The organism is Pseudomonas sp. PDM20 (assembly GCF_014852575.3).
In the GTDB taxonomy this organism is placed as follows: Bacteria; Pseudomonadota; Gammaproteobacteria; order Pseudomonadales; family Pseudomonadaceae; genus Pseudomonas.
This window is the reverse complement of the sequence record NZ_CM181224.1, coordinates 2812201-2868604: the sequence shown is the minus strand read 5'-3', so window position 1 is coordinate 2868604 and position 56404 is coordinate 2812201. Positions and strand designations below refer to the sequence as shown.

51 protein-coding genes (2 of these 51 running past the window's edge) are annotated in these 56404 nt (G+C 66.9%); 37 read left to right on the top strand and 14 right to left on the bottom strand.

Annotated elements, in window-relative coordinates:
* The 4 genes in view from IB261_RS13280 to IB261_RS13265 are tightly spaced (at most 6 nt apart) and all read left to right on the top strand, a layout consistent with a single transcriptional unit that may run on beyond the window.
* Positions 1-1538, top strand: partial view of a TolC family protein gene (locus IB261_RS13280; protein ID WP_192382869.1) — the 3' portion only. 52 nt of this gene lie to the left of the window's left edge; only the last 1538 of its 1590 coding nucleotides appear in the window; the start codon falls outside the window, past its left edge; its stop codon occupies positions 1536-1538.
* Positions 1525-2301 carry an efflux RND transporter periplasmic adaptor subunit gene (locus IB261_RS13275; protein ID WP_192382870.1) on the top strand — a complete coding sequence of 259 codons (777 nt, stop codon included), beginning with the start codon at positions 1525-1527 and terminating at the stop codon, positions 2299-2301. The genes IB261_RS13280 and IB261_RS13275 overlap by 14 nt, the downstream gene beginning before the upstream one ends.
* Positions 2294-3634, top strand: coding sequence for an efflux RND transporter periplasmic adaptor subunit (locus IB261_RS13270; RefSeq protein WP_192223240.1), 1341 nt, complete (start codon positions 2294-2296; stop codon positions 3632-3634). Before IB261_RS13275 ends, IB261_RS13270 begins: the two co-directional genes overlap by 8 nt.
* Before the next feature lie 6 nt (positions 3635-3640).
* Positions 3641-5740 carry a site-2 protease family protein gene (locus IB261_RS13265; RefSeq protein ID WP_192382871.1) on the top strand — a complete coding sequence of 700 codons (2100 nt, stop codon included), beginning with the start codon at positions 3641-3643 and terminating at the stop codon, positions 5738-5740.
* Between the two features lie 96 nt (positions 5741-5836).
* On the opposite strand, the gene panB is transcribed toward IB261_RS13265, so the two are convergent.
* Complete coding sequence (panB, locus tag IB261_RS13260) at positions 5837-6661, bottom strand: 3-methyl-2-oxobutanoate hydroxymethyltransferase (protein WP_192382872.1); 825 nt, start codon at positions 6659-6661, stop codon at positions 5837-5839.
* Positions 6662-6746: 85 nt separating this feature from the next.
* Between panB and IB261_RS13255 the strand changes: the two genes are divergently transcribed.
* The 6 genes from IB261_RS13255 to IB261_RS13230 all read left to right on the top strand — a co-directional run bounded on the left by IB261_RS13255 (position 6747) and on the right by IB261_RS13230 (position 17136).
* The gene (locus tag IB261_RS13255) at positions 6747-7541 is read left to right on the top strand and encodes an AraC family transcriptional regulator (RefSeq protein ID WP_167523178.1); all 795 of its coding nucleotides are present in this window, start codon (positions 6747-6749) and stop codon (positions 7539-7541) included.
* A gap of 316 nt (positions 7542-7857) precedes the next feature.
* Complete coding sequence (gene metE / locus IB261_RS13250) at positions 7858-10155, top strand: 5-methyltetrahydropteroyltriglutamate--homocysteine S-methyltransferase (protein ID WP_192382873.1); 2298 nt, start codon at positions 7858-7860, stop codon at positions 10153-10155.
* Positions 10156-10450: 295 nt separating this feature from the next.
* Positions 10451-11215, top strand: a complete 765-nt coding sequence (gene cobF / locus IB261_RS13245; RefSeq protein ID WP_192382874.1) for a precorrin-6A synthase (deacetylating) — start codon at positions 10451-10453, stop codon at positions 11213-11215.
* A gap of 88 nt (positions 11216-11303) precedes the next feature.
* On the top strand, positions 11304-11870 hold the full coding sequence (locus tag IB261_RS13240) for a cysteine dioxygenase family protein (RefSeq protein ID WP_081516974.1): 567 nt from the start codon (positions 11304-11306) through the stop codon (positions 11868-11870).
* Positions 11871-11988: 118 nt separating this feature from the next.
* Positions 11989-13125, top strand: a complete 1137-nt coding sequence (locus tag IB261_RS13235) for a response regulator (protein ID WP_151186859.1) — start codon at positions 11989-11991, stop codon at positions 13123-13125.
* A gap of 39 nt (positions 13126-13164) precedes the next feature.
* On the top strand, positions 13165-17136 hold the full coding sequence (locus tag IB261_RS13230) for a response regulator (RefSeq protein ID WP_192382875.1): 3972 nt from the start codon (positions 13165-13167) through the stop codon (positions 17134-17136).
* 10 nt (positions 17137-17146) lie between these two features.
* On the opposite strand, the gene IB261_RS13225 is transcribed toward IB261_RS13230, so the two are convergent.
* Positions 17147-17923, bottom strand: coding sequence for an IclR family transcriptional regulator (locus tag IB261_RS13225; RefSeq protein ID WP_081516971.1), 777 nt, complete (start codon positions 17921-17923; stop codon positions 17147-17149).
* Positions 17924-18100: 177 nt separating this feature from the next.
* Here IB261_RS13225 and IB261_RS13220 point away from each other — a divergent pair, with 177 nt between their 5' ends.
* The 4 genes from IB261_RS13220 to IB261_RS13205 all read left to right on the top strand — a co-directional run bounded on the left by IB261_RS13220 (position 18101) and on the right by IB261_RS13205 (position 21650).
* The gene (locus IB261_RS13220; protein ID WP_192382876.1) at positions 18101-18859 is read left to right on the top strand and encodes an ABC transporter substrate-binding protein; all 759 of its coding nucleotides are present in this window, start codon (positions 18101-18103) and stop codon (positions 18857-18859) included.
* Positions 18860-18970: 111 nt separating this feature from the next.
* Positions 18971-19627 carry an amino acid ABC transporter permease gene (locus tag IB261_RS13215; protein WP_038803618.1) on the top strand — a complete coding sequence of 219 codons (657 nt, stop codon included), beginning with the start codon at positions 18971-18973 and terminating at the stop codon, positions 19625-19627.
* Positions 19624-20367 carry an amino acid ABC transporter ATP-binding protein gene (locus IB261_RS13210; RefSeq protein ID WP_192382877.1) on the top strand — a complete coding sequence of 248 codons (744 nt, stop codon included), beginning with the start codon at positions 19624-19626 and terminating at the stop codon, positions 20365-20367. Before IB261_RS13215 ends, IB261_RS13210 begins: the two co-directional genes overlap by 4 nt.
* Entirely contained in the window at positions 20364-21650 is a 1287-nt protein-coding gene (locus tag IB261_RS13205) for an NAD(P)/FAD-dependent oxidoreductase (protein ID WP_192382878.1), read from the top strand. The genes IB261_RS13210 and IB261_RS13205 overlap by 4 nt, the downstream gene beginning before the upstream one ends.
* Positions 21651-21672: 22 nt before the next feature.
* Here the strand turns inward: IB261_RS13205 and IB261_RS13200 are convergent, their stop codons facing one another.
* The gene (locus tag IB261_RS13200) at positions 21673-22446 is read right to left on the bottom strand and encodes an AraC family transcriptional regulator (RefSeq protein ID WP_192295638.1); all 774 of its coding nucleotides are present in this window, start codon (positions 22444-22446) and stop codon (positions 21673-21675) included.
* 222 nt (positions 22447-22668) lie between these two features.
* Between IB261_RS13200 and IB261_RS13195 the strand changes: the two genes are divergently transcribed.
* From IB261_RS13195 to IB261_RS13180, 4 genes are all read left to right on the top strand, one after another.
* The gene (locus IB261_RS13195; protein ID WP_192382879.1) at positions 22669-23763 is read left to right on the top strand and encodes a polyamine ABC transporter substrate-binding protein; all 1095 of its coding nucleotides are present in this window, start codon (positions 22669-22671) and stop codon (positions 23761-23763) included.
* Between the two features lie 213 nt (positions 23764-23976).
* Positions 23977-25335, top strand: a complete 1359-nt coding sequence (locus tag IB261_RS13190; RefSeq protein WP_081516964.1) for a glutamine synthetase family protein — start codon at positions 23977-23979, stop codon at positions 25333-25335.
* Positions 25336-25376: 41 nt separating this feature from the next.
* Complete coding sequence (locus tag IB261_RS13185) at positions 25377-26462, top strand: polyamine ABC transporter substrate-binding protein (RefSeq protein WP_081516963.1); 1086 nt, start codon at positions 25377-25379, stop codon at positions 26460-26462.
* A gap of 14 nt (positions 26463-26476) precedes the next feature.
* On the top strand, positions 26477-27772 hold the full coding sequence (locus IB261_RS13180; RefSeq protein ID WP_192382880.1) for an NAD(P)/FAD-dependent oxidoreductase: 1296 nt from the start codon (positions 26477-26479) through the stop codon (positions 27770-27772).
* A 189-nt stretch (positions 27773-27961) separates the two neighbouring features.
* On the opposite strand, the gene IB261_RS13175 is transcribed toward IB261_RS13180, so the two are convergent.
* Together IB261_RS13175 and IB261_RS13170 are read right to left on the bottom strand one after the other, a co-directional pair.
* Positions 27962-28765: a helix-turn-helix domain-containing protein gene (locus tag IB261_RS13175; RefSeq protein ID WP_225606118.1), complete on the bottom strand. Its 804-nt coding sequence runs from the start codon at positions 28763-28765 to the stop codon at positions 27962-27964.
* A gap of 170 nt (positions 28766-28935) precedes the next feature.
* Positions 28936-29982 carry an RNA methyltransferase gene (locus IB261_RS13170; protein WP_151186844.1) on the bottom strand — a complete coding sequence of 349 codons (1047 nt, stop codon included), beginning with the start codon at positions 29980-29982 and terminating at the stop codon, positions 28936-28938.
* 112 nt (positions 29983-30094) lie between these two features.
* Between IB261_RS13170 and ampC the strand changes: the two genes are divergently transcribed.
* Both ampC and IB261_RS13160 read left to right on the top strand, forming a co-directional pair.
* Positions 30095-31237, top strand: coding sequence for a class C beta-lactamase (ampC, locus tag IB261_RS13165; protein ID WP_192382882.1), 1143 nt, complete (start codon positions 30095-30097; stop codon positions 31235-31237).
* A gap of 295 nt (positions 31238-31532) precedes the next feature.
* The gene (locus IB261_RS13160) at positions 31533-32618 is read left to right on the top strand and encodes an MBL fold metallo-hydrolase (protein WP_192382883.1); all 1086 of its coding nucleotides are present in this window, start codon (positions 31533-31535) and stop codon (positions 32616-32618) included.
* 130 nt (positions 32619-32748) lie between these two features.
* On the opposite strand, the gene IB261_RS13155 is transcribed toward IB261_RS13160, so the two are convergent.
* Together IB261_RS13155 and IB261_RS13150 are read right to left on the bottom strand one after the other, a co-directional pair.
* The gene (locus IB261_RS13155) at positions 32749-33453 is read right to left on the bottom strand and encodes an MgtC/SapB family protein (protein ID WP_081516957.1); all 705 of its coding nucleotides are present in this window, start codon (positions 33451-33453) and stop codon (positions 32749-32751) included.
* A 356-nt stretch (positions 33454-33809) separates the two neighbouring features.
* Positions 33810-34754 carry a GlxA family transcriptional regulator gene (locus IB261_RS13150; protein WP_318653081.1) on the bottom strand — a complete coding sequence of 315 codons (945 nt, stop codon included), beginning with the start codon at positions 34752-34754 and terminating at the stop codon, positions 33810-33812.
* 119 nt (positions 34755-34873) lie between these two features.
* On the opposite strand from IB261_RS13150, the gene IB261_RS13145 reads away from it, so the two are divergent.
* Both IB261_RS13145 and IB261_RS13140 read left to right on the top strand, forming a co-directional pair.
* The gene (locus tag IB261_RS13145; protein WP_192382885.1) at positions 34874-35668 is read left to right on the top strand and encodes an alpha/beta fold hydrolase; all 795 of its coding nucleotides are present in this window, start codon (positions 34874-34876) and stop codon (positions 35666-35668) included.
* A gap of 202 nt (positions 35669-35870) precedes the next feature.
* A complete protein-coding gene (locus tag IB261_RS13140) occupies positions 35871-36491 on the top strand; it encodes a cell wall hydrolase (protein WP_192223226.1) in 621 nt (206 codons plus the stop codon).
* A gap of 11 nt (positions 36492-36502) precedes the next feature.
* Here the strand turns inward: IB261_RS13140 and IB261_RS13135 are convergent, their stop codons facing one another.
* Positions 36503-37024, bottom strand: a complete 522-nt coding sequence (locus IB261_RS13135) for an RrF2 family transcriptional regulator (RefSeq protein ID WP_138214385.1) — start codon at positions 37022-37024, stop codon at positions 36503-36505.
* 324 nt (positions 37025-37348) lie between these two features.
* Here IB261_RS13135 and IB261_RS13130 point away from each other — a divergent pair, with 324 nt between their 5' ends.
* Positions 37349-38551: an NAD(P)/FAD-dependent oxidoreductase gene (locus IB261_RS13130; protein WP_192382886.1), complete on the top strand. Its 1203-nt coding sequence runs from the start codon at positions 37349-37351 to the stop codon at positions 38549-38551.
* A gap of 238 nt (positions 38552-38789) precedes the next feature.
* On the opposite strand, the gene IB261_RS13125 is transcribed toward IB261_RS13130, so the two are convergent.
* Entirely contained in the window at positions 38790-39398 is a 609-nt protein-coding gene (locus IB261_RS13125) for a TetR/AcrR family transcriptional regulator (RefSeq protein ID WP_192382887.1), read from the bottom strand.
* Between the two features lie 103 nt (positions 39399-39501).
* On the opposite strand from IB261_RS13125, the gene IB261_RS13120 reads away from it, so the two are divergent.
* The 4 genes from IB261_RS13120 to IB261_RS13105 all read left to right on the top strand — a co-directional run bounded on the left by IB261_RS13120 (position 39502) and on the right by IB261_RS13105 (position 42953).
* Positions 39502-40734, top strand: coding sequence for an oxygenase MpaB family protein (locus IB261_RS13120; RefSeq protein ID WP_192382888.1), 1233 nt, complete (start codon positions 39502-39504; stop codon positions 40732-40734).
* A 77-nt stretch (positions 40735-40811) separates the two neighbouring features.
* Complete coding sequence (locus IB261_RS13115) at positions 40812-41834, top strand: DNA topoisomerase IB (protein ID WP_192382889.1); 1023 nt, start codon at positions 40812-40814, stop codon at positions 41832-41834.
* Between the two features lie 109 nt (positions 41835-41943).
* Positions 41944-42642, top strand: coding sequence for an AzlC family ABC transporter permease (locus IB261_RS13110; RefSeq protein ID WP_192295620.1), 699 nt, complete (start codon positions 41944-41946; stop codon positions 42640-42642).
* The gene (locus IB261_RS13105; RefSeq protein ID WP_045214509.1) at positions 42639-42953 is read left to right on the top strand and encodes an AzlD domain-containing protein; all 315 of its coding nucleotides are present in this window, start codon (positions 42639-42641) and stop codon (positions 42951-42953) included. The genes IB261_RS13110 and IB261_RS13105 overlap by 4 nt, the downstream gene beginning before the upstream one ends.
* A 13-nt stretch (positions 42954-42966) precedes the next feature.
* Here the strand turns inward: IB261_RS13105 and IB261_RS13100 are convergent, their stop codons facing one another.
* A complete protein-coding gene (locus tag IB261_RS13100; protein WP_225595053.1) occupies positions 42967-43569 on the bottom strand; it encodes a TetR/AcrR family transcriptional regulator in 603 nt (200 codons plus the stop codon).
* A 159-nt stretch (positions 43570-43728) separates the two neighbouring features.
* Here IB261_RS13100 and IB261_RS13095 point away from each other — a divergent pair, with 159 nt between their 5' ends.
* From IB261_RS13095 to IB261_RS13070, 6 genes are all read left to right on the top strand, one after another.
* The gene (locus IB261_RS13095; protein WP_081516947.1) at positions 43729-44064 is read left to right on the top strand and encodes a hypothetical protein; all 336 of its coding nucleotides are present in this window, start codon (positions 43729-43731) and stop codon (positions 44062-44064) included.
* Positions 44065-44138: 74 nt separating this feature from the next.
* Positions 44139-44804 (top strand): M24 family metallopeptidase, encoded by a 666-nt coding sequence (locus tag IB261_RS13090; protein ID WP_081516946.1) that lies wholly within the window; start codon positions 44139-44141, stop codon positions 44802-44804.
* Between the two features lie 15 nt (positions 44805-44819).
* Complete coding sequence (locus tag IB261_RS13085) at positions 44820-45125, top strand: gamma-glutamylcyclotransferase family protein (RefSeq protein ID WP_192382890.1); 306 nt, start codon at positions 44820-44822, stop codon at positions 45123-45125.
* Between the two features lie 321 nt (positions 45126-45446).
* On the top strand, positions 45447-45662 hold the full coding sequence (locus IB261_RS13080; RefSeq protein ID WP_081516944.1) for a hypothetical protein: 216 nt from the start codon (positions 45447-45449) through the stop codon (positions 45660-45662).
* A 373-nt stretch (positions 45663-46035) separates the two neighbouring features.
* Positions 46036-47535, top strand: a complete 1500-nt coding sequence (locus IB261_RS13075) for an APC family permease (protein WP_151186836.1) — start codon at positions 46036-46038, stop codon at positions 47533-47535.
* A gap of 116 nt (positions 47536-47651) precedes the next feature.
* On the top strand, positions 47652-48833 hold the full coding sequence (locus IB261_RS13070) for an iron-containing alcohol dehydrogenase (RefSeq protein WP_192382891.1): 1182 nt from the start codon (positions 47652-47654) through the stop codon (positions 48831-48833).
* A 3-nt stretch (positions 48834-48836) separates the two neighbouring features.
* Here IB261_RS13070 and IB261_RS13065 read toward each other — a convergent pair whose 3' ends face one another.
* Positions 48837-49739, bottom strand: a complete 903-nt coding sequence (locus IB261_RS13065) for a LysR family transcriptional regulator (protein ID WP_192382892.1) — start codon at positions 49737-49739, stop codon at positions 48837-48839.
* Between the two features lie 143 nt (positions 49740-49882).
* On the opposite strand from IB261_RS13065, the gene IB261_RS13060 reads away from it, so the two are divergent.
* Positions 49883-50368 carry a GFA family protein gene (locus IB261_RS13060; RefSeq protein ID WP_192382893.1) on the top strand — a complete coding sequence of 162 codons (486 nt, stop codon included), beginning with the start codon at positions 49883-49885 and terminating at the stop codon, positions 50366-50368.
* A 3-nt stretch (positions 50369-50371) separates the two neighbouring features.
* Here IB261_RS13060 and IB261_RS13055 read toward each other — a convergent pair whose 3' ends face one another.
* Positions 50372-50587, bottom strand: coding sequence for a DUF1127 domain-containing protein (locus tag IB261_RS13055; protein WP_081516939.1), 216 nt, complete (start codon positions 50585-50587; stop codon positions 50372-50374).
* Positions 50588-50694: 107 nt separating this feature from the next.
* On the opposite strand from IB261_RS13055, the gene IB261_RS13050 reads away from it, so the two are divergent.
* Complete coding sequence (locus tag IB261_RS13050; RefSeq protein WP_192382894.1) at positions 50695-52203, top strand: winged helix-turn-helix domain-containing tetratricopeptide repeat protein; 1509 nt, start codon at positions 50695-50697, stop codon at positions 52201-52203.
* A gap of 235 nt (positions 52204-52438) precedes the next feature.
* Positions 52439-53440 carry an AraC family transcriptional regulator gene (locus tag IB261_RS13045; protein WP_192382895.1) on the top strand — a complete coding sequence of 334 codons (1002 nt, stop codon included), beginning with the start codon at positions 52439-52441 and terminating at the stop codon, positions 53438-53440.
* A 276-nt stretch (positions 53441-53716) separates the two neighbouring features.
* Here the strand turns inward: IB261_RS13045 and IB261_RS13040 are convergent, their stop codons facing one another.
* Complete coding sequence (locus tag IB261_RS13040) at positions 53717-55654, bottom strand: tyrosine-protein phosphatase (RefSeq protein ID WP_318653070.1); 1938 nt, start codon at positions 55652-55654, stop codon at positions 53717-53719.
* Between the two features lie 141 nt (positions 55655-55795).
* Complete coding sequence (locus IB261_RS13035; protein ID WP_192382896.1) at positions 55796-56188, bottom strand: GFA family protein; 393 nt, start codon at positions 56186-56188, stop codon at positions 55796-55798.
* 214 nt (positions 56189-56402) lie between these two features.
* Between IB261_RS13035 and IB261_RS13030 the strand changes: the two genes are divergently transcribed.
* A protein-coding gene (locus IB261_RS13030) for an MFS transporter (protein WP_138214405.1) crosses the window boundary here: on the top strand, positions 56403-56404 show a 2-nt sliver of it. It continues 1213 nt past the right edge of the window; just 2 of its 1215 coding nucleotides fall inside the window; only part of the start codon is in view: it crosses the right edge, with 2 bases visible at positions 56403-56404; the stop codon falls past the right edge of the window.

The following is a 56404-nucleotide window of genomic DNA, read 5'->3' as shown; positions in this document are numbered from 1 at the left end:
TCCTCAGCGCCTGCTCGGCGTTCGAGCCCAAGCCCTACACCGAGGAGGAAATGCGCCAGCGGGTGATCGACGACCAGGCGCGGATGTACAAGGAGCAGGAGCCGGTCAGCGGGCCGATCACCTTCTACGAAGCCTCGGCGCGCGCCCTGAAATACAACCTCGACTACCGCCTGAAACTGCTGGAAAGCGCGCTGGCCTCCGACCTGCGCGATGTCACCAGCCACGAGATGCTGCCGCGGGTGGTCGCCTCCGCCGGCTACGCCGGGCGCAACAACGATTCGGGCGGCACCTCCATCGGCATCGAGGACCGCCAGGTCAGCCTGCGTCCGTCCACCTCGGAAGAGCGTTACCGCCAGCTCTACAGTCTCGGGCTGTCCTGGAGCCTGCTGGACTTCGGCGTCGCTTACTACCGCACCCAGCAGAAGAACGACCAGATGCTGATGGCCGAAGAGCGCCGCGAGAAGGTCGCGCAGAACGTCCTGCAGGACGTACGCAACGCCTACTGGCGCGCGCTGGGCGCCCAGCGCCTGCTGCCGGAAGTGGACGGCCTGCTGATGCGCACCCACCGCGCGCTGACCTCCGCCCGCGAGGCCGAGGGCAAGGGCCTGCTGCCGCGCCAGGACATCCTCGCCTACCAGCGCGCCCTGCTCGACTCGGTGTACATGCTCACCGTGCGCCGCCAGGACCTGGAGTTCGCCCGCGCCGAACTGGCCGCACTGATGTCGCTGCCGCCGAACACCAAAATGGTCCTGGCCGACGTCGGCGAACAGCCGCTGCCACTGGTGACCAACAACGTCGAGCAACTCGAACGCCTGTCACTGGAGCGCCGCCCGGAAATCATGGAGGAGTGGTACCGCAAGCGCGTCGACATGAACGACCTGAAGATCGCCAAGGCCCAGCTGTGGCCCAACGTGAGCTTCAACTATGGCTACGAGTACGACTCCAACAAGTACCTGTACAACAACGACTGGAACCAGACCGGCATCAACGTCTCGATGAACCTGCTGCGCCTGGCGCAGTACCCGGACATCAAGGCCGCCGAGGCCAGCCAGGAAAAGACCGACGACATGCGCCGTACTGCGCTGTCGATGGCCATCCTCACCCAGGTCCGCGTCAGCCTGCTGCGCTACCAGCTGGCGAAGCAGGAAGTGGAATTCGCCGACGAAAGCCTGCGCGTCGACCAGAGCCTGCTCAGCTACGCCCAGTCCGCCCGTGGCGCCGCCCTGGGCAGCGAGCTGGAGCTGATCCGCGCCGAGGGGCGCTTCCTGCTCTCGCGCTACCAGCGCGAAGCCGCCTACTCCGACGCCCAGGCCGCCTGGGGCCGGCTGTACAACTCGGTGGGCTTCGAGGTGATGCCCAGGGAAATCGAAAACCACGACGTGAAGACCCTGGCGCGGGAAATCCAGCGCACGCTGGAGCAGCAGACCAGCACCAACCTGCTGGCCAGCAGTAGCGCCACGACCGTGCAACCAACCGTTCGACCGACCGCTGGGCAAGCATCCGCAGGGCAGAAGGAAATCGCCAATGCCGCGCAGTAAGCCGTACCTGCTCCTCCCGTTGTGCCTGATGTTGCTCCAGCCGGCGCTGGCCGAAGATGCCACCAGCGGCCTGCCCCCGTTGCCCGACAACCAGGACCCCGGCGCCATCCGCGTGCTGCTGGTATCCAACCTGGAAACCACCCTCTCCGCGCAGATGAACGGCACCCTCGGCGCGCTCAAGGCCAGCCTGGGCGACAAGGTCGCCAAGGACGCCGAACTGGCCCAGCTCAACTGCGTGGAGGTCAACGCCCGCGCCAAGGTCGCCGCCGCCGAACTGAGCATGGCGCGCTCCAACCTCGCCGCCAAGCAGAACCTGCGCAAGCTCGATGCCGTGGGCGACCTCGAAGTCGCCATGGCCAGCACCGAGGTACAGAAGGCCGACGGCGCCCTCACCCTGGCCCGCGCCCAGGCCGGTTACTGCCTGGTCGATGCGCCCTTCTCCGGGCGCATCGCCAAGGTCTACGTCAAGCCCTACCAGACGGTGACCGCCGGCACGCCGCTGTTCGACCTGGTCAGCGATGGCGCGCTGAAGGTCCGCCTCAACGTGCCCTCGTCCATGCTGCCCAGCCTGCGTCCGGACATGCCGCTGGAAGTGGACATCCACGAAACCGGCAAGCACTACCCGGCCAAGGTCAGCGTGATCAACGCGCGGGTCGACGCCGTGGCGCAGACCGTGGAGCTGGAAGCGAAGCTGGACGCCAGCTACCCCGAACTGATCGCCGGCATGAGCGGGGTCGCGCGCTTCCCCGAAAGCCATGAGTGAGCTGCTGCCGCCACCCCAGCTGCTGCTGAGCCTGGCCAATGTGCGCGACAAGGCGCTGACGGCCGACTCCCTCGGCGCCCTGGCCTTCAGCATCGCCAACGACCTGTTCCCGCTGCTGCGCTTCCACCAGGCGCTGGTGTTCGCCTGCCATGAGTCGCGCAACGAGCTGCTGGCGGTGTCCGGGCTGGCCAAGCCCACGGAAGACTCGCCCTATCTGGTCTGGCTGGAGCGCGCCAGCCGCTGGGTCGCCGCGCAAACACCTGACGCCACCCCCACCTGGCTGGCCCGCGACGCCCTCGAACCGCCCGCCGACATCGCCGAAGGCTGGAGCGAATGGTGGCCGGCCGGGCTCTGGTGCGTGCCGCTGCACGACCGTGCCGGCAAGCGCCTGGGGCTGGTGCTGTTCCTGCTCGACGAGCCGCCAGCGCGCAACCTGCAGCCGCTGCTGCAAGGCATCTGGCAGACCTGGGCGCACGCCTGGGCCGCGTTCGGCCCGCGTACCCGCCTGCGCTTCTGGCGGCCGAGCAAGCGTCAGGTGCTGGTCGGGGTGATCGCCCTGGCCGCTCTGCTGCTGATCCCGGTGCGGCAGACCGCCCTGGCGCCGGCGGAGGTCGTCTCGCGCAACGCCCAGGTGATCAGCTCGCCCATCGACGGCGTGATAGTCCGGATGCTGGTGCGGCCGAACCAGAGCGTCGAGGTCGGCACGCCGCTCTTCGAGCTGGACGAAACCACCCTGCGCAGCCGCGCCGACGTGCTGGCCAAGGAAGTTGCCGTGGCCGACGCCGAACTCATGGCCGCCAGCCAGCGCGCCTTCGACAACCCGCAGAGCAAGAGCGAACTCTCGGTGCTCGACGGCCGCTCCCGCCAGCGCCGCGCCGAACTGGCCGCCGTGCAGGCGCAACTGGCGCGCACCCGCGTACTCGCGCCGCGCGCCGGCGTGGCCGTGTACAGCGACCCCAACGACTGGCTGGGCAAGCCGGTGGTGACCGGCGAACGCATCCTGCAGATCGCCGATCCGAAGGCACCGGGCATGCGCATCCAGCTGCCGGTGGCGGATGCCATCGCGCTGGAGCCGGGGGCACCCGTGGCGCTGTTCCTCACCGCCTACCCGCTCGACCCGCTGCACGGGGAAATCCTCGACACCAGCTACCAGGCCAAGCCCAGCGATGAGGGCGTGGCCTCCTACCGCCTGCTGGCCAGCGTGCAGGACGCCCCGCCCCACGCGCGCCTGGGCCTGCACGGCACCGCCAAGCTCTACGGCGAGCGCGTGGTGCTCGGCTACTACCTGCTGCGCCGGCCGCTGGCGTCCCTGCGCGCCTGGACCGGCTGGTAACGCGCGATGGACATCGCCGCCGAGGACCTGCCCACCCCGCCGCTACGCGACGACCTGCGCCTGGACGAAGCCGCGCCCGGCCCGGACGGCGAGCCGGTGTGGGTAATCCAGGACAGCGTGCTCAACCGCTTCTACCGCATCGGCTGGCTGGAGTTCGAATGCCTGCTGCGCTGGGAACAGACGCCCCGGCAGATCAGCGAGCAGATCGCCGAGCAGACCGCGCTCAAGCCCGACGCCGAGCAGGTGCTGGGCTTCCGCCAGTTCCTCGAACACCACCAGCTGCTGCGCCCCGGCCCCGAGGCACTGGCGCGGCTGGCCGCACGCAGCGAAGGCAAGCAATGGACGACCTGGAACTGGTGGCTGCACCACTACCTGTTCTTCCGTATCCCGCTGCTGCGCCCGCAGCGCTTCCTGCGCGCCATCGCCGGCAGCCTCGACTGGCTGTTCAACCGCTACGTAGCGATGCTGGTGCTAATGCTCAGCCTCGCCGGCATCGTGCTGGTGGCGCACCAGTGGGACACCTTCACCCACGACGTGGTGGAGTCATTCTCCTTCGAGGGCCTGCTCAGCTTCGCCGCCGCACTGGTGGTGGCGAAGACGCTGCATGAGCTGGGTCACGCACTGGTGGCGACGCGGCTGGGGCTGAAGGTCGCGCACATGGGCATCGCCTTCGTGGTGATGTGGCCGATGCTCTACACCGACACCGGCGAGAGCTGGAAGCTGCGCAGCAACCGCCAGCGCCTGGCGATCGCCAGCGCCGGGATCATCACCGAGCTGGGCCTGGCCGGGCTGTCGACGCTGGGCTGGGCGCTGGCCGACCCCGGCCCGCTGCGCAACGCCCTGCTGTACCTGGCGACCACCAGCTGGGCGCTGTCCCTGGCGCTGAACGCCAGCCCCTTCATGCGTTTCGACGGCTACTTCATCTTCTCCGACCTGCTGGACTTCCCCAACCTGCACGAACGCGCCGGCGCCCTGGCGCGCACCACGCTGCGGCGCAACCTGCTGGGGCTGGACGAACCCTGGCCGGAGCACTTCCCCACCGGCAAGCGCCGAGCGCTGGTGGCCTTCGCCTTCGGCACCTGGGTCTACCGCCTGCTGCTGTTCCTCGGCATCGCCGTGGCGGTCTACTACTTCTTCTTCAAACTGCTGGGGATCTTCCTGTTCGCCGTGGAAATCAGCTGGTTCATCGTTCAGCCCGTGTGGCGCGAACTCAAGGTCTGGTGGCAGCGCCGTGCGGAAGTGAAGCCGCGGCGCAAGCTGGTGTTCCTCGCGCTGATCGGCGCCATCGCTCTGCTGCTCGCCATCCCCTGGCGCACCCAGGTCCACGCCATGGGCGTAGCGCGTGCGGCGCAGCAGTTGCACGTCTACGCGCCATTCCCCGCGCTGCTGCGCGACCTGCGCCCCGGCGGCGAAGTCGGCAAGGGTGAAACCCTGGCGGTGATGGAAGAGCCCGACATCGCCGCCAAGGTGGCCGGCAGCGAGGCGAGCATCCGCGGCTTTCAGGGGCGGTTGGCGGGCATGCTGGCCGACCCGTCCGGTCTCTCCGAGGAAGCCGTCACCCGCCAGCGCCTGGGCGTGGAGTACCAGCAGGCCCGCGCCGCCCGCAACGAGATGGCCCGTCTCAACCTGCAGGCTCCCTTCAGCGGACGCTGGATGGACGTCAACCCGGACTGGAAGCCCGGCCAGTGGATCAACACCCGCGAGCCCATCGGCGTACTGGTGGACCCGCAGCACTGGCTGGTGGACGCCTACGTCAAACAGGACGAAGTGCAGCGCCTCACCGACGGCGGCCATGTGCGCTTCTACCCCGAAGGCGTGCCACGTCCCATCGAAGGCCAGGTGGTGCTGATCGGCACCACGCGCATCAGCCAGCTGGAACATCCGATGCTCGCCTCGCGCTACGGCGGCCCGCTGAACGTCAATCCGCAGGGCGAGGCACTGGTGCCCAACCCGGCGCTGTTCCATGTGCTGGTGAAGCTGGAAAGCGCACCGCCTGGACTTCACGAAACCCGTGGCCATCTGCAGATCGAGGGCGCCCGGCGCAGTTGGCTGGGCGAGGGTTTCACCCGCCTGCTGGCGGTGGCATTGCGCGAGAGTGGGTTCTAGCGCCGGAGTTTCCCTGTAGGAGCGCGCCACGCGCGCAATCGCGGGCATGGCCCGCTCCTGCAGCTTGATGCCCCTGCTTGCGGCCCCGCGCCGGGCTCACTCCTTCGCCATGCCGAAACAATGCCGCGCCTGCGGGAACTGGCGCTCGCGCACCTCGCTGGCAAAGCGTTCGGCCGCCGCGCCGATCAGTTCGTCCACCCGCACGTACTGCTGCGCGAAGCGCGGAATCTGCTCGCCGGACAGCCCCAGCATGTCCTCGGTCACCAGCACCTGCCCGGCGCAGGCAGGTGAAGCGCCGATGCCGATCACGGGGATCTCCAGTCGCTCGCAGACCTGCCGCGCCACTGGCTCCAGCACGCCCTCGAGCACCACGCTGAACGCCCCGGCGGCTGCGATGGCATCCGCGTCGCGCAGTACCTGCGCAACACCGACTTCCTCCTTGCCCTGCACCTTGAAGCCGCCGAGGGCGTTGACCTTCTGCGGCATCAGACCGATATGCGCCATCACCGGAATGCCCCGCTCGACCAGGAAGGCGATGGTCTCGGCAATCTCCGCGCCCCCTTCCAGCTTCACCGCCTGCGCGCCACTCTCGGCGAGCACCCGCGCGGCGGCGAGGAACGCCTGCTGCGGCGAGGCCTGGTAGCTGGCGAAGGGCATGTCCACCACCACGCAGGCCCGTTGCGAGCCCCGGACCACGGCGGCGCCGTGGGCAATCATCATGTCGAGGCTGACGGCCAGGGTGTGCGGCATACCGTAGAGCACCATGCCCAGCGAGTCCCCTACCAGCAGCACATCGACGTGCGGGTCGAGCAGCCGCGCCATGGGCGCCGAGTAGGCGGTCAGCACGACCAGACTGCCGGGCTCGCGGCGTTGGCGGATGTCCAGGATCGACAGGCGTTGTTGCAGGCGATGGCTGCTCATGGTGCTCTCCACGGATGGCTGATATTGGCCGGGGAAGACGCTACCATCGGCCCTCCATGACCCACTTCCGACAGTGAGACAAGCTATGCCGCCAGCGGGACAGGATGCTTTGGCACTCCCCGGCTTCACGTCGCTGCCCCGCCCCGTGTGGCTGCGCGCCTTCGACATGCCCGCCGGCCACGAGGTGGAGCCCCACTCCCACCCCTGGGGGCAACTGATGTACGCCGCCAGCGGCGTGCTCGAGGCGACGACCGAGCAGTACGCCTGCGTGATTCCACCGCGCCGGGCGATGTGGCTGCCGGCGGGCGTTCGCCACAGCGCGCGGGCGCGCACGCTGGTGGTCCACCGCAGCTTCTACCTGGCCCCGGAACTGGCCGTCGGCCTGGGCCCGTGCCGCGTGCTGGAAATCTCACCACTGCTGGACAACCTCATCCAGCGCGCCAGCGAATTCTCCCGCGACTACCCCGACGAGGGCCCGGAAGCCCGGCTCATGCAGGTTCTAGTGGACGAACTGCACAGCGCGCCGGACTCCGGCCTGGCCCTGCCGCTGCCGCGTGATGCCCGCCTGCGGCGCGTCACCGATCACTTGCAGGAGCACCCCGGCGAGCGCCTGGGCATCGAGGACTGGGCGCAGCGCGTCGGCGCTTCAAGGCGCACGCTGGCGCGGCTGTTCCGCGACGAGACCGGGCTGTCGTTCCGCGAATGGCGCGAGCGGGTACGCCTGCTGGCGGCCCTGCCGAGGCTGGAACGCGGCGAGTCGGTGACACTCATTGCCGGCGAGTTGGGCTATGAATCCACCTCGGCGTTCATCGAGCTGTTCCAGCGCCAGCTGCACACCTCGCCTGGAGCTTTGGCGCGGCAGATGCGGGCGGGTGGCTAATCGAGAGTCAACCAGCAGGAGCGCCCCATAGGTGCGATCGTCGACATGGGCACGGCCTCCCGCCCATTCTGCCAGGAAATCCTGCGCTCGGGTCTGCCCTCACCCTAACCCTCTCCCAGAGGGAGAGGGCTGGGGTGAGGGAAACCAGGAGCACGGATTAGCCTGGGAAGACAGTCGCTCCTACGCCAGCCAACAGCGCGACACAGAGCACGGCCAACATGAGGATTTCTTATGTTCATCACAAGAACATTGAGTTTGTCTCATGAAGGCTGCACCGGGAGAATTTCCCCATCGTTGATTCAATGGAGAGATTCACATGGCGCTGGCACACAACCTCGGCTTTCCCCGCATCGGCCGCGACCGCGAGCTGAAGAAAGCCCAGGAAGCCTTCTGGAAGGGCGAGCTGGACGAAACCGGCCTGCGCGCCATCGGCCGCGAACTGCGTGCCGCCCACTGGCAGGTGCAGAAGAACGCCGGCATCGAATTACTGCCGGTGGGCGACTTCGCCTGGTACGACCAGGTGCTGACCCACTCGCTGACCTTCGGCGTGATCCCCGAGCGCTTCCGTGGCCATGGCGAAGCCAAGCCGACCCTGCAGACCCTGTTCGCCATGGCGCGAGGCGTCAGTACGGGGTGCTGCGGCGCGCATGCCCAAGAGATGACCAAGTGGTTCGACACCAACTACCACTACCTCGTCCCCGAATTCAGCGCTGACCAGCAGTTCGAACTGAGCTGGGAGCAGCTGTTCGAGGAAGTGGAGGAAGCCCACGCCCTCGGCCATCAGGTGAAACCGGTGGTAATCGGCCCACTGACCTACCTCTGGCTGGGCAAGACCAAAGGGGCCGACTTCGACAAGCTGAATCTGGTAGAGCGCCTGCTGCCGCTCTACGGTCAGATTTTCCGCCGCCTGGCCGCTCAAGGCGTGGAGTGGGTGCAGATCGACGAACCGATCCTCGCCCTCGACCTGCCGCAGGACTGGAAGAACGCCTTCGAGCGCACCTACAACCTGCTGCAGAGCGAGCCGCTGAAGAAGCTGGTGGCCACCTACTTCGGCGGCCTGGACGACAACCTGGGACTGGCCGCCGGCCTGCCGGTGGACGGCCTGCACCTCGACCTGGTGCGCGCGCCGGAACAGTTCCCGACCATCCTCGACCGCCTGCCGGCCTACAAGATTCTTTCCCTCGGCGTGGTCAACGGCCGCAACGTCTGGCGCTGCGACCTGGAGAAAAGCCTGGAAGTGCTGCGCCACGCCCATGAGCGGGTGGGCGAGCGCCTGTGGGTCGCGCCGTCCTGCTCGCTGCTGCACAGCCCGGTGGACCTGGAGCGCGAAGACCAGCTGGACGCCGAACTGAAGAGCTGGCTGGCCTTCGCCGTGCAGAAGTGCGCCGAAGTCGCCCTGCTCGCCCGCGCCATCAATCAACCCGAGGCTCCGCAAGTCATCGCCGCGCTAGCGCAGAGCCGCACCGTGCAGACCAGTCGCGCCGCATCGCCGCGCATCCACAAACCGGAGGTGAAGGGCCGCCTCGCAGCGGTGAAAGCCGCCGACAGCCAGCGCCAGTCGCCCTTTGCCCAGCGCATCGTCAAGCAGCGCGCCGGCCTCAACCTGCCGGACTTCCCCACCACCACCATCGGTTCCTTCCCGCAGACCTCGGCCATCCGCCTGGCGCGCCAGGCCTTCAAGCAAGGAAGGCTCAGCGTCGCCGACTACACCGAGGCCATGCACAGCGAAATCCGCCATGCCGTCGAGATCCAGGAAAACCTCGGGCTGGACGTACTGGTGCACGGCGAGGCCGAGCGCAACGACATGGTCGAGTACTTCGCCGAGCAGCTCGATGGTTACCTCTTCACGCGCTTCGGCTGGGTGCAGAGCTACGGTTCGCGCTGCGTGAAGCCGGCGGTGATCTTCGGCGACCTGAACCGGCCGAAGGCAATGACCGTGGAGTGGATCCGCTATGCGCAGAGCCTCACCAGCAAGGTGATGAAGGGCATGCTGACCGGCCCGGTGACCATGCTGATGTGGTCCTTCCCGCGCGAGGACGTCTCCCGCGAAACCCAGGCGCGACAGCTGGCCCTGGCGATCCGCGACGAGGTCGTCGACCTGGAGCGCGCCGGTATCAGGATCGTGCAGATCGACGAAGCCGCCTTCCGCGAGGGCCTGCCGCTGCGCCGCAGCGACTGGGGCCGCTACCTGGACTGGGCCACCGAAGCCTTCCGCCTGTGTGCCTCCGGGGTGCGCGACGAAACGCAGATCCACACCCACATGTGCTACAGCGAGTTCAACGACGTGATCGAATCCATCGCCGCCATGGACGCCGACGTGATCACCATCGAGACCTCGCGCTCGGACATGGAGCTGCTGGAAGCCTTCGAGAAGTTCGAGTACCCCAACGAGATCGGTCCGGGCGTCTACGACATCCATTCGCCGCGTGTGCCGGGCAAGGACGAGATGGTCAAGCTGCTGCGCAAGGCCGCGCAGCGCATTCCCGCCGAGCGCCTGTGGGTCAACCCCGACTGTGGCCTGAAGACCCGTGCCTGGCCGGAAACGGAAGCGGCGCTGGTGAACATGGTCGCGGCCGCCCGCGAGCTGCGCAAGGACGTGGCGCTGCTGGGCTGAAAGGGCGCTATACGCAGGATGGCGTGGAGCGCATCGATACCCATCGAATCGGTGCGCCGACAGCATGGGTATCGCTGCGCTCCACCCATCCTACGGGGGTGTTCAGCTCGCAGGCGTCCGCGTAGCCCCGTGTAGGAGCGGGCCATGCCCGCGATCGCGCGCATGGCGCGCTCCTACAGGTTTGCTCCGGGCCGGGCCGGGAACGGTCCAGATGCCGCGTCGATCCGGCAGATGAGCGTGGCGCCGGACAGGCGTAATCTGGAGCCCCTCCGAACGAAGGCACGCAGGATCAGACATGAAGCAGCTGCTCATCATCGGCATCGGCGCGGGCGACCCTGAATACCTCACGGTGCAGGCGATCAACGCGATGAACCGCGCGGACGTGTTCTTCCTCATGGACAAGGGCGCGGCCAAGGACAAGCTGATCCAGCTGCGCCGCGACATTCTCCAGCGCTACGTTTCCCGCAGCGATTACCGCATCGTCGCAGCCGACAGCCCCGAACGCGTGCGCGAAGGCGACTACACCGGGCAGGTACGCGACCTCAACCAGGCCAGGCAGCAGGTGTTCGAGCACCTGATCGAAGACGAACTGCAGGACGGCCAGTGCGGCGCCTTCCTCGTCTGGGGCGACCCGTCGCTCTACGACAGCACGCTGCGCATCCTCGATGCGATCCTGCGCGGGGGCCGGGTGAGCTTCGACTACCAGGTGATCCCCGGCATCACCAGCGTGCAGGCGCTGGCCGCGCGCCACCGGGTGCCGCTGAACGCCATCGGCCAGTCGGTACAGATCACCACCGGTCGCCGTCTGGCCGCGGGCTTTCCGGCCAACGCCGAGAGCGTCGTGGTGATGCTCGACGCAGAAGACACCTACCGCCAGCTGGACGACCCGGAACTGGAAATCTACTGGGGCGCCTACGTCGGCACGCCAGACGAGATTCTTCGCAGCGGGCGGCTCGTCGAGGTCGGCGACGATATCCAGCGCACTCGCCAGGCGGCCCGCGAGGCCAACGGCTGGATCATGGACACCTACCTGCTGCGGCGCGCGCCGAAGGACGCCTGAGCCCACACCCTGCAGTTCTGAGCAGGCTCGACAAAAGCGGCTAGAGTGATTTCGTTGTGTCGACAACGCCCGCCGGAGCGCACCGCTCATGCCCAACGTCAGCCTCGCCCGCTTCATCGAACACGCCACCCAGCTCAGCCGGCAGGAATCCGAACCCTGCCAGTGCGTCGCCTCGCTGGCGCCCTTCATGATGGAGCTGCTGGCCCATGCCGGCGACTTCCTCGAAGCGCACCACTACCAGAGCGACCCGTTCCACTACGCGCGCAACCTGGTCTACCAGGCGCCGGACGACAACCTCTCGCTCTACGCCCTGGTCTGGTCACCGGGCCAGTGGACGCCGGTGCACGACCACGGCAGCTGGGGCGTGGTGGGCATAGTCGAGGGCGTGCTGGAGGAGCGCAGCTACGTCTGCCTGTCCGCCGACCGCAACCGCGACGAGGGCATCGAACTGGTCAAGGGCGGCATGATCCTGCTGCCGCCCGGCGCGGTCACCAGCTTCGTCCCCAACCCCGACCACATCCACGTCACCGGCGTTCCCGCCGACCGCCCGCGCGCGGTCAGCCTGCACCTTTACGGGCGAATGATGAACAACTACCACATTTATGACGTCGAGGCCGGCACGCGGCACTTCGTCGAGGTCGAGCACAACGGCTGAAATACCCGCCGAACACGCCTGCCGGATCACCCCGGAGGCTTGCCCGGCGCGATCTATACTCACACCGGCGCGCGGGCAGGAAGTCCCGCGGCGCATGCCCTGTGGCGGAGGATGGTCAATGAATGCACCTGGTCCCGTTGTTCGTCCGACGATCCTGATCGTCGACGATGCTCCCGAGAATCTCACGCTCCTCTCGGAACTGCTCAAGCTGCTGTATCGAGTCAAGGCAGCGCGAACCGGCGAGAAGGCACTGCAGATCGCAAAGTCCGACGATCCGCCGGACCTCATCCTGCTGGACGTGATGATGCCGGGCATGAACGGTTTCGAAGTCTGCCGGCGCCTGCGCGAAGACCCCCGCACGCAGCGCATCCCGGTGATCTTCATCACCGCCCAGGTCGCCGCCGACGAGGAAATCCGCGGCCTGGAGCTGGGCGCGGTGGACTACCTGACCAAGCCGATCAATCCGCCTACCGTGCTGATGCGCGTGGACAACCAGTTGCGCATCAAGGCCGCCGCTGACTTCCTGCGTGACCAGAACGAATTCCTCGAACAGGAAGTGCAGCGACGCACCCGCGAGCTGGCGGCCATCCAGGACGTCACCATCATCGCCATGGCATCCCTGGCGGAGACCCGCGACAACGAGACCGGCAACCACATCCGTCGTACCCAGCACTACGTCAGCGCGCTGGCCGAACACCTGCAGCAGCACCCACGTTTCGCCGCCGAGCTGAATGAGGAAACCCGCCAGCTGCTGTTCAAATCGGCGCCGCTGCACGATATCGGCAAGGTCGGCATCCCCGACCATATCCTGCTCAAACCCGGCAAGCTCACTGCCGAGGAGTTCGAGCTGATGAAGACCCACACCACCCTGGGGCTCGAAGCCCTGGAGAAGGCCGAGGAGCGCCTGGGGATGGACGTACCCTTCCTGCGCCTGGCCAAGCAGATCGCCTACGGCCACCACGAAAAGTGGGACGGTAGCGGCTACCCGCAGGGCCTGGCCGGCGATGCGATCCCCCTGTCGGCGCGGCTGATGGCGCTGGCCGACGTCTACGACGCGCTGATCAGCAAGCGCATCTACAAATCGCCGATGACCCACGCCAGCGCCGTGGACTTCATCCGCAGCCAGCGCGGCCAGCACTTCGATCCGGACGTGACCGATGCCTTCCTCGCCCTGCAGGACAGCTTCCGCGGCATCGCCGAGCGCTTCAACGACGGCGCGCAGGCTGCCCCCATCCCGGCGCCGGCCAGAGTCTGATTCGCAGCGCATACGGCAAACCTGCCTGGAGGCGGCCCCATGTTGACTCCGCTCGGCTTTCTTCAGCGCCTGAGGCTGCGCACCCGGCTGGCGCTCGGGTTCGGCGGCATCCTGCTGCTTGCCCTGTTCCTCGGTCTCTACGGCCTGCACGTGCAGCGCCAGCAGATCGAACAGATCAACGTGATCTACGAGAAAGAGATGCTCGGCCTCTCGCACATCGAGGCGGCCCGCGTCGCCCTGGCGGGCATGGGGCGCAGCATCCGCCAGTTCGTCCTGGCCGCCGACGAGAACGGCCGTGCGCAGGCGGTCAAGCAGTTCAACGAGGTTCGCAGCAACCTGCGCGAGGAAATCGAACTGGCGCGGCCGCTCATCTACCGGACCTCCGCCCAGCAGGGGCTGGTGCGATTCGAGGCCGCCTACGAGGAGTACCAGGACCAGATCAAGCACGTTCTGGAGCTCAACGACCAGCCTATCCGCCACGGACAAGCCACCGACCTGGGCGCCATCGCCCTGCTCTCCTCCACTGCGCTGCAACGGCCAGGCGAGGTGGCCAACCAGGCGCTGGCCGAGGTGGCCCAGGTCAAGCGCCAGGGCGCCGATCTGGAAGTGAACCTGGCCACGGAACGTTTTTACCGCAGTGTCCAGCTGACCATCTGGCTTCTGGTGCTGGGCCTGGGCGGCGGCGTGCTGTTCGGCATCCTGATCAGCCAGTCGATTCGCCGGCCGGCCGACCAGCTGCGGTTCTCGGTGGATGCCCTGAGCAAGGGCGAACTGGATGTACAGGTGCCGTTCCAGGATTACCCCAACGAAGTCGGCGAAATGGCGCGGGCGATCACTGCCCTGCAGTCCGAGGCGCAACAGATGGCCGATCAGCGCTGGGTGAAGACCCAGGTGGCGACGCTCAGCGGGCAGATGCAGTCGGTCGCCGGCTCCAGCGAGCTGGGCGATCGCACCCTGGCCGCCCTCGCGCCGCTGCTGGCGCTGCGCCGCGCCTCGCTGCACGTCCACGCGCAGGACAGCGAGGAGCTGGTCCTGCTGGGCAGCTACGCAGCGCCGCCGGACCTGCCCCGGCGCCTGCCCCTGGGCCAGGGCCTGATCGGCCAGTGCGCGAAGCAGCGCGCGCCGATCCACCTGCACCAGCCCGACCGTCAGCAGGAGGGCGAGTACGCGCCGCCGCTGTTCCTCGACATACTGCCGCTGATCCACGGCGAGCGCCTGGTCGGCGTATTGGCACTGGAAAGCCTGCAGGTGCGGGAGGCGAGCCAGAGGTCGCTGCTGGACGAGTTCGCGCCGTTGCTGGCGATGAACCTGGAAATCCTCGAGCGCAACTCGCGCACCGAGCAATTGCTCAAGGAGACCCTGAGCCAGGCGGAACTGATGGAGCAGCAGGCCGCTGCCCTGCAGGAAAGCGAGAAGCGCCTGCAGTACATCCTCGACTGCAGCCCGGTCAGCGTGGCCATCGCCACCCGCGACCGCCTGCACCTGGTGAACCCGGCATTCAGCGAGAACTTCGGCCTGAAGGTCGGCGACGCGGCAGCCGGCCTGTATGTCGAGATGGCGGAGCGCGAGTCGGTCTGGAACGACATGCTGGCCGGCGAACAGATGATCGAGCGCGAAGTCCGCATGTACGACAGCCAGGGTGGCGAGCGCGACATCCTCGCGACCTACCTGCCGGTCCTCCACCATGGCGAGCCTGCCGTGCTCGCCTGGCTGTACGACATCACCGCACGCAAGCTGGTCGAGCAGCAGACACATCGCGCCAAGGAGCTGGCCGAGGAAGCGACGCGGGCCAAGAGCGAGTTTCTCGCCAACATGAGCCACGAAATCCGCACGCCGATGAATGTGATCATCGGCATGAGCAGCCTCGCCCTGAAAAGCGGGCTCGACACTCGCCAGTACAACTACGTGCAGAAGGTCCACCGCTCCGCCGAGGGCCTGCTCGGCATCATCAACGACATCCTCGACTTCTCGAAGATCGAAGCCGGCATGATGAGCGTGGAGCACGTCGAATTCCGTCTGGAGGACGTGCTGGAGCAGTTCTCCGCGCTGGTCGGCTTCAAGGCCGAGGAAAAATCCCTCGAACTGCTGTTCCAGCTCGACCAGCGGCTGCCCACCTCGCTGGTGGGCGACCCACTGCGTCTGGGGCAGATCCTGCTGAACCTGGGCAACAACGCGGTGAAGTTCACCGAGCTCGGGGAGATCGTCCTGGGCATCGAGCCGGCAGTGATCGGCAGCGACGTCACCGAGCTGCACTTCTGGCTGCGCGACACCGGCATCGGCATGACCGCGGAGCAGTGCGCGCGCATGTTCCAGTCGTTCATCCAGGCCGACACCTCCACCTCCCGCCGCTATGGCGGCACCGGGCTGGGGCTGTCGATCTCCAAGAGTCTGGTGGAACTGATGGGTGGGCGCATCTGGGTGGAGAGCGAGCCGGGCAAGGGCTCGGTGTTCCACTTCCACGCGCACTTCGGCATCCCCGAGACCGCCGCGCCGCGGCGCATGCTGCGGGCGGACGAACTGCTCGGAGTGCGCGCCCTGGTGGTCGACGACAACGCCTCGGCGCGGGAGATTCTCTCGGGCATGGCTCTCAGCTACGGGCTGGAAGTGGACGTCGCGCGCAACGGCAGCGAAGCACTGGAATGGATCAGCGAGGCCGAACAGCGGCAGTTGCCGTATCAACTGGTGCTGGTGGACTGGCAGATGCCGGGGATGGATGGCATCGAGGTGGTCGCGCGCCTGCACGATGGCCACTGCGAGAACGTCCCGGCGGTGATCATGGTCACCGCCTTCGGCCGCGAAGAAGCGCTGGATGCCGCACAGGAGCGCGGCGTAGAGCTGGGCACGGTGCTGACCAAGCCGGTGACGCCCTCCACCCTGCTGGAGTCGATCAACATCGCCCTGGGCAAGGAGAGCGTCGTCGAGCCACGCAGCCGTGAGCGCCAGAGCGCCACGGACGAGGCGCTGGCCCGTGTCGCCGGCAGCCGGGTACTGCTGGTGGAGGACAATGAACTGAACCAGGAGCTGGCGATGGAGTTGCTGGGCGACGCCGGCATCGAGATCGTGCTCGCCTGCAACGGCCAGGAAGCGCTGGATCGGCTGGCCGCCGACACGCACTTCGACTGCGTGCTGATGGACTGCCAGATGCCGGTGCTTGATGGATACGCGGCCACCCAGGCGCTACGCCAGCGCCCGGAACTGGCGCAGCTGCCAATCATTGCCATGACCGCCAACAACATGGCCGGTGATCGTGAACTGGCGTTGGCCGCGGGAATGAATGACCACATTGCCAAGCCCATCGACCCGCCCGCGATGTTCCTCACCCTGTCGCGCTGGATCGCTCCCCGGCAGCGGCAACCCGGCGGCGCAGCGGCGCCTGCACCGGTGGAGAGGCAGGTTGGCGACCTCGACCTGCCGGGCATCGATACCCATGCCGGACTGGCGACCTGCGCCGGCAAGACCGCGCTCTACGAACGGCTGCTACAACGTTTTGGTACCAGCTACCGGGATTTCATTGGCGAGTTTCGCGCCCTCGACTCGGCAGCCGATCCTACCGCCCGCCGCCGGACCGCCCATACCCTGCGCGGCGCGGCAGCCAACATCGGCGCCCTGGAACTGGCCAGGGCCGCCACGGCGCTGGAGGAGGCCTGCCAGGCCAGCGCATCCGAGGAAGCGATCTCGCGCCTGCTGTTCGAACTGCAAGCACAGCTGGAAAGAGTGCTGGCCGGCTTGGCGACGCGCACCACCCCGCAGCTCGAACAGCCGGCGGCGCCGGGGCTTTCCCCAGCGCAGATCAGCGCCCTGCTCCAGCAACTGCGCGCCCTGCTCGAAGACAGCGACACCGGCGCCGGCGAGCTGGTCGGCCGGCTGGGCAGCGCTTTTGCTGACCCGCTACGGGCCGGGCTGCTGCGGGAGATGACCGAAGCCGTCGAGGGCTTCGACTACGAACGCGCCCTGGCGCAGCTGCAACGGCTGCTGGACGCGACACCCGAGCCCCTGCAACCGCAAGCCTGAGCGTGCGGCCTCAGAGCGTCCTGATCGAGGTACTGATCGCCCGTGCGCACTCGATGGCCGCTGGCGCCAGGCGGCGTTCGGCGTCCTCACGGGTCCAGCGGCTGGTGGGCGCCACCACGTGCACCGACGCCACCGGGCGGCCCTGGCTGTTGCGCACCGGCGCGGCCACCGCCATGTCGCCGAGGAACAGCTCCTCGCTGTTGATCGCATAGCCCTTGCGGCGGATCTCGGCGATTTCCGCGAGGATTTCCTCCAGCGAGGTGCGCGTGTACTGGGTATGGCTGGACAGGTCGCTGCCCTGTAGCAGTTCCAGCACCTCGTCATCGCTCAGCGCACTGAGGAAAGCGCGGCCCGAGGCGGTGCAGTACATGGGGATGCGGCTGCCGATGGGCAGGTGGATGGGGATGAACTTCGGCCCCACGAAGCGCGCCACGTAGAGCATGTCGGTGCGCACCGGCTCGGTGAGGTTGGTGGTCTCGCCGGTGGTCTGCGCCAGCTCCGCGAGGAAGGGATTGGCAACGTCCACCAGGGTGTCGGCGGCGAGGTAGTTGTAGCCGATCTCCATCACCTGCGGCGTCAGCTGGAAGCGCTTGGTCTGCGGGTGCTTGCTGACGTATCCCAGCGCTTCGAGCGTGTGGATCATCCGCTGCGCCGAGCTCTTGGTGATGTCGGCGGCCTCGGCTACCTCGGCCAGGTTCATGGTGCGGTTGCGCGCGTTGAAGCCGCGCAGCACGGCCAGGCCCTTTTCCAGCGACTGGTTGAACAGGCTGTTTTCGTTGTCGCTCATGTCTCTTCCTTGGGAAGGATCACGCCTTTTTCAGGCTATTAATATCGATATGCGATATTTATAAATCTCTTTACGATTCTTGTAAATCATTTATATTGCAGCCAACGCCTCCTGCCGATACTCGAGGCCATCCATAACGCATAAAGACAACAAACCGCGTCAAATGGGAGTTCACCAATGCATCCTCGCCTCCGCGTGTTTTCCTGCGCCCTCGCGCTCGTCGCCAGCTGCGCTGCATCCTTCGCCGCCCAGGCCGAACCTCTGAAAGTCGGGGCTACTGCCACCGGCGTGCCTTTCACCTTCCTCGACGTCAAGACCAACAGCATCCAGGGCATGATGGTCGACTCCGCCCAGGCCGTGGCCAAGGCCGGCGGCTTCGACGTGGAAATCGCCCAGACCACCTTCGCCGCGCTGATCCCCTCGCTCACCGCGAAGAAGATCGACCTGATCTCCGCCGCCATGCTGCGCACGCCCGAGCGGGAGAAAGTGGTGCAGTACTCCGATCCGGTGTTCGAGTACGGCGAAGGCCTGGTGGTGCGCGCTGACGACGACAAGGCCTACACCAGCATGGATGACTTCAAGGGCGAAGTGGTCGGCGCCCAGGTCGGCACCATCTTCATCGACAAGCTCAACCAGCGCGGCATCTTCAAGGAAGTGCGCGGCTATGACTCCCTCGCCGACCTCACCCGCGACCTGGCACTGGGCCGGATCAAGGCCGGCTTCGGCGACCACCCGATCCTCGCCTACCAGATGGCCAAGGGCAGCCTGAAGAAGGTCCGCCTGGTGGACAGCTACCAGCCGCAGATCAAGGGCGAAGTCTGCCTGATCCTGCGCCAGGGCGACCCGCAGCTGCTCGCCCAGGTCAACCGGGGCATCGCCAGCATCAAGGCCGACGGCACCCTCGCCGCCATCATCGGCAAGTGGCACCTGGACTGACGTCCGCCTTTCTTCACGCCGCACCCAAGACTGACCCGCACCTTTCGCCGGAACCCAGCGCCCGGTGAAGGGTGACGGCCGCCCTCAGATTTACGCTCACGGACACCTCCCATGTTTCTCCAGAATGCTCTGGACTTCCTGCCCATTCTATTGAGTGGCGCGGTGGTCACCGTGCAGGTCACGATTGCGTCGTTCCTGCTCAGCTCGCTCATCGGCCTGGCCTTCGCCCTGATGATGGTGTCGAAAATCCGCGCCGTGGCGCTGTTCGGCATCTCCGTGGTCAACGTGATCCGCGGCCTGCCGATCATCGTGCAGCTGTTCTACATCTACTTCGTGCTGCCGGATTTCGGCGTGCAGCTTTCCGCCATGCAGGCCGGCATCATCGGCCTGGGCATCGCCTACTCGGCGTACCAGGCGGAGAACTTCCGCGCCGGCATCCAGGCCATCCAGCAGGGGCAGATCGAAGCCGCCGAGTCCCTCGGTATGCGCGGCCCGATGATCATGCGCCGGGTGGTGCTGCCGCAGGCCTTCCGCATCGCCCTGCCGCCCTACGGCAACACCCTGGTGATGATGCTCAAGGACTCCTCGCTGGTGTCCACCATCACGGTGGCCGAGATGACCCGCGCCGGCCAGCTGATCGCCTCCTCCACCTTCGAGAACATGACCGTCTACACCCTGGTCGCCCTGCTCTATCTGGCCCTGAGCCTGCCGCTGTCGTACGCCCTGCGCCGCCTCGAAGCGCGCATCGCCACGAGGAAGAAAGCATGATCCGCATCCAGTCGCTGCACAAAAGCTACGGCAGCACCCGCGTTCTCGAAGGCATCGACCTGTCGGTGGAAAGCGGCCAGGTGGTGTGCCTGATCGGTCCGTCCGGCTCGGGCAAATCCACTCTGCTGCGCTGCATCAACGGCCTGGAAACCTACGAGGGTGGCGACATCCTGGTCGGCCAGGAACGTGTCGACCGCCACGCCCACTCCATCCACGAAATCCGCACCCAGGTGGCGATGGTGTTCCAGCGCTTCAACCTGTTCCCTCACCGCACCGCGCTGCAGAACGTCATGGAAGGCCCCGTGTACGTGAAGAAGGAGCGCCCGGACGCCGCCCGCGAGCACGCCCGCGCCCTGCTGGAAAAAGTCGGCCTGAGCCACCGCATGGACGCCTACCCGGACGAACTCTCCGGCGGCCAGCAGCAACGCGTCGCCATTGCCCGCGCCCTGGCCATGCGACCCAAGGCGATTCTCTTCGACGAGCCGACCTCGGCGCTGGACCCGGAGCTGGTGGGCGAAGTGCTGGCGGTGATGCGCAAGCTCGCCGACGAAGGCATGACCATGGTGGTGGTGACCCACGAGATGGGCTTCGCCCGCGAAGTGGCGGACAAGGTGTGCTTCCTCTATGGCGGGCGCATCGTCGAGGAAGGCGCGGCCAAGGATGTGCTCGGCGCGCCGAGCCAGCCGCGTACCCAGGAATTCCTCCGCCGCCTGCTCAACACCGACGGGGGCCCGGCATGAACGCCCAGCCCCTGGCACTGCCGCCCTCGCTCTGGGCAGCCACCGCGAACGCCGGCCCGGCCACACCGGCGCTGGCTGAAGACAAGCAGGTCGACGTCGCCATCGTCGGCGCCGGCTATACCGGGCTGGTCACCGCCCTGCACCTGGCCCGCAACGGCGTGCGCGTCTGCGTGCTGGATGCCGGCGAGCCGGGCTGGGGCGCTTCCGGGCGCAACGGCGGGCAGGTGATCCCCGGCCTCAAGCATGACCCGGACGACCTGCGGCGCATGTTCGGCGGCGAGAAGGCCGAGCGCTTGATCGAAGTCGCCGGCGGCGCTGCCGATGAAGTCTTTGAGCTGATCCGCCGCTACGACATCGACTGCGAAGCCACCCGCCAGGGCTGGATCCAGCCCGCCGCCTCGCCGGCCGCCCTGCGCGCCATCGAGAAGCGCGCCGGGCAGTGGCGCCAGCGCGGCGTAGCGGTGGAGATGCTCGACAAGAGCAGCGTCGCCCAGCGCATCGGTAGCAACGACTACCTCGGCGCCTGGGTCGACCCGCGCGCCGGCAGCGTCCAGCCGCTGAGCTACGTGCGTGGCCTGGCCCGTGCGGCGTTGAGTGAAGGTGCCGCGATCCACGGCCACACCCGCGTGAGCAACCTGCGTCGCCACGGCAGCGGCTGGCAGCTCAGCAGCGATAGCGGGCACAGCGTGACCGCCGAACGGGTGATCCTCGCCACCAACGGCTACACCGACGACCTCTGGCCGAAACTGCGGCAGACGGTGATCGCCGCCAACAGCTTCATCGTCGCGACCAGGCCCTTGCCGGAAAACCTGCGGCGCAGCGTGCTGCCCAATGGCGAAGTCTGCTCGGATGCGCGCCGGCTGCTGCTGTACTTCAAGCAGGACGCTCGCGGCCGGCTGTTGCTGGGAGGTCGCGGCCCGTTCGCCGAGCCGCGCTCGCCCGGCGACTGGCTGCACCTGAAGCGCTCGCTGCTGGGCCTGTTCCCGCAGCTGGCCGAGGTGGAGTTCGAATACCAGTGGAGCGGCCGCGTGGCGCTCACCCCGGACTTCATGCCACGGCTGCATGAGCCGGCGCCGAACCTGAGCATCCTGCTGGGCTACAACGGTCGCGGCATCGCCATGGCCTCGACCCTGGGCCGTCACCTGGCGGAGCGCCTGCTGGACCGCGAGAAGGACTTCCCCTTCCCCGTCACCCCGGTGCGGCCGATTCCCTTCCATGGGTTGCAGCGCCTGTACCTGGGCGTGGGCATCGCCTGGTACCGGCTGCTCGACGCCGTTCTCTGAGGGCTCCCGGCCTGACGCCTTGTCAGGCCGGACCGCCTTCCTGCAGCGCCGCCAGGTAAGCACGCGGCGGCTGCCCGGTGTGCTCGCGGAAGCAGCGGTAGAACACCGACAGGGAGTTGAAGCCCACCGCGAACGCCAGCTCGTCGATGCGCGCCGCCGGCTCCTCGCGCAGGCGCTCCAGCAGATGGCCGATGCGCGCCTGGTTCAGGTAGCGGTAGAAGCTCTGCCCGAGCACCTGGTTGAGCAGGTAGGAAATCTGGTTGCGCGTATAGCCGGTGGCCCGTGCCAGGCGCTCCAGGTCCATCTCCGGATCGAGATAGGGATGGGCGCTGCCGAAGTAGGATTCGATATCCAGCAGCATCTTCCCCACCTGGGCCGAGTTCAGGCCCAGGCGACGCTGGTCCTTGACGCCCTCCTCGCGCTGCTCGCGCACCGGCGTGGCGTACTCGTGGACGCGCCAGATCAGCCCGTCGCGCACGGTGATCGCCTCGCTGGCGCGGAACGAGGCCAGCCGGCTGCTGCGCCGCAACGTCAGGCGCGAGCGGTACTGGATGAACGCCGTGTCGCCATCGGCACGAATCTGGTCGATGTGTTCGATATGGTGCTGCGGGCTGCGCGGCATGGCCGTGCGGATATAGCCGGGCAGCTCGCTGGCGGGGATTTCCAGGTCGTTGTAGAAGTCGCAGTACTGCACCTGCGGATGGAACATCGCCAGCACGCCTTCGACGTCGCGGTTCATCCAGCATTGGTGGTAGCGCGTGACCACTTCGCGGGTGCGCTCGGTTTCGTCATTCATGGTTTTCCCTCCGCCTGGGGCCGCAGCGTAGGGCGCGGGCAGCGCGCTGCACAGTGCCGCGGGTCCGCAGCAGCATCGCCGATTCCGCCCGTGCACGGAAGAACGACGCAAAGCCGCGCCGCGCCTAGTTTTCGGCCAGGGCCGAGAACAACAGAACAAGGCCCGTTTCCCACCTGCCGATCGTATTGGCGCCGCGCAAGCCGGCGTCCTCCAGGAGTGAAGATGAACAAGCGTGCTTTGGGTTGTCTGGCCGGTCTGCTGGCCGGTGCCGCGTTGCCGGTGCTGGCGGCGCCGCAAGAGGTGCATTTCGCCAACTGGGCCGACTACATCGGGCCGACCGTACTGGCGGACTTCCAGAAGGAAACCGGGATCAAGGTGGTGCTCGACGCCTTCGAGTCCGACGAAGTGCTGGAGGCCAAGCTGCTCACCGGGCATTCCGGCTTCGACGTGGTGGTGCCCTCGGCGGACTTCCTCGCCCGCCAGCTCAAGGCCGGCGTCTATCGCCCGCTGGATGACACGCTGCTGCCCAACCGCAAGAACCTCGACCCCGACCTGCTGGCGCGCGTGGCACAGTCCGACCCGGGCAACCGCTTTGCCGTGCCCTACCTCTGGGGCACCGTCGGCATCGGCTACAACCCGGCGAAGATCAAGGCGGCACTGGGCGCAGACGCACCGCTGGACTCCTGGGACCTGGTGTTCAAGCCGGAGAACCTCGCCAAGCTCAAGGGCTGCGGCGTCGCCTTCCTCGACTCGCCGGCGAAGATCCTGCCGCTCGCGCTGCACTACCTGGGCAAGGACCCGAACAGCAACAACCCCGCGGACTATGAAGCCGGCGCCAAACTGCTGGAGAGCCTGAAGCCCTCGGTGACCTACTTCAGCTCGACCAAGTACATCGCCGACCTCGCCAACGGCAACGTCTGCGTGGCCATCGGTTTCTCCGGCGACGTGCTGCAGGCGCAGAAGAGCGCGCAGGAAGCCGGCGGCGCGGTGGACGTCGAGTACAGCGTGCCGAAGGAAGGCACCAACATCTGGTTCGACAACCTGGCCATCCCCAAGGACGCGCGCAACCCCGAAGGCGCCCACGCCTTCATCAACTACCTGATGCGCCCGGACGTGATCGCCCGGACCAGCGACTACCTGCACTACGCCAACGCCAACGTGCCGGCCAAGGCGCTGATGGACCAGAAGGTCCGCGAGAACCCGGCGGTCTACCCCAACGCCGAACTGGTCAAGGGCATGTACGTCAGCCTGCCGCCGAGCCCGTCGATCCTGCGCCTGATCACCCGCGACTGGAGCCGGATCAAGTCCGGGGTCTGATTCCCCAGCCCCCCCTTTCGCACCAGCAGCCCCGGTCGCCATTGGCGCCCGGGGCTGTCTGCATTCCAGGGGGCGCCTTTTTCAACACGATTCCCAAGCCTTGCGGAAAGTGGATAGAACGCACGCCTGCCTCCGGCCGACACTAGCCTCGCCTGGCAGCACGATGCTGCGTGCGCATCCCCTTATAAAATTAAGAAACCTTCCGAGGCTTGTATGACCACCCCCGCCGAGCAACTGGAGCAACGGCTGAAGCAACAGAAAATCACCGAAGTCGAATGCGTGGTGAGCGACCTCACCGGCATCGCCCGCGGCAAGATTTCCCCCACCAACAAGTTCCTCGGCGAAGGGGGCATGCGACTCCCCGAAAGTGTTCTGTTGCAGACGGTCACCGGCGATTTCGTCGATGACGACGTCTACTACGACCTGCTGGACGAAGCGGACATCGACATGGTCTGCAAGCCCGATCCGGACGCCATCTTCCTGGTGCCCTGGGCGCTGGAGCCGACCGCGATGGTCATCCACGACACCTTCGACAAGGTCGGCAACCCCATCGAGCTGTCCCCGCGCAACGTGCTCAAGCGCGTGCTCAAGCTCTATGCCGACAAGGGCTGGAGCCCGGTGGTGGCGCCGGAGATGGAGTTCTACCTGACCAAGCGCAGCAGCGACCCGGACTTCCCGCTGGAAGCCCCCGTGGGCCGTTCCGGCCGCCCGGAAAGCGGCCGCCAGAGCTTCTCCATCGACGCCGCCAACGAATTCGACCCGCTGTTCGAAGACGTCTACGACTGGTGCGAACTGCAGGGCCTGGACCTGGACACGCTGATCCACGAGGACGGCCCGGCGCAGATGGAAATCAACTTCCGTCACGGCGACGCGCTGAGCCTGGCCGACCAGATCATCGTGTTCAAGCGCACCATGCGCGAAGCCGCGCTCAAGCACGACGTCAGCGCCACCTTCATGGCCAAGCCGATCACCGACGAGCCCGGCAGCGCCATGCACATCCACCAGAGCGTGCTGGACATCGCCACCGGCAAGAACATCTTCGCCGCCGAAGACGGCAGCATGAGCCAGCTGTTCCTGCACTACATCGGCGGCCTGCAGAAGTACATCCCGAAAGTGCTGCCGATGTTCGCGCCCAACGTGAACTCCTTCCGCCGCTTCCTGCCGGACACTTCCGCGCCGGTGAACGTCGAATGGGGCGAAGAGAACCGCACCGTGGGCCTGCGCGTCCCCGCCGCGCCGCCGATCGCCATGCGCGTGGAAAACCGCCTGCCGGGCGCCGACGCCAACCCGTACCTGGCGCTGGCCGCCAGCCTGCTCTGTGGCTACCTGGGCATGATCGAGCAGGTCAACCCCAGCGCCGCCGTCCAGGGCCGCGCCTACGAGCGCCGCAACCTGCGCCTGCCGATCACCATCGAGGACGCGCTGCAGCAGATGGAAGACTGCGACGTGCTCAAGGAATTCCTCGGCGAGAAGTTCGTGCAGGGCTACGTCGCGGTGAAGCGCACCGAGCACGAGAACTTCAAGCGCGTGATCAGCTCCTGGGAGCGTGAGTTCCTGCTGCTGAGCGTCTGATTCCGCGTCACCGACTTCACAACAACAATTCGGGAGTCCCCATGAGACTGCTGCGCACCCTTGCGCCCTTCGCCCTGGCAGCCCTTGCCTCGGCCGCACACGCTGCACCGACGGTCAGCATCTACAACTGGACCGACTATATCGCTCCGGACACCCTAGCCGGCTTCCAGAAGACCACCGGGATCAAACCGGTCTACGACGTCTTCGACTCCAACGAGACCCTGGAGGGCAAGCTGCTGGCGGGCCGCTCGGGCTACGACGTGGTGGTGCCATCCAACCACTTCCTGACCCGTCAGGTGCAGGCCGGCGTGTTCCTCGAACTCGACCGCAGCCAGCTGCCGAACTGGAAGCACCTGGACCCGGTACTGCTCAAGCTGCTGGAACAGAACGACCCGGGCAACAAGCACTCCGTGCCCTACCTGTGGGGCACCAACGGCATCGGCTACAACGTCGCCAAGGTCAAGCAGGTGCTGGGCGTCGACAAGATCGATTCCTGGTCGGTGCTGTTCGAGCCGGAGAACATCAAGAAGCTCCAGGCGTGCGGCGTGGCCTTCATGGACTCGCCCGACGAGATGATCCCCTCGGTGCTCAACTACCTGGGCCTGGACCCCAACAGCACCAACCCGGCGGACTATCCCAAGGCCGAGGCGAAGCTGGTGGCGGTACGTCCGTACGTCACCTACTTCCACTCGTCCAAGTACATCTCGGACCTGGCCAACGGCAACATCTGCGTGGCCTTCGGCTACTCCGGCGACGTGTTCCAGGCCGCCGCCCGCGCCAAGGAAGCCAAGAACGGCATCGAGATCGCCTACAGCATTCCCAAGGAAGGCGCGAACCTGTGGTTCGACCTGATGGCGATTCCTTCCGACGCCGGCCACCCGGAGCAGGCCCTGGCGTTCATCAACTATGTCCTTGATCCGAAGGTGATCGCCGGCATCAGCGAATACGTCGGCTACCCCAGCGCCAACGCTGACGCCAAGACCCTGCTGCCCGAGGAAATGCAGAACAACCCCGAGGTCTACCCGAGCCAGGCCGTGCTCGACAAGCTGTACATCGCCAAGGCGCCGCCGCCCAAGATCATGCGCCTGATGACCCGCAGCTGGAGCAAGATCAAGTTCAACCAATGAAACGAGAAAGCGCCATGAAGCACACCGAGGAGCACGCCGCGTCCTACTACGCCGCGACCGCCCGCGACCGTCAGCAGTACCCTTCCCTCGCGGGGGAGGTGCGTGCGGATGTCTGCGTGATCGGCGGCGGCTTCACCGGCGTGAACGCAGCCCTGGAGCTGGCCCGGCGCGGCCACTCCGTGGTCCTGCTGGAGGCCCGGCGCATCGGCTGGGGCGCCAGCGGACGCAATGGCGGGCAGCTGATCCGTGGCATCGGCCACGACGTCAGCGGCTTCGCCAAGTACGTCGGCGAGGAAGGCGTGCACTACCTTGAGCAGGCGGGTGTCGATTCGGTGGCCCTGGTCGCCGAGCGTATCGCCGAACTGGGTATCGAGTGCGACCTGCGCTGGGGCTTCTGCGAGCTGGCCAATACCCCGGCGCAATACGCCGCGATGGTCCGCGAGCAGGAGTCGCTGAGCGCTTCGGACTACCCGCACGAGACCCGGCTGGTGCCGCCGGAGCGCATGCGCGAAGTGGTCGCCAGCGATCTCTACGCGGGTGGACACATCGACATGGGCTCGGGCCATCTGCACCCGCTCGATCTGGTGAAGGGCGAGGCCCGTGCGGCCAAGGCCTTCGGCGCGCAGGTCTTCGAGCAGAGCCCGGTACTGCGCATCGAGCATGGCACGACCGCTGTGGTGCATTGCGCCCAGGGTCGCGTGCTGGCCAAGACCCTGGTGCTCGGCTGCAACGCGCACCTGGAAGAGCTGGAACCCACGCTCACCGGCAAGGTACTGCCCGCCGGCAGCTATGTGGTGGCCACCGAACCATTGTCCGAGGAACTGGCGGCGCAGCTGATCCCGCAGAACATGGCGCTGTGCGACCAGAAGGTGGGGCTGGACTACTACCGCCTGACGGCCGACCGTCGCCTGCTGTTCGGCGGCGCCTGCCATTACTCGGGGCGCGACCCGGCGGACATCGGTGCCTACATGCGGCCGAAGGTGCTCAAGGTGTTCCCGCAGCTGGAGCAGGTGAAGCTCGACTACCAGTGGGGCGGCATGATCGGCATCACCGCCAATCGTTTCCCGCAGGTCGGCCGGCTGAAGAGCCATCCGAACGTGTATTTCGCCCAGGGCTATTCCGGCCACGGACTGAACGTCACGCACTGGTCAGCCAAGTTGCTCGCCGAAGCCATCCACCAGGGTGAGAGCAAGGGGCTGGACCTGTTCAGCGCCGTGCCGCACCTGACATTCCCCGGTGGCAAGCTGCTGCGCTCGCCGCTGCTGGCGCTGGGCATGGCGTGGTATCGGGTACGCGAGTTGCTGGGCTGATCACTGGCTCTGCGGTAAACGAAAAAGCCCCCGATTCGGGGGCTTTTCTCTTCCGTGGCGGACTGCGTCCGTGATGCTCCGGCGCGCTGGCTGTCGCAGGCATGGCCAGCTCCTACCGGCAAACCCCGGTGTAGGAGCGGGCTATGCCCGCGACCCGCGGACAACGTCCGCGCCCATGACTGATAGCCGCTACCAGGCCCGACCGCCCTGCTTCGCCGTGGTCTTCGGATACTCGCCGAACAGCGCGAAATACGACTGGGAAAACCGCCCCAGGTGCCAGAACGACCACTTCATCGCCACCTCGGCCACGGTCATGCCGGACTCGGCGGCTGCCAGCAGGTCCCGTCGTGCCGCGTTCAGGCGCCGGTTGCGCAGCCAGACGATGGGCGGGATGCCCGCGTAATGCAGGAACGACTGCTGCAGGGTGCGCGGCGAAACGCCCGCCTTGGCGGCGAGGTCGGCCATGCCGAACTGCTCGTCGGGGCAGTCGCTCACCACTTCCTTGACCCGCTGCACCACGCGCTTGGCCTGGACGATGGAGCGCGCGCGACGTTCGCCATCCAGGGGCGCTTCGCACAGCAGCGAGAAACAGTGGGAGACGATGCTCTGCGCCACACCCGGCGCATCCATCGGGTCGCCGCCGACCGAGGCTCCGGTCAGCAGGTTGCTCAGCGAAGTGGCCACCGACTGGCAGTGGCCCGAGCGCAGCGGTGTCAGTACCAGGTCGGCGAAAGCATCGGCCGGCTGGCCCCAGTTCGCCGACTCCTTGATCACCACCGCCACCTCGCGGTAGTTCTCCGGGGTGACCCAGGCGTTGCGGGTTTCCCCGTCGAGCAGGTAGAGGGCGTTGTCGGACATGTCGAAGCTGAACACCAGGGCGCCGGGCGGGGCGTGGAACTCCTGCTCCACGCGCAGGTTCATCTGCTCTTCAAAGAGCTCGATCCCCTCGATTTCGGCGTGCAGGATGCGCCCGGCGAATCGCCCGGCGGACATCTGCGTGTACTGCTGTTCCCAACCAGGAATGGCTATGCGCTGCTGATCTACTTCTTGTGCTTCGACAACCCGGATCGCCATACCCAGCCCTGCTGGTTTTTTCAGATGGGGAAGGCTAACAACCGGCGCGATACCCGTGCAAGATCTCGAACAGCAAAGGCGCGCGGTAATTACTCGCCCAGACGAGAAATCCGCCGACCGGACGTGGCGATCAGCCCGGTCGCCCGTGCGCGCAACTGGCCGCAGCCGCCCTCTACATCCTGCCCGGCGCTGTTGCGCACCTTGGTCAGCACGCCACGGCTGTGCAGGTAGCGGACGATCTCGACGATGCGCTCGCCATCCGGGCGCTGGTAATGATCGCCTTCCAGCGCGTTGAAGGGGATCAGGTTGAGCACGCCGAACTTGCCCTTGAGCAGCCGCAGGATGCCGTCGAGCTCCTCCTGGCTGTCGTTGACGCCCTTGAGCAGCGTCCACTGGTACTGGATCGGATAGTTCGTGGCGCGCGCATAGGCCTCGCCCTGCTCCACCAGCTCCTCGGGCGTCAGCTTCGGCGCACGCGGCAGCAGATGCTCACGTAGCTCGGCATTGCTGGTGTGCAGCGACAGTGCCAGGGCCGGCTTGATCCGCTGCTGCGGCAGACGCTCGAAGACGCGCGGGTCGCCGACAGTGGAGAACACCAGGTTCTTGTGGCCGATACCGCCGTCGGTGCCGAGACGGTCAATGGCTTCGAGCACGTTGTCGAGGTTGTGCGCCGGCTCGCCCATGCCCATGAACACCACTTTGTTCACTGGCCGAACGCGCCGTGCCAGCACCAGCTGGGCGACGATCTCGGTGGTGGAAAGCTGACGCAGCAAGCCGCTCTTGCCGGTCATGCAGAAGCGACAGCCCACGGCGCAGCCGACCTGGGTGGACACGCACACGCCGCCGCGCGGCAACAGCACGCTCTCCACCATCTGCCCGTCGGCCAGGCGCACCAGCAGGCGCTCGGAGTTGTCACCGCCGGGATGACGCGAGTGGAGGGTCGCCAGGGCGTCCAGTTCGGCGGCGACCTGCGCCACGCCGTTGCGCACGCCCAGCGGCAGGAAATCCTCGGTCGCTTGCCGCTTGGTGCCGGCGTCCAGCGGCCGGCCCTGCAGCCAGGCGCGCAGCATCCGCGCGCGGTGCAGGGGCAGCGCGCCAAGGTCGGCGAGGCGTTGGTCGAGGTCGTGGATTCGCATGGGGCGCGAATCCTACCACTGCCGTGGGCGCCGGCGTAGCGCTACCGGTCTGGCTGGAGACCTGGCCGCAGCGATGCTAGGGTCAGCCCATTGCACTGCCCAGGAAGTCGTCATGCACCGGACCGCCCCGCTCGTACTCAGCCTCACCTCCCTGCTCGTCGCCAGTCTCGCCCAGGCCGCCCCGCCGGATTTCGATGCCAAGGTGAACAAGCTCGCCCAGCAGGTCATGCGCGAGCAGAACATCGCCGGCCTCGCCATCGGCGTCACCGATCACGGCGAGCAGCGCTTCTACAACTTCGGCGTGGCGTCGAAGGAGAACAAGCAACCGGTGAGCAGCGACACGCTGTTCGAGATCGGTTCGGTGAGCAAGACCTTCACCGCCACCCTCGCCGGTTTCGCCCAGGCCGCGGGCAAGCTCAAGCTGCAGGACAGCCCGACACGCTACCTGAAGGAACTGCGCGGCAGTGCGCTGGACAAGGTGACGCTGATCCAGCTCGCCACCCACACCGCCGGCGGCTTCCCGCTGCAACTGCCCGACGAGGTGAAGACGCCCCAGCAGCTCACCGACTACTACAGGAACTGGCAGCCGCAGTACCCCGCCGGCACCCAGCGCAGCTACGCCAACCCCAGCATCGCTCTGCTCGGCATCGTCACCGCGCGGGCGCTCGACGTGCCGTTCAAGACCGCGATGCAACGCAACGTCTTCGCGCCGCTGGGCCTGAGCAATACCCACATCGACGTGCCGGTGACCCGCCAGGCCATCTACGCCCAGGGCTACGACAAGGATGACGCCCCGGTGCGGGTGAACCCCGACCAGATCGCCGACGAGGCCTATGGGGTGAAATCCAGCAGCCGCGACCTGCTGCGTTTCGTCCAGTTGCAGCTGGGCGAGGTGAAGCTCGGCGACAAGCTGCGGGCGGCGGTGGATGCCACCCGCACCGGCTACTACCAGGTCGGCCCGATGACCCAGGACCTGATCTGGGAGCAGTACGCCTACCCGCCCAAGCTCGCCGAACTGCAGCAGTACAACGGCAGCAGCATGGTGCTGCAAAGCCAGCCGGTAACGGCGCTGCGCAAACCGTTGCCGCCGCAGCAGGAGGTCTGGGTGAACAAGACCGGCGCCACCGGTGGATTCGGCGCCTACGTGGCTTTCGTCCCGTCGAAGCAGCGCGGCATCGTCATCCTCGCCAACCGCAACTACCCCAACGAGGTGCGGGTGAAGCTGGCCTGGGACATCCTGTCGAAGCTCAACTGAGCCGCCCGGCGTGCCCTGCAGGAGCGGACCACGCCCGCGATACGCGGACAAGGTATGCGCCCACCAGGCGCCGCGAATGTCCGCTCGCAGGGCCGATCAACTGACGGCGCTGCTCCAGGCGTCCGTGACGGTCCGGCGCAAGAAATGTCGCAGGCATGGCCAGCTCCTACAGGGAAACCCCGGCGCGCTTTCATCGATAACGGTGATGTTCTGAATCAAAATGCCGGTAATGCTCCCTGGCGGCGGAACCTGTAGCGTGCTTCCCTGACGCATTCCGCCACTGAGGATCAGTGCCTTGCCCCGCCTCCCACTGCAACGCGCGCCCATCGACGACTACAGCCACTCGCCGCAATACATCGCCGGGAGATTCCGCAACCTCAAGGCACGCCCGGCCGAGATGCCCGAACCGGGCGCGAAGGTGCTCTGGGATCTGCTGTTCAACAAGCCGAAGAACACCGTGCCGCGAGCCCCGGTGCCGGTGCGCGCGCTGAGCCGTGAAGAGCTGGAGCAGGCGCCCGACCGCAGCCTCTACCGCCTCGGCCACTCCACCCTGCTGCTCAAGCTGCGCGGTGGCTGGTGGCTGACCGACCCGGTGTTCTCCGAACGCGCCTCGCCCTTCAGCTTCGCCGGGCCCAAGCGCTTCCACGCGCCGCCGATTGCCCTGCAGGACCTGCCGCCGATCCGCGGCGTGATCCTCTCCCACGACCACTACGATCACCTCGACCGCGCGACCATCGCCGTACTGGCCGAGCGCGCGGAAGTCTTCCTCACCCCGCTGGGCGTCGGCGACCGCCTGCTCGACTGGGGCGTGCCGGCAGAGAAAATCCGCCAGCTGGACTGGTGGCAGAGCACCACGGTGGACGGCCTGTGCATGACCGCCACCCCGGCGCAGCATTTCTCCGGCCGTGGCGTGCGCGACGGCAACCGCACCCTGTGGTGCTCCTGGGTGATCGAGGACGACAGCCTGCGCGTCTTCTTCAGCGGCGACACCGGTTACTTCGACGGCTTCGCCGAGATCGGCCGGCGCTTCGGTCACTTCGACCTGACGCTGATGGAAACCGGCGCCTACAACGAACACTGGCCCTACGTGCACATGCACCCGCAGCAGACCGTGCAGGCGCACCAGGACCTCAACGGCCGCTGGCTGCTGCCGATCCACAATGGCACCTTCGACCTGGCCATGCACGCCTGGTACGAGCCCTTCGAGCGCGTGCTTGAAATCGCCGGCGAGCGCGGGCTGGCCGTTACCACCCCGATGATGGGCGAGCGCATCGACATCGAAGCGCCGCACCAGGGCGAGCGCTGGTGGCGCGGTGTGGTGGCCGAGGAAGCCCGCGCACGCGCACCGCGCTGCGGTTGCCGCACCGCCCGCGAGAGCTGAGAGCTGAGAGCTGAGAGCCCTTGTAGGATGGCGTGGAGCGTAGCGATACCCATCAACGCATTACACCAGCAGCATGGGTATCGCTGCGCTCCACCCATCCTACGAAGAGCCCAGGAGCGCGCGTGGACTATCAATCGCTGGCCAACTCGAACAGCTGCCAGCGTACCGAGCTGACGCCCTTCTCCAGGCTGATGCGGCTGACCATGCGTTCCAGCTGGCCGGTGGCGCCATGGCCGCCGAGCAGTTCGGCGCGCACTTCCAGTTTCGCCGGGTTGGCCTGGTCCTCGCTGTGCAGCGATTGCAGGCGCAGTTCGCTGCTGTCCAGGCTGTGCAGCATCAGGCTGCGCACCTGGATCTCGTCTTCGGCGCGGCAGATGATGGCGACGCCATAACGCTGCTCCGCCTCGCTGGCCGGCAGCACGTCCTGGTGATTGATGCGCTGGGCGATGTCACGCAGCAGGATGTTGGCACAGAGCACCACCACGCTGCCCAGCGCAGCTTCCAGCAACAGCCCCATGCTGCACAGCACGCCGATGGCAGCGGTGCACCAGAGCGTGGCGGCAGTGTTCAGGCCACGCACGTTGAGGCCATCGCGCATGATCACGCCACCACCGAGGAAGCCGATCCCCGACACCACGTACGCAGCGATACGCGGCGCATCGGCGGATAGCCCCGGCATGGCCTGGGTCATCAGCACGAACAGGCAGGCACCGGTGCTGACCAGCGCGTTGGTGCGCAGGCCGGTGAGGCGCTGGCGCAGTTGGCGTTCGGCGCCGATCAGGGCGCCCAGAATGAGTGCCGCGGCGACCCGCAGCAGGAAGATTTTCCAATCCATGTTCCACCTCGTTCGCGACGCGCGGCCGCTCCATGCGCCGGGCGACGCCGGCGCGCATTCGGGTGATGGATTGCTAGGGAGCGAAGGGCCGGACCGGCCCCGCAGGGGAATGGTGCGACGTCATCCCGTGGCGGGATGCGTCGCGCCACTGTCCGCAACGCAGCGAGACAGTGGCAGGGTTCTGCCGGACGGCTCGCTGTTCAGACCTGTCGCAATCGACCAGGGCAAGTGTCCAAGGCAGGACTCCTCTTCAATTCAAAAAAAGCGGCCGGACCCGGTGTGAGCACTGCCCGGGACAACTACCGGCCGCGAGTCGTCATCATCGCCGAGCTGCCTTAAGGTTTCCTTAGCAGCCTTCAGGAAGCACCTTCACGCCAGCGCGCCGGGGTGGTTCCGACCCGCGCCTTGAACAGACGGACGAAGAAACTGACGTTCTCGTAGCCGACCTCGGCGGCGATTTCGCGCACCGACAACTGGGTCGCCAGCAGCAGCTTCTTCGCCTTGTCGATGCGCACCTGCTGCAGATAGAGATTGGGTGGCAGCTTCGTCGCTTCGCTGAAACGGCGCTTGAAGGTGCGCTCGCTGACCCCGGCCTGGCGCGCCATGCGCTCGATAGTCAGCGGTTCGGCGTGGTGGCTTTCGATCCAGTCCTGCACCCGCAGCACAGCGTCGTCGCAATGGTTGCGATGGCCCGGTAGGATCGGTCCGAGGCGGTGTGGGTCGGCGACCAGCAGGTGGGTGGCGCAGAGCTGGGCGAAACGGTCGCCGCAATCGCGGGCGAGAATATCCAGCAACGCATCGAAGCAACCATTGAGCGAACCGGTGCTGTAAAGCCCGCCCTCCTGCAGGAAGGATTCCCGCGCCACGAAGCGGCACGCTGGATAGCGCTTGCCCAGTTGCCGGACGAAGGCCCAATGCGTGGCTAGCAGGCCGCCATCGAGGCGCCCACTGGCTGCCAGCCAGGCGGCGCCCGTGGTCAAAGCCAGCACCCGCGCGCCAGCGCCGATATGCCGGCCCAGCCACGCCAGCACCCGCGCATCCGCCTCGAAGCCGGCCAGACGCGGCCCCTCGATGGCCGGCAGGACGACCAGCGAGGCGACCTCGACATCCGCCAGCGCAGCCTCCGCCGTAATGACGTGGCCGCCCGCTGCGCACACCGGCGCGCCATCGACAGAGACCACTCGCACCGCAAATGAGGGCTCCACGCCCAGGTGCTGTTCCAGCAAAGCCGCAATGCGGAAGAAGTCCGCCGCCGAAAACAACCCCATCGCCCAACAGCCGTCATAGGCCAGAATCGCCACCTGTTTCAAACACCCTCCTGGCCCGATCGGACTATGCATACGCCCGTCTGAACATCGCCTCGGGCACCTGGCGGGAATACTATGACCGAACCCACAGCGAGTCAGTACAGGAGAGTGTCATGTCGTTGCCCGTCACCACCCGGGAGCACTGGATCAGCAGCGAGAAGGGCCAGTTGTTCACCCAGGACTGGACGCCTGCCGAAACCGTCGGCGAGCCGATCCTGCTGCTGCACGACTCGCTGGGCTGCGTGACCTTGTGGCGCGATTTCCCGGAGCAGCTCGCGCGCAACACCGGGCGCCAGGTGATTGCCTACGACCGCCTCGGCTTCGGCCGCTCCGAGCGCTATCCCGGCGCCCTGCCGCTGGACTTCATCGACGACGAGGCGCGCAGTTTCTTCCCCCTGCTGCAACGGCACTTCGGCTTCGAACGCTGCGTGGTGTTCGGCCACAGCGTCGGCGGGGCCATGGCGGTGGCCTGTGTGGCACAGCATCCGCAGGCGTGCGCGGCGCTAATCACCGAGTCGGCCCAGGCCTTCGTCGAGCACCAGACCCGCGACGGCATCCGCGCCGCCGAGGTGGAGTTCGCCCGCGAAGGGCAGCTGGAGCGCCTGCAGAAGTACCACGGCGACAAGGCCTTCTGGGTGCTGCGCGCCTGGGTCGATACCTGGCTGTCCGACGACTTCAGCGACTGGAACCTGGATGCGGAACTGGCGCAGGTGAAGTGCCCGATCCTCAGCCTGCACGGCGAGCAGGACGAGTACGGCTCGGCCGCACACCCGGAGCGTTTCACCTCGGTCCCCGGCGTACCGACGATGCTCAGGCTGCTGCCCGATTGCGGCCACGTTCCGCACCGCGAGCAGCAGCCGGCGGTACTGCAGGCGGTAGACGAATTCCTTCAGCGCTATGTGCCCTAGGTCCCGTCACGCGTGGGCTACGGCGGCTACCGTCTGGCTGGAAAGTTGAATCTAATTCCGCGCAGCCCAGTCACAACGACCAGGCGCAGTCGCCTCGCCACTTCGAGACGGAGGGAGGCGGCCTGAAGGGCGTCGTTGCGCGACTGCTTCGCAGGATCCGCACAACGACCAGACTGATTTCGCCGCGCAGGTAGGTTCGAACATGTGCCGCCTTCTTCCGTTGTTGCTGCTCACCCTGTGGGCGCCCTCTTCCTTCGCCGCCTCCATCGGCACCTCCACCGACGAGAAAGCCCAGGCCGCGGTGAACAAGGCCGAAGTGCTGGAACAGCAGGTCGCCCACCCGGCGACGGCAGTAACCAGCCCGGCGCCCATCAGCAAATCCGAGGTCAAGGCGCTGGACCCGGCCGGCAAGGCGCCGCTGGACGACGCCATCACCTGCCTGTCGCGGACCATCTACTGGGAAGCCAAGGGCGGCGGCAAGGCGGATATGGAGGCAGTGGCCAATGTGGTGCTCAACCGCATGGGCCATGGGGGCTTCCCCGACACCGTGTGCGGCGTGGTCAAGCAGGGCCAGGCGCAGAAGCACTGCCAGTTCTCCTGGTGGTGCGACGGCCGATCCGACCAGGTGGAAGAGAAGAACCGCTACGACATCGCCAAGGAAATTGCCCGCCGGGCCCTGAACCAGCAGCTCAGCGACCGCACGCGCGGCGCCATGTACTTCCACGACCGCCACGCCTCGCCTGGATGGGCGAAGGAATACATCCGCACGGCAGAGACCGACGAGTTCGTCTTCTACAAGCCGCGCGGCGGTGATGCGCGCTAGGGCGCTCCAGGTCAGCTGACGGCGCTGGAACCGTCGCGCTGGCCGTCCATCCAGCGCACCAGGGCCTCGCCGAACTCCGGTGGAGCCTTGCGCCCGACGCGGCGCGCGAGGTCGAGCACGGTGTGCTGAGCCAAGGCCTCTTCCATGCGTTTCTGCGCGGTGAGCATGACCGCGTGGATCGAGCAGGTGCCGCAGGTCGCCCATTCCGGGGGCGAGCCTTCGAACACGGCGCAGCGCCCACGGATGTCGCGGCACTCGAAGATCTGCTTGTCGCCGTCGATGGCCCTGACGATATCCAGCACGGTGATTTCGTCTGCCGGCCGCGCCAGGCGGAAGCCGCCGCGCACGCCTTCGGTGGCCGCCACCAGCCCGGCCTTGGCCAGCTTGGTGAAGACCTTGGCGAGCAGCTCCTGGGGCACGCCCTGCAGCTCCGCCAGCGCACGCACGCTGGAGTCGCGGCTGTCGCCCTTCTCGTCTGTCAAATAGAGCAGGCAGTGAATACCGTACTCCACGCCTGCACTGTACAAAGCCATCACAAACTCCGACTAGATTAGTCGCACTATTCTCAAGCCCTGTCGGGCATCCGGCAAGCACTTAAGCATGCATTCTGACGAGCTGTCATCTGCGGTATGCGGGCTATCGACTCTTTTTCCTGTCCGCCGCATAAACAGAAGCAGTGGTTCTTTCCCGTCCCGCCCGTGACGAACGGTCGGAGTTTGTGGCAGAAATCGGTTGCGCCACTTAACTACGACCAATATAGTCGTAGTTATCCGAGGCGAGCCGGGAAGCGAACCGCTCCGATATCAGGCACTCGGGAACCCAACAACCTGGATTCATCCTTTTCGTCGGAGAGCACCATGAAGCAACGCATCCTGATCGTCGGCACCGGTTTCGCGGGTATGTGGAGCGCCCTGAGCGCCACCCGTCTGCTCGACCTGCACCAGCGCGGCGACGTCGAAGTCGCGGTCCTCGCGCCCCAGGCCGAACTGCGCATCCGCCCGCGCTTCTATGAGCCGAACGTGCATCAGATGGCCGCGCCGCTGGGCGACCTGTTCGGCGCCGTGGGCGTGACCTTCATCCAGGGCAGCGCCGAGCAGATCGATGTCGACGGCCGCCAGCTGGAATACCGCAACGCCAGCGGCGAAATCGCCACCCTGGGCTTCGACCGCCTGATCCTCGCCAGCGGCAGCAAGGTCGCCCGTCCCGCCCTGGCCGGCATCGAGCACGCCTTCGATGTGGACGACATCGACCAGGCCGTGCGCCTTGAAACGCACATCCGCGCGCTGCATCAGCTGCCGGAGTCCGAAGCACGCAACACCGTAGTCGTCGCTGGTGGCGGCTTCACCGGCATCGAGACCGCCGCTGAAATGCCGGCGCGACTGCGCGAAGTGCTGGGCGCGGACGCAAAAGTGCGCGTCATCGTGGTCGATCGCGGCGCCGAGATTGGCGGCGCGCTGGGCGTCACCTCGCAGTCCGTGGTGGCCGAGGCTTCCGCCGAACTGGGCGTGGAATGGCGCCTGAAGGCTTCGGTGGAATCCATCGACGAGAACGGCGTGACCCTCTCCAGCGGCGAGCGCATCGAGGCGAAGACGGTGATCTGGACCGCCGGCGTACGCGCCAGCTCGCTGACCGAGCAGGTTTCCGGCGAGCGTGACCGCCAGGGCCGCCTGCATGTGGACCGCAACCTTCAGGTGATCGGCCAGGACGCGGTATTCGCCACTGGCGATACCGCCTACGCCGCCACCGACGACGTCGGCAACTACGCGCTGATGACCTGCCAGCACGCCATCGCCCTGGGCCGATCCGCCGGTAACAACGCCGCCGCCGACCTGCTGGGCGTAGCGCCGATCCCCTACAGCCAGCCCAAGTACGTAACCTGCCTGGACCTGGGAGCCTGGGGCGCGCTGTTCACCGAAGGCTGGGACCGCCAGGTGCGTTTCCAGCGCGAGGAAGGCAAGAAGATCAAGACCGAGATCAACACCGTGTGGATCTACCCGCCGGCCGCCGATCGCGCCACCGCATTGGCAGCGGCTGACCCGATGATTCCTGTCGTGGCCTGATGCAGTGAACGAAGCCCCGGTCGGCGCGAGCCTTCCGGGGCTTTTTCTTTGGCACTTGCTGGCGGTACCCGCTGGCACCATACCTGCCGGTAACTCTGCGTAGGATGGGTGGAGCGTAGCGATACCCATCGTCAGGGTTGCCCGTCATGCCAGCAGCATGGGTATCGCTGCGCTCCACGCCATCCTACTTGTGCCTTCCTGATGCCTTGCGACGAACGCTGCGCCGCTGCCGGCGCTCCTATTGGCTTGGCCGGGTGCGTGGCGCACAGAGGGACTCGACCATCCGTGCCAGCGTATCGATCACCTCCTCGCGCCCCAGCAGCGGCTGTGCCTCGCTCAGGTAGCGCGCGGTGGTGTACTGCACGGAGTTGATAACCACGAACAGCACGGCCGGCAGGTTGTCGATGCGGTAGTCGTCGAAGTGGCGCATCAGGTATTGCCGGCACACCTCCATCATCTGCTGCTCCAGGGTCTGGAACACCGGCGCGGAATTGAGCCGGTGCCAGTGCCGCAGCAGCTCGCGCTGCGCCGCATCGCCCTCGACCTGCTCGAAGATGCCCTCCAGCACAGCGCGGGTGACGCTGCCGATGTCTGCACCTAATAACGGCGTGACGCGCTCGTGCACCACCTTCATCAAGGTCCCGGCGCGCTGCATCAGCAGGGCCTCGACGATCATCTCCTTGTTGGCGAAGTACTGGTAAAGCGAGCCGACGCTTACCCCGGCGCGACGTGCCACGTGGTTGGTGGTCAGGCCATCGAGGCCGCGCTCGCCGATCTCCAGCGCCGCCACCTCGACCAGCACCGCCACCATCTCGCTGGCGCGCTGCTGCGTGGGTTGCTTCCTCATGCCTGTCTCCTGGTGCGAGCCGGATGCGAGTTGAATGCGAGCAAATACTCGCAATAGCGTAATTCGACGAATCCCCCCGGCCACCCAACCAAGGTATGAATCGATGAGCGCAACCGCCCTGCCCACCCGCCACGGCGCCGACCTGCAGCGCGCCCGCCGCACTGCCGCGCCGGTACGGCGCTTTCTCAAGGGTCCGAGCGAGCCGGACGCCGTGACCTGGCAGGCCATCGGCGAGTCCCTCACGGCGGGCGATGCGCCCATGGATACGCTGGTGGAGTGGATGTTCGACATCGGCCTTGGCAGTGGCATGCAGCTGTACGAGCAGGCGCTGAACCAGGGCATCGCCGCCATCCCCGACGCACCCGAGCCGCTGAAGACCTTCTTCGCCCAGGTCGATGCGCTGCCCGCCTGGGTCGACCTGCAACGCCTCGATGAAGGTGCCCGTGCCTGTGGTCTGTCGGGGCTCACCGGCATGCGCGTACTCCGCGACCTGGGCCTGCTGGCCGGCTACCAGGCCTCCGGCATCAACCGCACCCTCGTGCTCACCGGCGCGCTGGAGAAAGGCCCGCAGCGGCGCATTGCCGAAACCACCAAATGGTGGATCGACTGCACCCGTCCCGGCGGCATGGCGCGGGGCGCAGCGGGCTATCGCAGCACGCTGCACGTACGGCTGGTGCACGCTCTGGTGCGGCGGCGGGTTTCACGGCTGGAAGCCTGGGACTTCGCCCACTACGGCCTGCCGGTCAATCAGGGCGACATGCACGCGACCTACCTGGCCTTCTCGGCGATCTTCCTGATCGGCCAGCGCATGCTGGGGGTGGCCCTGAGCCGGCGCGAGCGCGAAGCGATCATCCACCTCTGGCGCTACATCGCCTGGCTGATGGGCGTCGAGGAGCGCTGGCTGTGCGCCAGCGAGAACGACGCGATCCGCGCGCTCTACCACAACCTGCTGTCCCAGGCGCCGCCAGACGACAGCAGCCGTATTCTCGGCTCGGCGCTGGTGGACGAACCGCTGCAGCGCCATTACGCCAACTTCGCCTGGCTGCGCGGACGGCTGAACCGGGCCATCCACCTGAGCATCGCCGGCACCTTCATCGACGCCCAAGGCCGGCGCGCCCTCGGCCTGCCCGGCGGCAGCCTGCCGTGGTACCCGCTGCTGAGCGCGCCGCCGCGTTTGCTCTTCCACCGCCTGCTGCGCGCCCTGCCCGGCGGCCGCGCCTGGCTGGTACGCCGCGGCCTGCAAAGCCAGGAGGATTATCTGCGCACCCTGTTCGGCGGGGCTGATCCCCGGCTGATCTCGCCCACGCACCTGGCAGTGGAGGACGTCCGCCCCTGAATCTGGCCAAGTGAAAAAAACGGCACTCGAAGCGCCCTTCCGCGATCCATACACGCAAGAGCCTTCGAGGAGCCGCCATGGGTACACCGTCGGAACTGCCTGAGCTACCGCCCGACCTGCACTACGTCGACGACAGCCTGCCGGGCATCAGCCGGCGCCGGCTGCGCGGGCGCTTCGCCTATTTCGACCCGGGTGGCGAACGCATCCGCGTGGAGGCGGAAATCCAGCGCATCGACCAGCTCGCCATTCCGCCGGCATATATCGATGTATGGATCTGCATCGACCCGCTCGGCCACCTGCAGGCCACCGGGCGCGACGTGCGCGGGCGCAAGCAATACCGCTACCACCCGCGATGGACCGAGGTGCGCGACAGCGCCAAGTACGAACGCCTGCTGCGCTTCGGCGAATGCCTGCCAGCCCTGCGCCGGCGCATCGAGCAAGACCTGGCGCAGCCGGGCCTGGGCGCGGAGAAGGTCATGGCGACCGTGGTCGCGCTGCTCGATCGCACACTGATCCGCATCGGCAACCAGCGCTACCGCAAGCAGAACCGCTCCTTCGGCCTCACCACCCTGAACAACCGTCATGTCGAGGTACAGGGCACCCGCATCCACTTCGCCTTTCGCGGCAAGAGCGGCGTCAAGCACAACGTGGACATCGAGCACCCGCGCCTGGCGCGCATCCTCCGGCGCTGCCTGGAGCTGCCCGGCCAGCAACTGTTCCAGTACCTGGACGAAGAGCGGCAGCGGCATATGATCGACTCCCGCGACATCAACTCCTACCTGCGTGAGCACGCTGGCGAAGAATTCACCGCCAAGGACTACCGCACCTGGGCGGGCACTGCCCTGGCCCTGGAGTACTGCCGCAAGACCCGCTGGGAGGACGAGAAAAGCGCCAACCGCCAGCTCAAGGAGATCATCCAGCAGGTCGCCGACGAGTTGGGCAATACGCCGGCGATCTGCCGCAAATGCTACGTGCATCCGCAGGTGGTCGAAGCCTTCCTCGCTGGCGAACTGGCCGGCCTGCGCAAGCAGCGCAAGCGGCAGAACCTGAGCGCCGAAGAGGCTACCCTCCTGGCATTTCTCTCGCGCACGCCGTCCTGAGCGTTCGCCAGAACGAAGCACTCGAGGGCAATGACAGCAAGATTGTTCAAGCCAGCCGGCGCCGATCTCTGCCACGCTGAAAGCACTTACCTGCCTGCAAGAAACGTTCATGTCCCAAGATCAGCTTCCCTCTCGCGCCTTCCTCAGGGGCGCGATCGACATCATGCCGCTGTCGCTCGCGGTCCTGCCCTGGGGTCTGCTCGCCGGCTCCCTGGCCATCGACGCCGGGCTCTCGCCACTGCACGGCCAGGGCCTGTCGGCCATCGTCTTCGCCGGCGCCGCGCAACTGGTGGCCATCGGCATGCTCAAGGGCGGTGCCGGGTTCTTCTCGATCATGATCACCACCCTGCTGCTGACCTCGCAGCATCTGCTCTACGGGATGACCATGCGCCCGGTGATTGCCCCGCTGCCGGGGCGCTGGCGCGCCGGGCTGGGCTTCCTGCTCACCGACGAACTGTTCGCCCTCACCAGCGGCCATGACCGCGAAACCTTCAACCGCTGGTACGCCCTGGGCGTGGGCCTGACGTTCTACATCGCCTGGAACCTCTTCACCCTCGCCGGCGTGCTGGTGGGCACCAGCATTCCCGGCCTCGAGCACCTGGGGCTGGACTTCTCCATTGCCGCCACCTTCGTTGCCCTGATCGTGCCGGTGGTGAAGAACATCCCGACCGTGGTCTGCGTCGCCGTCTCGCTGTTCTGCTCGGTGCTGCTCAGCTACTGGCAGGTCGGTTCGGCGCTGGTGCTTTCCGGCCTGGCGGGGATGTTCGCCGGCTTCCTCTGTCAGAAATTCTCGGGGGTGCGCGCATGATGGCCTGGGCAGTGATCTTCGGCATGGGCCTGATCGTGTTCTTCAACCGCTACGTGTTCCTTGAGCCGCGCCTGCCGATCCGCCTGAGCAGCAACGTGCGGCAGTTCCTCGGCTTCGCCGTGCCGGGGATGCTCACGGCGATCTGCGGACCGATCGTGTTCCTTCCCGAACACCAGTTGAACCTGCGCGTGGACAACCCCTACCTGCTCGGCGCCATCGTCGCCGTGGCCCTGGTGCTGTGGACGCGCAACGTGCTGCTCAGCGTGCTCCTCAGCATGGGGGCGTTCTACCTGCTGCGCTGGTGGCTGTGACGGGCGCCGGGCTTCAGCCCGCCTCGCCCCGCCCGTAGTACGCCAGCACCAGTCGCACCAGCGCTTCCTCGATGCCCTCGCGCCGCCCCGGCGCCAGGGCAGCGGGGTCCTCCAGCAGGGCGCGCAGCACGCCACCGACAGCGTGGGCGAGCACGAACACCTCGGGCTCGTCGAGCTTGCGCAGCTGCTGGTCATGGCCGATCAGGCCATGGGTCACCAGGTGGGTCATGATGCTGCCGCGCAGCGCCGGCAGCGGGCTGCCACCGCCGCGGGTCATCAGGTAGTGCATCAGCGCCTTGTGCGCGCCGGTGCGCCCTCCGTAGGCGCTGACGGCCGCATGGATCACCGCACGGATGCGCTCGCCGGGCGTCTCTGGCGGGCGAGCGGACAGCGCACCCATGATGCCGGTGGCCAGCGCCGCCAGTTCGCGTCGGGCCAGTTCGTCGAGGATGCGTTCCTTGTTGGGGAAATACTGGTAGAGCGAACCGACGCTGACCCCGGCCAGTTCCGCCACGTGGTTGGTGGTGAACCCCTCCAGGCCATGACGTTCCAGGATGCGCCGCGAAGCCTCCAATATGAGCTCGACCTTCTCCAGCGCCCGTGCCTGCCTCGGCAAGCGACGGCTATCTGGCTGATTTTCCGCTGTTTTTCGTATCACCTGGGGCCACCGGGAAAGCGAGTACAGCAAGCGCCGCGTCCTTCCTATCATGGCAGCCACAACGAAGCCGGCAAGGCGAGCGGATGAACCGCAGCGGCCGGCCCGGGAGGTCCCGTCATGAGCCACAAGAGCCACACCGCGCAACTGGACGACGACATCTGCGTGCACATCTTCGCCGCGTCCGGCGCCATGGTCGGCGTGTGCCTGACGGTGGTCGGCATCCTGCGCATCATCGTCGGCCAGCACCGGGTCGACCTGATCGGCCAGGACATGCTCGCGGTGAACACGGTGATCTACCTGGCCACCACCCTCGCTGCCTATTTCGGCCTGCGCACCCGCAAGCTGCAACGCAACCATCGCCTGGAGCGCCTCGCCGACACCCTGTTCCTGGTCGGCTTGAGCATCACTACCCTGACGACCGCCTTCATCGCCTGTGCAATGTCCTGCTGTTGAGCCCGCGATTGAATTTCCCTACCGGTATGTAGAAATATATACGGCGATAAGGTTGTCGCTCAGAGAGAAGAAGAATGAATACCGCCGTGTACGCCAAGGAAGCCGTCGGCGCGAATTACGCGCTGGAATCGATGCAATACGCCCAGGCTCGCACCTGGGAAGCCGTGGACGCCATCGCCGCCGCGATCGTCCCCGGCATGACCGAACTGGAGGCCGTCGCCATCGGCAAGCAGGTGCTCGCCGACCTGGGCATGGAGCGCATCTGGCACCCGCTGCTGATCCGCTTTGGCGCCAATACCCTGAAGACCTTCAAGCAGCGCTCCGAGGGCAACCCGGTGCTGGGTGAGAACGACATCTTCTTCATCGACATGGGCGTGGTCTGGCGCGGCCATGAAGGCGACGCCGGCGCCACCTTCGTCACCGGCGACGATCCGCAGATGACAGCCTGCGCGGCGGCGGCGAAGACGCTGTTCCAGCGCGTCGAGGCGCGCTGGCGCGAGACCGGCTGCAGCGGCGTCGAGCTCTACGACTTCGCCCACCAGCAGGCCGAGGCCATGGGCTGGAAGCTCAACCTGGACATCAAGGGTCACCGCGTCAGCGACTTCCCCCACGCCATCTACCGCGCCGGCGACCTGGGCGACTACGCCGAGCATCCCCACGGCGGCCTGTGGATCCTGGAAATCCAGATCGCCCACCCGAGCAAGGCCTACGGCGCCTTCTACGAAGACCTGCTGGCCTGACCCGGAGCCCCTGCGATGACTGAAAACGTACTGCTGTTCTCCTACGGCACCCTGCAGGACAAGTCCGTGCAACTGGCCAGCTTCGGCCGCGAGCTGCAAGGCCGCGCCGACGCGCTGGTGGCCTTCCGCACCGACTGGGTGGAGATCACCGACCCGGCCGTGCTCGCCACCAGCGGCAAGACCCACCACCCCATCGTCCAGTACAGCGGCGCGGAGGCCGACCGCGTGCCCGGCACCGTCTTCGAGATCACCCCACAGGAGCTGCTGGCAGCGGACGCCTACGAGGTATCCGACTACCAGCGGATCAATGTCCGGCTGTAGTCGGGCCTGCAGGCATGGGTCTATGTAAAGGCCTGACGACAGGCCCGACTCGTTAGACGCCTTGCATGGATTCATTAGCAGGGCTTCAGGGTTGGCTATTTCGCGATCAGCGACAGGTTGATCACTTTTCTCCTCCAAGCCAGCAATTTCGCTGGCTGCGAGCCAGCTCCCAACTCGACGGGGGCTGGCCTGCATCAACTGGCCTGCACGATTCGATCATTCCCAGCAGTTTTCCTCATGGGTTCGTGCGGTGACCGGTCAGTAGACTGTGGCCACTCGCGAGCAACACCTATCTGAAGTCCACTACCCGAGAATTCCTTCATGAAACTGCTCACTGCCAGTGTCCTGTCCCTCGCCGCCCTGCTCGCCAGCCAGGCTTCCATGGCCGAAGAATCCGCCCTGATGACCAACCGCCTGACCGAGTCCAACTACCAGGCCATGCAGGCCACTCGCGCCAAGGCCGATGCCGAGCAGCAGACCGCACAGAACGCCCAGCCCGATGCCGAGAAGAAGGCCGGACAGGACAAGCACTGCTGATACTGCTGTACGCCGGGAGCGCGCTGTCGTTCCCGGTTCCCGCCTTTTCCGCCCGTTACCTGCCCTCCGCCCAGCCTGATCGTTGGCACGCGCTCCTACACGGGCAATCCCCTGCCTGCCCTGGCATCATTCCGGCAACTACCCCACAAACATCAGCCTCAATTGATGTCAGCCCAATCAAATATGAATTTTTCCTGATGCGGCAGCGCCCTACTCTGGCTCTGCGCTGCACTGACAGCGCCAGCTACTCAGCCGTCCTCTAGAGACGCGGGTTCTCGATAACAACTCCAACTGCCCCGAGGATCTCCCATGCGCCTTCGCCCACTCATGCCTGGCCGTGAATCCCCCTTTTCCCTGAACACCGGAGGCCGGCATGTCTGACCTTCGCAGCTCCACCGTCGCCAGTGGCGACGAAAGCCTGCTCGCCAGCCACGGCTACCGCCAGGAGCTGGACCGCGGGCTGAACCTGTGGTCCTCGTTTTCCGTCGGCTTCGCCACCATTTCCCCGGTCGTCGGCATCTACTCGGTGATGTCCCTGGGCGCCATGAGCGTCGGGCCGTCGTGGGTGTGGATCGTGCCGCTGTGCCTGCTGCTGCAACTGAGCGTGGCGCTGGTGTACGCCGAACTGTCCTCGCAGTTCCCCCTGGCCGGCGGCTGCTACCAGTGGGTGCGCCGACTGATCGGCGACCGCGCGGCCTGGTTCACCGGCTTCCTCTACCTGGCCTCTGCCCTCGCCTCGCTGACCACGGTTGCCTACCTGGGCGGCTTCTGGCTCGGTCTGCTGGTGACCGGCGAGCCGCCATCGGCCAACGCCCAGGTACTCTGCGGTGCGGCGCTGCTGGCCCTGGGGCTCGGCGTGAACCTGCTGGGCATCAACCCGCTGAAGTACTTCGTCAACGCCGGCATCTTCGCCGAGGCCATCGCCTCCATCGGCATCGGCGTGCTGTTGCTGCTGTTCTTCCGCAACCACTCCTTCGAGATACTGTTCAGCAGCCTGAATGCCCTGGAAGTCTCCGGCGGCACTTACTGGACGGGCTTCCTCACCGCGCTGGCGGTGGGCGGCTGGGCCTTCCTCGGCTTCGACGCCTGCTCGCAGATTTCCGAGGAAACCACCGACGCCCGCGTCTCCACACCGCGCGCCATCCTGCGTTCGATGCTGGTGGTCGGGCTGACCGTGATGCTGACCGCCTTTGCCGTGACCCTGTCGTACAAGGACCCGGCCGCCGTGGTCAGCGGGCAGATCATCGACCCGGTGACCCCCGCCGTGGTGGACGCCTTCGGCGCCTGGGCCGAGCGGCCGTTCGTGGCCATCGTGCTGGTGGCCTTCGTTGCCTGCGTGGTGTCGGTGCAGACGTACATCGGCCGCGCCATCTTCGGCATGGCCCGCGATGAAATCCTTCCCGGCTCCGCCCTGCTGCGTCGCGTGGACAAGCGCAAGGTGCCGATGGCCGCGATGGTCTGCAGCACCCTGCTGGCCAGCCTGGGCCTGGCGCTGGGGCTGAACGCCACCGCGGTGGGTACGCTGATCGCCTTCGGCAGCGGCGGCTTCTTCTTCGTCTTCCTGATCGTTGCCGCCAGCGCCCTGTATGCCCGCCTGAGCGGTCGCTGGGACCCGGACAAGGGCGCACTGAAGCTGGGCCGCAAAGGCCTGCTGGTCAACGTCATCGCCGTGTTCTGGCTGGTGTTCGAGGCGATCAACGTGGCCTGGCCGCGGGAACTGCTCGCCCCGCCCGGCGCGCCCTGGTTCCAGGTCTGGGCGGTGGTCGTGGTGTTCTCCGTACTCGCCCTGTTCGGTCTGGCCTACCTGTTCATCGCCAAGCCGCACCGCCGCATCGCCACCAGCCTGAGCTTCGCTGGCCGCGCGGTCGGCTGAGCCATCGACTGAATCATCCGCGCCGGCACGCACCGGCGCCTCTCCCTTCCTTCTGCCCTGCCGGACTGCCCTGCGCCCCGGCACGGGCAGGTCATGCCTGCAATCCGGAGCTTCCCATGTCCACCTTGAACTACTGGAACTACCCCACGGAAATCCTCTGCGGCGTCGGCGCCCTCGACCAGTTGGCCAAGCGCTGCCGCCTCGCCGGAATGCGCAAGCCGCTGCTGGTCACCGACCCCGGCATGCTCGAACTGCCGCCGCTGCACGAAGTGCGCCGCCGCCTGGAAGCCGCCGGCATCGATTACGCGCTGTTCCACGGTTTCTCCAGCAACCCCGCGCTGGAGGAAGTCACTGCCGGCGCCCTGGCCCTGGCCGAAGGTGGCCACGACTCGCTGATCGCCCTGGGGGGCGGCAGCGCGCTGGATGCGGCAAAGGGCATCGCCCTGCTCAGCCGTGATGCCGATGGCCTGCGCCATTTCGAATGGTCGCAGCTGATCGCGCAGTACCCGACCCTGGGCGATCATCCGGCCCTCGACCTGCCGCCGCTGATCGCCATTCCGACCACCGCCGGCACCGGTTCCGAACTGGGCCGCGAAGCCGTGCTGACCGACACCTCGCGCGACATCAAGATCGTCGTCGGCCACCGCGAACTGCTGGCCCGCTCGGTGATCCTCGACCCGGCGCTGACCGTCGGCCTGCCGAAGTCGCTCACCGCCGCCACCGGCATGGACGCCCTGACCCATCACCTGGAGTCGCTGTTCTCGCCGCTCTACCACCCCATGTCCGCCGGCGTCGCCATCGAAGGCGTGCGCCTGGTCAAGGAGCACCTGCAGCGCGCCGTCCACAACGGAACCGACCTGGCCGCCCGCGAAGGCATGCTGGTGGCTTCGGCCAGCGCCGCCGTGGCCTTCCAGAAGGGACTGGGCGGCGTGCATGCGCTGGCCCATCCGCTGGGCGCCAGGCACCACAAGCACCACGGCCTGCTCAATGCCGTGCTGTTGCCTTACGTGCTGGTCGCCAACCGCCCGGCCATCGAGGCAGACGCCACGCGCCTGGCGCGTTATCTGGAACTGCCGGAAGCCAGCTTCGACGGCCTGCTCGGCTGGGTACTGGAGCTGCGCTCGTCCGTGGGCATTCCCCATACGCTCAAGGAAGTGGGCCTGGACGGCGAAGACGCGCAATGGGTCGGCGAGCAGGCCGTGGCGGACATCTCCTCCTCCGAGACCAATGCCCTGCCACTGCAAGCCGGGGACTACTCGCGCATCTACCTCAACGCAGTCAACGGCGTACTCGCCTGAGCGTTAACCGCCGAGGCCGTGCACGCTCAGCAGGTCTTCGATGAAGGCGCGGGCGGCCTCGCTGCGGGGGCGCCCGGCATAGGTGATCATGCTGTGCGTCACCTCGTAGCAGAGTTTCTCTGGCAGCAGCGGCTTCATCCGCCCGCGCTCGACCCAGATGTTCGCGTAGTGGGTCGGCAGGTAGCCCAGGTGCGTACCGGCCAGCACCGAATGCGCCACCGCCTCCATGTGATGCGCGGTGGCGCTGCTGCGTTCGGGGCGGAACGGCAGTTCCTGGTCCGCCGGCAGGAAGCCATGGCGCACCCAGTTGTACTCGGCGATCTGCTTCAGCGTCGGCTTGCGCGCGCTGAACAGTGGGTGGCGCTCGCCGCAGAACACGCCGATCTCCTCGGTGTACAGCGGCAGGTAATCCAGCGTCGGCCGGGTGCGGCTGAAGTAGGAAATCGCCAGGTCCAGCTGCCCATCGATTACCGCCAGCTCCAGCTCGGTCGGCGAGTTCACGTAGAGGTTCAACTGCACATCCTGCTCGCGGCCGTGGAAGGCTGCCAGGGTCTCGTCGAAGCGCGCCTGCGGCAGGGTCGTGACGTTGTCCGCCAGCCCCAGGTACAGCTCACCGACCAACTGCCCGGACAGCGCCTGCGCCTGGTCGCGGAACAGCCCGATGGCGTCGAACATCACCTGCGACGCTTCGAGAATCCGCTGCCCCTTCGCCGTCAGGCGGAAGCCGCCCTTGCCGCGCTCGCACAAGCGGTAGCCCAGGCGCTTTTCCAGGCTGCCGATGTGCATGCTGATGTTCGACTGGCTCATGTTCAGCTCGGCCTGCGCCGCGGTGAAGCCGCCGCACTTCACCACGGAGGCGAAGATGCGCAGCAGGCGCAGATCGAGGTCGGTGAAATTCCTGAGCATGGGCAGAGTCCGGCGCCGGGCGGGCGGCTAGTCTACTGCACGGGGCGGAGCCAGTCCCGCTGGTGCGATCCGATGGAATCCCCGGCGCGCCCGCGAGTCCCTGCCCAGGTATCCCTCAAGGCCAAACAGCAAGGAGAGACGCCATGCTGCTCGAAGGTTCCTGCCACTGCGGCGCCGTGCACTTCAGCCTGCACAGCGCCCATCCCTACCCTTACCAGCGCTGCTACTGCTCGATCTGCCGCAAGACCCAGGGCGGCGGTGGCTATGCGATCAACCTCGGCGGCGAGGCTGCCAGCCTCAGGGTGCGCGGGCGCAAGCACATCAGCATCTACCACGCGAAGATCCGCGAGGAGGGCCAGCGCACCCACACCAGCGGCGCCGAGCGGCATTTCTGCAGCCAGTGCGGCAGCGGGTTGTGGCTCTACGATTCACGCTGGCCGGAACTGATCCACCCCTTCGCCTCGGCCATCGACACGCCCTTGCCGGTTCCTCCCGAGCACACCCACCTGCTGTTGCGATCGAAGGCCCGCTGGGTCGAGGTGGAGGCCGGGCCACATGACCTGCAGTTCGACGATTACCCGCAGGAGTCCATCGCCCAGTGGCACCAGCGCCTCGGACTGGAACAGTGACAGTCATGCGCGCCAGAACGGCTTGGCGATCTCCTGTGCCACCCGGCGGCGCGTCAGGCCGATGTCCTCGATCAGGTGCGGATTGGCCCTGGCCATGCAGGCGAGCTGGCGGCGGACCCGCGCACGCGTCTGCCAGAGCGCAAGCAGTTGCAGCAGGGACGACAGGCTGAACGACCGGCGCGAGGCTTCCGGCAGCAGCAGGCGGGGAGTATGGTTCATGGCAACCTCCATTCGACTCGTGCCTCATGGGGCCGAGCATGGCGGTCGCCCGGGGCGCCGTCCTCAAGCCGCGCCAAACACTTCCAAAAACTTGCAAAGGGGGCGTCATGCAGCAATCGCGTCTGGCTTTCGGCCCCTTCGTCCTCGATGGCCCAACCGGCGTGCTCAAGCGCGACGAGCAGCCCGTCGCCATCGGTTTTCGCGCACTGAACCTGTTGCAGACCCTGCTCGAGCAGCCGGGTGAGATTCGTACCAAGGCCGAGCTGATGGACGCCACCTGGCCAGGCCTTGTAGTCGAGGAAGGCAACCTCACCGTGCAGATCGCGCAACTGCGCAAGGTGCTCGGCGAAGCGCCGGACGGCAGCCCCTGGATCACCACGGTGCCCCGTGTCGGCTACCGCTTCAGCGCTGCGGTGCAGCGCCTGGCGGACGCACCGCGCACGCCGCCGGCCCTGCCGGAGGAGCCGTCCATCGCCGTGCTGCCCTTCGTCAACCTCGGCGACGACCCGCAGCAGACCCTCTTCGCCGACGGCCTGACCGAAGACCTGACCACCGAGCTTTCGCGGGTCGGCGGGCTGTTCGTCATCGCCCGCACCTCGGCCTTCGCCTACAAGGGCAAGGCCATGGACGTGCGCGAGATCGCCCGCGAGCTGGGCGTGCGCTACCTGCTCGAAGGCAGCGCGCGGCGTGCCGACGCGCGCGTGCGGATCAACGCCCAGCTGGTGGACGCCAGCACCGGCGAGCATGTCTGGGCCGAGCGCTTCGAGAGCCGCGCGGAAGACCTCTTCGACCTGCAGGACCAGCTGACCGGGCAGATCATCCAGGCCCTGCTCGGCCACCTGCGCAGGCCGCTGCCGCGCAACCGGCCGAAGAACCTGGAAGCCTACGAACTCTGCGTGCGCGCCCGCCAGCTGATGGATGATTCACCGCTGGCCGCACGGGAAGCTCACCTGATGCTGAGCCGCGCCATCGCCCTCGACCCGCAGTATGCCGAGGCGCGGCGCTGGCTGGCGATGAACCACTGGATGGGCTGGATACACAGCGGCGGCCCGACGACGCTTGAGCGCGAAACCGCCCTGGCGCAGGCGCGCGAGGCGGTGGCCATCGACCCCAACGATGCCGGCTGCCGCTGGAGCCTGGCCTACCTGCTGAGCTACGAGCGCCAGTACGCCGAAGCCGACGCGCAGTTCCAGCGAGCACTCGAACTGGACCCCAACGATGCCGACGCCTGGACCGCGCTGTCCGATGTCACGGTGCTGGCCGGGCGCATCGACGAGGGCCTGGAGTACATCCGCCGGGCCTTTCGCCTCAACCCCTTCCCCGCCGGCTGGTACTACCTGACGCTGGGCCAGGCGCAGTACGCGGCGCGCGATTATCCAGGCGCGATCCAGACCCTGCGCCGCGACGAGACCTACCGCAGCAGCTCGCGGCGTTTCCTCGCTGCCAGCCTCGCCCAGTTGGGCCGGCTGGACGAAGCCCGTGCGGAAACCGAGTTTTTCCTGGTCACCAACCCCGCCTTCACCATCCGTCACTGGGTGGACACTGAGCCACTGCGGGACGGAGCGGTGCGCGAGCACTTCGTCGAAGGCTTCCGCAAGGCGGGACTGCCGGATTGACGGGTTGCGTCACCTCGTAGGGCGCATAACCCGGAACGGGTTATCCGCCATAGCGGCACGCTTGCAGGAGCGCGCCGTGCGCGCGATCGCGGGCATGGCCCGCTCCTACAGGGAAGTACCGGTGTCCGGCCTGACCCGCCATTTGCGCTTCACGCGGCCACCGACACGCAGTTGTAACCCTCGCCGACTAACGTGCTCGCCCATCTTTCCTCCCGGCGCTGCCAGAAGACGGACCATGACGGTAGACACGAGCACCTCGCGCAAGCAGTTCCTGATCCGTTCCGAGAACATGACCGCCGATGATTTCGGCGAGCTCTACACGCGGATGTTCGGCAACCTCTATTCGGGGATGCCGCGCCCCGAAAAGCCCATCGCCATCGGCGGGGTCTACGGCCGCTACGAAGGCGTGAGCTTCCGCCGCCTGAGCTTTCGCGGCGACCTGCTGGCCGAGATGCCGGACCTGGACGACGAGATCACCTTCATCTTCCCCAGCGCCGGCCGCGTTGTCTTCAACCAGTGCAGCGACAGCATCGGCCTGCCCAGCGTGGGCCTGGCCATGGAGAAGGCCTCGGTACGGTCGGTCGGTTTCATCGACGGCCACGCGCACCATGGTCTATCCGTGCGCCGCTCACTGTTCGCCCGTCGCCTGGCGACCCTGCTCGGCCGGCCGATCACCCACAAAGTGCGTTTCCAGCCACGGGTGGACCTGAGCAACGACACCTTCCAGGGCATCAAGGCCATCGTCGCCATGGCCACCGGCAACGAGTTCGACCTGCTGATCAATTCCAGCGCGCTGATGCCGGCGCGCCTGCAGGAAATGCTGGTGGACTCGGTGCTGGAAATCTGGCCGCACAACTACAGCGACGCACTCAGGCGCCCCGCCCCGCAGATCGCTCCGCGCCATGTGAAGCTGGCCATGGACTACATCCAGCACGCCATCCAGGAGCAGCCGGACACCATGGTCAGCGGCAGCGAACTGGCCGAGCTGACCAACGTCAGCCTGCGTGCCCTGCAGGACGGCTTCCGCCGCTTCGTCGGCAGCTCCATCGTCGCCTACCAGCGCGAGGTGCGCCTGCAGCGCGCCTATGACGCGCTGCAGCAGGACAGCGCGCAGTCGGTCAGCGAGCTATCCCTGGCTCTGGGCTTCAGCAACGTCGGGCGCTTCTGCCAGTACTTCCAGAGCGCCTACGGCATGAGCCCGGCGGACTTGCGGCGGAGCCTGTCAGTGCCCGCGTAGGGCGCGTGACCCGGAACGGGTTATCCGCCGGCCACCCTGGCGGATAGCGCTGTGCTCAGGCTGAGCCCCCTCACCCTAGCCCTCTCCCGGAGGGAGAGGGAACCGTCCGGCGCAGGATGAAACCATGGTGTCAGCCGGCACGATCTGCTCCCTCTCCCCCTGGGAGAGGGCTGGGGTGAGGGAGTGAGCGGGCACGAATCTAATCAGGTCCGGAGTGCGCAAGAAAACGGCCCGCCGCGATTTCCGCGACGGGCCGTTCTTACAGCGCGATGGCAATCAGAACTGATAGCTGGCCTTCAGAGTGCCGCTGGCACCATGGCTGCCGCTACCGCCCAGTACGCCAGCTTCGGCGCCGACGCTGAAGTCGCCCTGGCTGGCGGTCAGGCTGAACGCGCCGCTGAACTGGTCGCGATTGTCGAAGGCGGCACGCTGGGAAACGTCCAGGCCCAGCAGGTGGCCTTCGCTGTCGACCTTGTAGTCACCCAGCGCGTGGTCGTAGCCCACTTCCAGGCCCGGCACCATCTGCCAGCCGCTACCCAGCGCCACGGGAGCGAAGGAAGCCTTGAGGTTGGCATAGGCGCTGCGGCGGTTCTCGCTCATGTCGTCGACGTCCAGCGCCAGCTCGCTGCCCTTCTCCTGGAAGCCGTCCAGGTCCAGGTGGCTGTAGCGCAGGCCAATGCTCGGCTCCAGGGTGACGGTGGACACCGCCGTGCGATAGCCCAGCGCGATGCTGCCGCCGCTGAGGTTGCCGCTGGTGTCGCCCTTGGCCTTGCCCAGGCCGCCGCCGATGTCGCGCTTGCTGTCGTAGTCGAGCCAGCCGTAGCTGAGGTCGGCGTCGACGAACAGGCCCTGTTCCAGGCTGTCGAGAGCGAAGCGCGCGCCGCCACGGATGAAGGTCAGGTCGGTATCCACGTCACCCCCGGCGCCGCCGACGCTGCCCTTGCTGTAGCCGAAGCCGGCGTTGGCGCTGAGCTGCTCGGAGAAGCGCTGAGTCACGCCGATCATCATGCCCTGGGTGTGTTCGTTGCTGCTTTCGGCGTTCGAGGTGGCGGAGTTGCCCTGGTAGCCGGCCAGCGCGGTGGTCCACAGGCGGGTCTGCCCGGCCTTCAGGTCGACGCCGCTGGCATAGGGCGCGGCGGCGCGGTCGATCAGCGCATCCTGGCGCAGCAGGTAGCTGGCCGCGTCGGCATGCACCTGGCCGCCGACGGTGGACTCGACGCCACCGAGGGTGCCGGCGTCGATGGCCGACTGCAGGTAGTAGTTGTAGGCGGTGTAGTCGCCGGACAGGCTGCTGTTCTGCAGCTGGGTCAGCAACTGCGCACCAGCGGCGGCGTTGCCGGAGAGACCGGCGACGCCCGGCAGGGTGCTGTAATACACCATCTTGCCGCGCAGCACGTAGATGGTTTCCTGGGACAGGCCGAGGCCTTCCTTCAGGTAGTTGTCCATGCTGCCGTACTCGGCGGTCACTTCGTCCAGGCCGGCCTGCAGGTAGCTGGCCTGCACACCCAGCAGCGGCTCGTAGGTGGCCGCCAAGCTCGCCGGCAGCATCGCCAGGGTCGCCTTGACCCGCGCGGCGGTGTAGTCGTTGGTGGCCAGGTAGTTTTCCATGATGGTCTGGCTGTCCACCCCGGCGATGCTCAGCAGCACGGCGGCGGTCCAGCCGGTGCGGTCCTTGCCGGCGGTGCAGTGGAACACCGAGGCTCCGTCGGCGGCGGCCAGCTCGTTGAACAGCGTGGTGAACTGGCTGCGCATGCCAGCGTCGCTGACGAAGGCGCGGTTGGTCTTCTCCATCATCTCGATGGCCTGGGCGGCGCTGGTGAAGGAGATATTGGTGACGTTGGCGCCGGAGGTGGTGCTGCCGATGATGTCGATGTTCTGGTAGGTCGCACCCGCCGGCAGGGTATCCGGCGTGCCGGCGATTTCACTCGGGGTACGCAGGTCGAACACATCGCTGATACCCAGGCGGTTCAGTACCGCCAGGTCCGTGCCCTTGGGCGTCAGCGCGTTGGAGCGGTAGAACACCCCGGAGCGCATCACACCGTCGTTGGACGTGGTGTAGGCGGTGGTGGTGCCGGCGATGTCACGGAAGTTGTCGATGCCGGCCAGGTGCGGCGTGTCCAGGGTATAGGTCTCGGCCGCGTTGGCGCAGGCGATGGACAGACTGAGCAGGGACAGGCCGAGGGTGGATGCGGAAAGCAGAGCACGATGGAACACGATGTAGCCTCTTTGAGCTTTGTTGGCGGGGGCTACTATCGGCAGGGTTTTCGAGCGCGAATGTGACAATCCTGCAGCAAAGGGAAATGCCGGCGCGATCTGTCCGTGGCTTGCGTTTTCTGTCCGTGATCGGCGCTTGCCCTAGTCTTCGCGCCGCTCGGTCGACTCGCGGTCGCGCTCGTAACGATGGCTCAGCGGGAACGCCGGCAGCCACGCCTCGCGGCGGCAGGTCCAGAGTTCATAGGTGGGCTGGAAGCGGTCCGGCTCGTCCAGCGCGCCAAGGCTCACTTCCACTTCGTCGCCGCTACGGCCGAACACCGAGGAACCGCAGCGCGGGCAGAAGCATCGCCCCTGATACTCCTGCGTGTCGCCTTCGATACGCACGGCGCTCTCGGGAAAGATCGCCGAGGAGTGGAACAGCGCGCCATGGTGCTTGCGGCAGTCCAGGCAATGGCAGATACCGACCCGGTAAGGCAGGCCCGTCGCCTCGATACGCACGCTGCCGCACAGGCAGCTGCCGGTGGTCTTGTCCATGTTTTAGCTCCTCTCGTGCCCGAAGAAGATGGGTTGACCGGCTCTGGCGGCGCCCGCTCCGCCAGTCCGACGCGTGGGGTATTTGGCCGTTTCGCGATATTCGTCGTCCGGATCGCGTGAGACAGCCAGGGTCCGCACGCCTAGCATAGGCCTCCCAATACGAAGAACCCGGCGCGCCCTGCCCGCGCGCCACACCTTGCTGCCCCGGAGTCCCAT

Excerpts from the sequence above, each read along its gene's own strand:
- IB261_RS13275 (WP_192382870.1), top strand. The coding sequence starts at position 1,525 with ATGCCGCGCAGTAAGCCGTACCTGCTCCTCCCGTTGTGCCTGATGTTG.
- IB261_RS13270 (WP_192223240.1), top strand. The coding sequence starts at position 2,294 with ATGAGTGAGCTGCTGCCGCCACCCCAGCTGCTGCTGAGCCTGGCCAAT.
- IB261_RS13265 (WP_192382871.1), top strand. The coding sequence starts at position 3,641 with ATGGACATCGCCGCCGAGGACCTGCCCACCCCGCCGCTACGCGACGAC.
- panB (WP_192382872.1), bottom strand. The coding sequence starts at position 6,661 with ATGAGCAGCCATCGCCTGCAACAACGCCTGTCGATCCTGGACATCCGC.
- IB261_RS13255 (WP_167523178.1), top strand. The coding sequence starts at position 6,747 with ATGCCGCCAGCGGGACAGGATGCTTTGGCACTCCCCGGCTTCACGTCG.
- metE (WP_192382873.1), top strand. The coding sequence starts at position 7,858 with ATGGCGCTGGCACACAACCTCGGCTTTCCCCGCATCGGCCGCGACCGC.
- cobF (WP_192382874.1), top strand. The coding sequence starts at position 10,451 with ATGAAGCAGCTGCTCATCATCGGCATCGGCGCGGGCGACCCTGAATAC.
- IB261_RS13240 (WP_081516974.1), top strand. The coding sequence starts at position 11,304 with ATGCCCAACGTCAGCCTCGCCCGCTTCATCGAACACGCCACCCAGCTC.
- IB261_RS13235 (WP_151186859.1), top strand. The coding sequence starts at position 11,989 with ATGAATGCACCTGGTCCCGTTGTTCGTCCGACGATCCTGATCGTCGAC.
- IB261_RS13230 (WP_192382875.1), top strand. The coding sequence starts at position 13,165 with ATGTTGACTCCGCTCGGCTTTCTTCAGCGCCTGAGGCTGCGCACCCGG.
- IB261_RS13225 (WP_081516971.1), bottom strand. The coding sequence starts at position 17,923 with ATGAGCGACAACGAAAACAGCCTGTTCAACCAGTCGCTGGAAAAGGGC.
- IB261_RS13220 (WP_192382876.1), top strand. The coding sequence starts at position 18,101 with ATGCATCCTCGCCTCCGCGTGTTTTCCTGCGCCCTCGCGCTCGTCGCC.
- IB261_RS13215 (WP_038803618.1), top strand. The coding sequence starts at position 18,971 with ATGTTTCTCCAGAATGCTCTGGACTTCCTGCCCATTCTATTGAGTGGC.
- IB261_RS13210 (WP_192382877.1), top strand. The coding sequence starts at position 19,624 with ATGATCCGCATCCAGTCGCTGCACAAAAGCTACGGCAGCACCCGCGTT.
- IB261_RS13205 (WP_192382878.1), top strand. The coding sequence starts at position 20,364 with ATGAACGCCCAGCCCCTGGCACTGCCGCCCTCGCTCTGGGCAGCCACC.
- IB261_RS13200 (WP_192295638.1), bottom strand. The coding sequence starts at position 22,446 with ATGAATGACGAAACCGAGCGCACCCGCGAAGTGGTCACGCGCTACCAC.
- IB261_RS13195 (WP_192382879.1), top strand. The coding sequence starts at position 22,669 with ATGAACAAGCGTGCTTTGGGTTGTCTGGCCGGTCTGCTGGCCGGTGCC.
- IB261_RS13190 (WP_081516964.1), top strand. The coding sequence starts at position 23,977 with ATGACCACCCCCGCCGAGCAACTGGAGCAACGGCTGAAGCAACAGAAA.
- IB261_RS13185 (WP_081516963.1), top strand. The coding sequence starts at position 25,377 with ATGAGACTGCTGCGCACCCTTGCGCCCTTCGCCCTGGCAGCCCTTGCC.
- IB261_RS13180 (WP_192382880.1), top strand. The coding sequence starts at position 26,477 with ATGAAGCACACCGAGGAGCACGCCGCGTCCTACTACGCCGCGACCGCC.
- IB261_RS13175 (WP_225606118.1), bottom strand. The coding sequence starts at position 28,765 with ATGTCCGCCGGGCGATTCGCCGGGCGCATCCTGCACGCCGAAATCGAG.
- IB261_RS13170 (WP_151186844.1), bottom strand. The coding sequence starts at position 29,982 with ATGCGAATCCACGACCTCGACCAACGCCTCGCCGACCTTGGCGCGCTG.
- ampC (WP_192382882.1), top strand. The coding sequence starts at position 30,095 with ATGCACCGGACCGCCCCGCTCGTACTCAGCCTCACCTCCCTGCTCGTC.
- IB261_RS13155 (WP_081516957.1), bottom strand. The coding sequence starts at position 33,453 with ATGGATTGGAAAATCTTCCTGCTGCGGGTCGCCGCGGCACTCATTCTG.
- IB261_RS13145 (WP_192382885.1), top strand. The coding sequence starts at position 34,874 with ATGTCGTTGCCCGTCACCACCCGGGAGCACTGGATCAGCAGCGAGAAG.
- IB261_RS13140 (WP_192223226.1), top strand. The coding sequence starts at position 35,871 with ATGTGCCGCCTTCTTCCGTTGTTGCTGCTCACCCTGTGGGCGCCCTCT.
- IB261_RS13135 (WP_138214385.1), bottom strand. The coding sequence starts at position 37,024 with ATGGCTTTGTACAGTGCAGGCGTGGAGTACGGTATTCACTGCCTGCTC.
- IB261_RS13130 (WP_192382886.1), top strand. The coding sequence starts at position 37,349 with ATGAAGCAACGCATCCTGATCGTCGGCACCGGTTTCGCGGGTATGTGG.
- IB261_RS13125 (WP_192382887.1), bottom strand. The coding sequence starts at position 39,398 with ATGAGGAAGCAACCCACGCAGCAGCGCGCCAGCGAGATGGTGGCGGTG.
- IB261_RS13120 (WP_192382888.1), top strand. The coding sequence starts at position 39,502 with ATGAGCGCAACCGCCCTGCCCACCCGCCACGGCGCCGACCTGCAGCGC.
- IB261_RS13115 (WP_192382889.1), top strand. The coding sequence starts at position 40,812 with ATGGGTACACCGTCGGAACTGCCTGAGCTACCGCCCGACCTGCACTAC.
- IB261_RS13110 (WP_192295620.1), top strand. The coding sequence starts at position 41,944 with ATGTCCCAAGATCAGCTTCCCTCTCGCGCCTTCCTCAGGGGCGCGATC.
- IB261_RS13105 (WP_045214509.1), top strand. The coding sequence starts at position 42,639 with ATGATGGCCTGGGCAGTGATCTTCGGCATGGGCCTGATCGTGTTCTTC.
- IB261_RS13095 (WP_081516947.1), top strand. The coding sequence starts at position 43,729 with ATGAGCCACAAGAGCCACACCGCGCAACTGGACGACGACATCTGCGTG.
- IB261_RS13090 (WP_081516946.1), top strand. The coding sequence starts at position 44,139 with ATGAATACCGCCGTGTACGCCAAGGAAGCCGTCGGCGCGAATTACGCG.
- IB261_RS13085 (WP_192382890.1), top strand. The coding sequence starts at position 44,820 with ATGACTGAAAACGTACTGCTGTTCTCCTACGGCACCCTGCAGGACAAG.
- IB261_RS13080 (WP_081516944.1), top strand. The coding sequence starts at position 45,447 with ATGAAACTGCTCACTGCCAGTGTCCTGTCCCTCGCCGCCCTGCTCGCC.
- IB261_RS13075 (WP_151186836.1), top strand. The coding sequence starts at position 46,036 with ATGTCTGACCTTCGCAGCTCCACCGTCGCCAGTGGCGACGAAAGCCTG.
- IB261_RS13070 (WP_192382891.1), top strand. The coding sequence starts at position 47,652 with ATGTCCACCTTGAACTACTGGAACTACCCCACGGAAATCCTCTGCGGC.
- IB261_RS13065 (WP_192382892.1), bottom strand. The coding sequence starts at position 49,739 with ATGCTCAGGAATTTCACCGACCTCGATCTGCGCCTGCTGCGCATCTTC.
- IB261_RS13060 (WP_192382893.1), top strand. The coding sequence starts at position 49,883 with ATGCTGCTCGAAGGTTCCTGCCACTGCGGCGCCGTGCACTTCAGCCTG.
- IB261_RS13055 (WP_081516939.1), bottom strand. The coding sequence starts at position 50,587 with ATGAACCATACTCCCCGCCTGCTGCTGCCGGAAGCCTCGCGCCGGTCG.
- IB261_RS13050 (WP_192382894.1), top strand. The coding sequence starts at position 50,695 with ATGCAGCAATCGCGTCTGGCTTTCGGCCCCTTCGTCCTCGATGGCCCA.
- IB261_RS13045 (WP_192382895.1), top strand. The coding sequence starts at position 52,439 with ATGACGGTAGACACGAGCACCTCGCGCAAGCAGTTCCTGATCCGTTCC.
- IB261_RS13035 (WP_192382896.1), bottom strand. The coding sequence starts at position 56,188 with ATGGACAAGACCACCGGCAGCTGCCTGTGCGGCAGCGTGCGTATCGAG.